This is a genomic window from Spirochaeta dissipatitropha, assembly GCF_054657935.1.
The window spans coordinates 344,670-402,340 of sequence record NZ_BAAHXT010000003.1 but is presented as its reverse complement, the minus strand read 5'-3'; the positions used below and the strand labels follow the sequence as shown (position 1 = coordinate 402,340).

Annotated in this window: 44 protein-coding genes (2 of these 44 cut by a window edge); 27 read left to right on the top strand and 17 right to left on the bottom strand. The window is 49.4% G+C overall.

The features are described from left to right. Window positions 1-1,235, bottom strand: the 5' portion of a protein-coding gene (locus ACYQ2L_RS05360) for an alpha-amylase family glycosyl hydrolase (RefSeq protein ID WP_460052098.1). 958 nt of this gene lie to the left of the window's left edge; 1,235 of the gene's 2,193 nt are visible here — the first part of the coding sequence; it begins with the start codon at window positions 1,233-1,235; its stop codon lies beyond the left edge, outside the window. A 311-nt stretch (window positions 1,236-1,546) separates the two neighbouring features. On the opposite strand from ACYQ2L_RS05360, the gene ACYQ2L_RS05355 reads away from it, so the two are divergent. Further along, a complete protein-coding gene (locus tag ACYQ2L_RS05355) occupies window positions 1,547-2,239 on the top strand; it encodes an HAD family hydrolase (protein ID WP_460052094.1) in 693 nt (230 codons plus the stop codon). Here ACYQ2L_RS05355 and ACYQ2L_RS05350 read toward each other — a convergent pair. Further along, window positions 2,178-4,334 carry a YeeE/YedE thiosulfate transporter family protein gene (locus tag ACYQ2L_RS05350; protein WP_460052090.1) on the bottom strand — a complete coding sequence of 719 codons (2,157 nt, stop codon included), beginning with the start codon at window positions 4,332-4,334 and terminating at the stop codon, window positions 2,178-2,180. The genes ACYQ2L_RS05355 and ACYQ2L_RS05350 overlap by 62 nt on opposite strands. A 15-nt stretch (window positions 4,335-4,349) precedes the next feature. Then, entirely contained in the window at window positions 4,350-5,261 is a 912-nt protein-coding gene (locus tag ACYQ2L_RS05345) for a sulfurtransferase (protein WP_460052086.1), read from the bottom strand. 180 nt (window positions 5,262-5,441) lie between these two features. Here ACYQ2L_RS05345 and ACYQ2L_RS05340 point away from each other — a divergent pair, with 180 nt between their 5' ends. From ACYQ2L_RS05340 to ACYQ2L_RS05330, 3 genes are read left to right on the top strand one after another with little or no spacing between them, the layout of a single operon-like run. Beyond that, window positions 5,442-6,314, top strand: coding sequence for an ABC-2 family transporter protein (locus tag ACYQ2L_RS05340; protein ID WP_460052082.1), 873 nt, complete (start codon window positions 5,442-5,444; stop codon window positions 6,312-6,314). Window positions 6,315-6,316: 2 nt separating this feature from the next. Continuing rightward, window positions 6,317-7,147 carry an ABC transporter permease gene (locus ACYQ2L_RS05335; protein WP_460052080.1) on the top strand — a complete coding sequence of 277 codons (831 nt, stop codon included), beginning with the start codon at window positions 6,317-6,319 and terminating at the stop codon, window positions 7,145-7,147. Window positions 7,148-7,172: 25 nt separating this feature from the next. Next, window positions 7,173-8,174 (top strand): ABC transporter ATP-binding protein, encoded by a 1,002-nt coding sequence (locus tag ACYQ2L_RS05330; protein WP_460052077.1) that lies wholly within the window; start codon window positions 7,173-7,175, stop codon window positions 8,172-8,174. Window positions 8,175-8,211: 37 nt separating this feature from the next. On the opposite strand, the gene hisF is transcribed toward ACYQ2L_RS05330, so the two are convergent. Beyond that, window positions 8,212-8,973, bottom strand: a complete 762-nt coding sequence (gene hisF / locus ACYQ2L_RS05325; RefSeq protein ID WP_460052075.1) for an imidazole glycerol phosphate synthase subunit HisF — start codon at window positions 8,971-8,973, stop codon at window positions 8,212-8,214. A 162-nt stretch (window positions 8,974-9,135) separates the two neighbouring features. Between hisF and ACYQ2L_RS05320 the strand changes: the two genes are divergently transcribed. The 4 genes from ACYQ2L_RS05320 (at window position 9,136) to ACYQ2L_RS05305 (ending at window position 16,722) form a co-directional block, all read left to right on the top strand. Continuing rightward, window positions 9,136-14,172 (top strand): fibronectin type III domain-containing protein, encoded by a 5,037-nt coding sequence (locus tag ACYQ2L_RS05320; protein ID WP_460052072.1) that lies wholly within the window; start codon window positions 9,136-9,138, stop codon window positions 14,170-14,172. Window positions 14,173-14,296: 124 nt separating this feature from the next. Further along, complete coding sequence (gene ectA, locus ACYQ2L_RS05315) at window positions 14,297-14,788, top strand: diaminobutyrate acetyltransferase (protein ID WP_460052067.1); 492 nt, start codon at window positions 14,297-14,299, stop codon at window positions 14,786-14,788. Window positions 14,789-14,848: 60 nt separating this feature from the next. Then, entirely contained in the window at window positions 14,849-16,165 is a 1,317-nt protein-coding gene (ectB, locus tag ACYQ2L_RS05310) for a diaminobutyrate--2-oxoglutarate transaminase (protein WP_460052063.1), read from the top strand. 164 nt (window positions 16,166-16,329) lie between these two features. After that, window positions 16,330-16,722 (top strand): ectoine synthase, encoded by a 393-nt coding sequence (locus tag ACYQ2L_RS05305; RefSeq protein WP_460052060.1) that lies wholly within the window; start codon window positions 16,330-16,332, stop codon window positions 16,720-16,722. 93 nt (window positions 16,723-16,815) lie between these two features. On the opposite strand, the gene ACYQ2L_RS05300 is transcribed toward ACYQ2L_RS05305, so the two are convergent. After that, entirely contained in the window at window positions 16,816-17,397 is a 582-nt protein-coding gene (locus ACYQ2L_RS05300; protein ID WP_460052058.1) for a flavin reductase family protein, read from the bottom strand. A gap of 194 nt (window positions 17,398-17,591) precedes the next feature. Here ACYQ2L_RS05300 and ACYQ2L_RS05295 point away from each other — a divergent pair, with 194 nt between their 5' ends. The 5 genes from ACYQ2L_RS05295 to ACYQ2L_RS05275 are packed head-to-tail and all read left to right on the top strand — an operon-like array spanning window position 17,592 to window position 24,587. Beyond that, window positions 17,592-18,833 carry a TetR/AcrR family transcriptional regulator gene (locus ACYQ2L_RS05295; RefSeq protein ID WP_460052055.1) on the top strand — a complete coding sequence of 414 codons (1,242 nt, stop codon included), beginning with the start codon at window positions 17,592-17,594 and terminating at the stop codon, window positions 18,831-18,833. 8 nt (window positions 18,834-18,841) lie between these two features. Further along, window positions 18,842-20,218 carry a TolC family protein gene (locus tag ACYQ2L_RS05290; protein WP_460052051.1) on the top strand — a complete coding sequence of 459 codons (1,377 nt, stop codon included), beginning with the start codon at window positions 18,842-18,844 and terminating at the stop codon, window positions 20,216-20,218. After that, window positions 20,218-21,120 (top strand): efflux RND transporter periplasmic adaptor subunit, encoded by a 903-nt coding sequence (locus ACYQ2L_RS05285; RefSeq protein ID WP_460052049.1) that lies wholly within the window; start codon window positions 20,218-20,220, stop codon window positions 21,118-21,120. The genes ACYQ2L_RS05290 and ACYQ2L_RS05285 overlap by 1 nt, the downstream gene beginning before the upstream one ends. Window position 21,121: 1 nt before the next feature. Then, window positions 21,122-24,295: an efflux RND transporter permease subunit gene (locus tag ACYQ2L_RS05280; protein WP_460052046.1), complete on the top strand. Its 3,174-nt coding sequence runs from the start codon at window positions 21,122-21,124 to the stop codon at window positions 24,293-24,295. Then, entirely contained in the window at window positions 24,288-24,587 is a 300-nt protein-coding gene (locus ACYQ2L_RS05275; RefSeq protein ID WP_460052042.1) for a PG0541 family transporter-associated protein, read from the top strand. Before ACYQ2L_RS05280 ends, ACYQ2L_RS05275 begins: the two co-directional genes overlap by 8 nt. A gap of 99 nt (window positions 24,588-24,686) precedes the next feature. Here ACYQ2L_RS05275 and ACYQ2L_RS05270 read toward each other — a convergent pair whose 3' ends face one another. The 3 genes from ACYQ2L_RS05270 to ACYQ2L_RS05260 all read right to left on the bottom strand — a co-directional run bounded on the left by ACYQ2L_RS05270 (window position 24,687) and on the right by ACYQ2L_RS05260 (window position 28,045). Then, window positions 24,687-26,132, bottom strand: a complete 1,446-nt coding sequence (locus ACYQ2L_RS05270; RefSeq protein ID WP_460052038.1) for an extracellular solute-binding protein — start codon at window positions 26,130-26,132, stop codon at window positions 24,687-24,689. A gap of 61 nt (window positions 26,133-26,193) precedes the next feature. Further along, entirely contained in the window at window positions 26,194-27,078 is an 885-nt protein-coding gene (locus ACYQ2L_RS05265) for a carbohydrate ABC transporter permease (protein ID WP_460052034.1), read from the bottom strand. A 1-nt stretch (window position 27,079) separates the two neighbouring features. Further along, window positions 27,080-28,045: an ABC transporter permease gene (locus ACYQ2L_RS05260; protein ID WP_460052030.1), complete on the bottom strand. Its 966-nt coding sequence runs from the start codon at window positions 28,043-28,045 to the stop codon at window positions 27,080-27,082. A gap of 275 nt (window positions 28,046-28,320) precedes the next feature. Between ACYQ2L_RS05260 and ACYQ2L_RS05255 the strand changes: the two genes are divergently transcribed. After that, window positions 28,321-29,682: an MATE family efflux transporter gene (locus ACYQ2L_RS05255; protein WP_460052027.1), complete on the top strand. Its 1,362-nt coding sequence runs from the start codon at window positions 28,321-28,323 to the stop codon at window positions 29,680-29,682. A gap of 14 nt (window positions 29,683-29,696) precedes the next feature. Beyond that, window positions 29,697-31,142, top strand: coding sequence for an extracellular solute-binding protein (locus ACYQ2L_RS05250; RefSeq protein WP_460052025.1), 1,446 nt, complete (start codon window positions 29,697-29,699; stop codon window positions 31,140-31,142). Window positions 31,143-31,145: 3 nt separating this feature from the next. Here the strand turns inward: ACYQ2L_RS05250 and ACYQ2L_RS05245 are convergent, their stop codons facing one another. Both ACYQ2L_RS05245 and ACYQ2L_RS05240 read right to left on the bottom strand, forming a co-directional pair. Further along, on the bottom strand, window positions 31,146-33,482 hold the full coding sequence (locus ACYQ2L_RS05245; protein WP_460052022.1) for a helix-turn-helix domain-containing protein: 2,337 nt from the start codon (window positions 33,480-33,482) through the stop codon (window positions 31,146-31,148). Further along, window positions 33,479-36,781, bottom strand: coding sequence for a helix-turn-helix domain-containing protein (locus tag ACYQ2L_RS05240; RefSeq protein ID WP_460052020.1), 3,303 nt, complete (start codon window positions 36,779-36,781; stop codon window positions 33,479-33,481). Before ACYQ2L_RS05240 ends, ACYQ2L_RS05245 begins: the two co-directional genes overlap by 4 nt. A gap of 181 nt (window positions 36,782-36,962) precedes the next feature. Here ACYQ2L_RS05240 and ACYQ2L_RS05235 point away from each other — a divergent pair, with 181 nt between their 5' ends. From ACYQ2L_RS05235 to ACYQ2L_RS05215, 5 genes are all read left to right on the top strand, one after another. Further along, window positions 36,963-39,956: a tagaturonate reductase gene (locus ACYQ2L_RS05235; RefSeq protein ID WP_460052018.1), complete on the top strand. Its 2,994-nt coding sequence runs from the start codon at window positions 36,963-36,965 to the stop codon at window positions 39,954-39,956. Then, complete coding sequence (uxaC, locus tag ACYQ2L_RS05230; RefSeq protein ID WP_460052014.1) at window positions 39,956-41,368, top strand: glucuronate isomerase; 1,413 nt, start codon at window positions 39,956-39,958, stop codon at window positions 41,366-41,368. Before ACYQ2L_RS05235 ends, uxaC begins: the two co-directional genes overlap by 1 nt. A 19-nt stretch (window positions 41,369-41,387) precedes the next feature. After that, complete coding sequence (locus tag ACYQ2L_RS05225; RefSeq protein WP_460052011.1) at window positions 41,388-42,188, top strand: IclR family transcriptional regulator; 801 nt, start codon at window positions 41,388-41,390, stop codon at window positions 42,186-42,188. Window positions 42,189-42,462: 274 nt separating this feature from the next. Beyond that, complete coding sequence (eda, locus tag ACYQ2L_RS05220) at window positions 42,463-43,419, top strand: bifunctional 4-hydroxy-2-oxoglutarate aldolase/2-dehydro-3-deoxy-phosphogluconate aldolase (protein ID WP_460052006.1); 957 nt, start codon at window positions 42,463-42,465, stop codon at window positions 43,417-43,419. Window positions 43,420-43,760: 341 nt separating this feature from the next. Further along, on the top strand, window positions 43,761-44,936 hold the full coding sequence (locus ACYQ2L_RS05215; RefSeq protein ID WP_460052004.1) for a hypothetical protein: 1,176 nt from the start codon (window positions 43,761-43,763) through the stop codon (window positions 44,934-44,936). 148 nt (window positions 44,937-45,084) lie between these two features. Here the strand turns inward: ACYQ2L_RS05215 and ACYQ2L_RS05210 are convergent, their stop codons facing one another. The 3 genes from ACYQ2L_RS05210 to ACYQ2L_RS05200 all read right to left on the bottom strand — a co-directional run bounded on the left by ACYQ2L_RS05210 (window position 45,085) and on the right by ACYQ2L_RS05200 (window position 47,712). Continuing rightward, on the bottom strand, window positions 45,085-45,729 hold the full coding sequence (locus ACYQ2L_RS05210; protein WP_460052002.1) for a ThuA domain-containing protein: 645 nt from the start codon (window positions 45,727-45,729) through the stop codon (window positions 45,085-45,087). After that, complete coding sequence (locus ACYQ2L_RS05205) at window positions 45,723-46,421, bottom strand: SDR family oxidoreductase (protein WP_460051998.1); 699 nt, start codon at window positions 46,419-46,421, stop codon at window positions 45,723-45,725. Before ACYQ2L_RS05205 ends, ACYQ2L_RS05210 begins: the two co-directional genes overlap by 7 nt. Window positions 46,422-46,587: 166 nt before the next feature. Continuing rightward, a complete protein-coding gene (locus ACYQ2L_RS05200) occupies window positions 46,588-47,712 on the bottom strand; it encodes a M15 family metallopeptidase (protein WP_460051995.1) in 1,125 nt (374 codons plus the stop codon). 207 nt (window positions 47,713-47,919) lie between these two features. Here ACYQ2L_RS05200 and nadC point away from each other — a divergent pair, with 207 nt between their 5' ends. From nadC to panD, 7 genes are all read left to right on the top strand, one after another. Further along, a complete protein-coding gene (gene nadC / locus ACYQ2L_RS05195; protein WP_460051991.1) occupies window positions 47,920-48,828 on the top strand; it encodes a carboxylating nicotinate-nucleotide diphosphorylase in 909 nt (302 codons plus the stop codon). Continuing rightward, the gene (nadA, locus tag ACYQ2L_RS05190) at window positions 48,800-49,867 is read left to right on the top strand and encodes a quinolinate synthase NadA (RefSeq protein WP_460051988.1); all 1,068 of its coding nucleotides are present in this window, start codon (window positions 48,800-48,802) and stop codon (window positions 49,865-49,867) included. The genes nadC and nadA overlap by 29 nt, the downstream gene beginning before the upstream one ends. 23 nt (window positions 49,868-49,890) lie before the next feature. Continuing rightward, window positions 49,891-51,495 carry an L-aspartate oxidase gene (nadB, locus tag ACYQ2L_RS05185; protein WP_460051985.1) on the top strand — a complete coding sequence of 535 codons (1,605 nt, stop codon included), beginning with the start codon at window positions 49,891-49,893 and terminating at the stop codon, window positions 51,493-51,495. Window positions 51,496-51,760: 265 nt separating this feature from the next. Next, complete coding sequence (gene panB, locus ACYQ2L_RS05180; RefSeq protein WP_460051982.1) at window positions 51,761-52,591, top strand: 3-methyl-2-oxobutanoate hydroxymethyltransferase; 831 nt, start codon at window positions 51,761-51,763, stop codon at window positions 52,589-52,591. Beyond that, entirely contained in the window at window positions 52,588-53,409 is an 822-nt protein-coding gene (gene panC / locus ACYQ2L_RS05175; RefSeq protein WP_460051979.1) for a pantoate--beta-alanine ligase, read from the top strand. The genes panB and panC overlap by 4 nt, the downstream gene beginning before the upstream one ends. 2 nt (window positions 53,410-53,411) lie before the next feature. Next, window positions 53,412-54,209, top strand: a complete 798-nt coding sequence (locus ACYQ2L_RS05170; protein ID WP_460051976.1) for a type III pantothenate kinase — start codon at window positions 53,412-53,414, stop codon at window positions 54,207-54,209. Continuing rightward, a complete protein-coding gene (gene panD / locus ACYQ2L_RS05165) occupies window positions 54,202-54,552 on the top strand; it encodes an aspartate 1-decarboxylase (protein ID WP_460051973.1) in 351 nt (116 codons plus the stop codon). Before ACYQ2L_RS05170 ends, panD begins: the two co-directional genes overlap by 8 nt. Window positions 54,553-54,611: 59 nt before the next feature. Here panD and ACYQ2L_RS05160 read toward each other — a convergent pair whose 3' ends face one another. The 4 genes in view from ACYQ2L_RS05160 to ACYQ2L_RS05145 are tightly spaced (at most 55 nt apart) and all read right to left on the bottom strand, a layout consistent with a single transcriptional unit that may run on beyond the window. Then, window positions 54,612-55,544, bottom strand: a complete 933-nt coding sequence (locus ACYQ2L_RS05160) for an SPFH domain-containing protein (RefSeq protein WP_460051970.1) — start codon at window positions 55,542-55,544, stop codon at window positions 54,612-54,614. Beyond that, complete coding sequence (locus ACYQ2L_RS05155; RefSeq protein ID WP_460051967.1) at window positions 55,544-56,476, bottom strand: SPFH domain-containing protein; 933 nt, start codon at window positions 56,474-56,476, stop codon at window positions 55,544-55,546. The genes ACYQ2L_RS05160 and ACYQ2L_RS05155 overlap by 1 nt, the downstream gene beginning before the upstream one ends. Window positions 56,477-56,522: 46 nt before the next feature. Then, a complete protein-coding gene (locus ACYQ2L_RS05150) occupies window positions 56,523-56,990 on the bottom strand; it encodes an NfeD family protein (RefSeq protein ID WP_460051964.1) in 468 nt (155 codons plus the stop codon). Between the two features lie 55 nt (window positions 56,991-57,045). Next, on the bottom strand, window positions 57,046-57,671 hold the 3' portion of the coding sequence (locus ACYQ2L_RS05145; protein ID WP_460051962.1) for an adenylyltransferase/cytidyltransferase family protein. 136 nt of this gene lie beyond the right edge of the window; only the last 626 of its 762 coding nucleotides appear in the window; the start codon falls outside the window, past its right edge — the gene reads right to left on this strand; the stop codon is at window positions 57,046-57,048.

Genomic DNA, 57,671 nt, shown 5'->3' with positions numbered 1-57,671 from the left:
TGATTCTTGAATCGTTCTACCTGAGGCTGATTATAATCATTACCATCTCTGCTGGTATCATGATTGTCTACAAACGTTACTGCGCGATCGGCATGCTGCGAGTTTACAATCCCTCCCCAGAAACGCATGTCCTTGTTCCCACTGCTCAATTGTACAAAATCATTTCTTAATGAAAAGTCAAATGCCCGGAGATACGGAGTGTTAACCGAATCGAGGTAGCCACCGACATCACCGACCCATGCTTCTCCTACGAAAAAGATATCCTCATTGGTATTGGCCTGTACGTGGTTAATCCATTCAGCAGTGAACCCACTGTCTACATGAGCGATTGCATCCATCCGGAAGCCGTTGAAGCCTACATCATTAATAATCCACTCACCCCAGGCCTTCATTTCATCGCGTATAACAAAGGTCTCACCATCTGGTCGGTACCAGTAGTCGACGTCGTTGCCCATGAGATAGGCTGTTCCATAGGTTTGCGGCCAGAGTTTGCCATCAAATAAAACCGGGTCAGGGCCTCCGTTCGCGTGTCTGTGTACTCGAATGGTATCTTCACTTTCGCCGTAATAGTCGGTTCCATTAAATGCCTGCCAGTTCCATGAAAAGTCATGAAAGAGTTGCCCCCACCGCTGAGGAGTGTAATGGGCGTCTCTGCCTGCGAAGTCATAGTATGTCGGAGTTATAATCCAGTCGCCTGAATTTCTTTGCACCCATTCATTTGCATCTGCACCCATTCGGTGATTGAATACCACGTCAAAATAGGTCTTTACCCCGAGATCCAGAAATACTGAAAGGGCATCATCAAGGTCTTCACGTGTCCCGTAACGGGTTTCCCGGGCGCCCTTCTGTTCAAATTCACCGAGGTCCCAGAAATCATACACGCTATAACCGACACCACTTGTCGCTTCCATGGCTTTGGCTGCAGGAGGAAGCCAGGCAGCGGTTATGCCTGATGCAGCAAGATCTTCAGCCATCGCTCTCATGCTGCTGTTGTCATCAGCAATATCAGCGAATAATCCCGGGTATGAGTTCCAGTAGAAAAACTGAAACATAGTCTCATTCACCATGTGTTCGGGTATTACCGGCAGGTCCTGAACCAAGGTGCCAGCTGTACGTTCGCTCTGTAATACCGAGTCTGGTGCAGAGCCGTATTGGTCAGGTCTTAGTGGATTTCCACAACCTGAAAGAAGCAGCACAGCAAACAGAAGGGCGATAGCCCCTGTTTTTTTCCTCATCGATGTCTCCTTGAAGTTTTCCTGGTACAAAGATGAAAAGCAGAACATTAAACCGGTTTTGCACCATGTGTAGATATCGTAACACCGGTTTACCTGATCCGCAAGGAAAATATATGTCTCATGAGCTTTGTGCAAAATTGCATTTTGCATTAGCATTCGCAAGATTATAAATACTCAAGTTGTTTACATAAAACAACTTGAGTATTCGCTACTTATGCGAGGAGGAAATTGCACTTAATTTTGCAATTTCCTCTCATTATATAAATTGCAGCTACATTGACCGTTGGCAAATTACCAAGGTATGGTCAGGAATGATCAAAGCAGTAATTTTTGATATGGACGGAGTAATTGTGAACAGTGAGCCCCTGCACATGGTGGTAGTGCTGGAGGTTCTTTCAGGCCTGGGGGCGACCGCTTCCGAAGCTGATATACTTCCGTTCATCGGAGTGGCTAACAGGCAGATGTGGGCAGAGCTGCGCAGGACTTTCGGGATCGCTATGACTGCAGAAGATATAATCAGAACTCAACAACTGAAGACTGTGGAGGCAATCCGTAATACTTCCGATATTTTGAGTCCTGGTCTGGTTGAGTTGCTGGAATATATTCGTCAGCATGCTCTATTAACTGCAATAGCATCTTCCTCGGATCGAGCCGTCATAGATGCTGTAGTTGAAACATACGGTCTGACTGAAGCCTTTCCCCTGAGAGTAAGCGGTGAGGATGTGTCAAACAGCAAGCCGGCACCGGATATATTTCTGCTGGCGGCCCGTAAAATAGGGATTGCTCCGGAGGACTGTCTGGTTATAGAGGATTCCCGGCATGGTGTTCAGGCTGCTCTGGCTGCGGGTATGCAGGTGATCGGTTACCGTAACCCCGGATCCGGTGATCAGGATTTATCAGCTGCTCATACCGTGGTGGATAGTCTGCTGGATGTGCCGGCACTTATATCTCGACCGGAAAAGCTCGGTTCCTCCCCCATTCCTCCCAGGATGCATCGTAGATAACTGTCTGAAACTGAGGGTACATGTGACTGAAAAGCCAGGCTGTGTGACTTGCCCGTAGGCCTGAGTGACAGTAGAAAATAACCTGCTGAATTTCCTGTTTCCGGGCCATGGTGACAATCGGTAGAAATTCCTTATGAAGTTCTGCTATGTCCTTCAGTTCCATGAAACCGTCCCGCAGGGCTCTTTTCCATTCCCAGTGGAGAGCACCGGGAATATGTCCTGCTCTTGATGCGCGTCTTTCTATGCCTGAATATTCACTTATTCTCCGGGTGTCTACAATTACAGATTTTTTCAGATTCATCTGTAGATGATCGCCGGTTATGTTTGCCAGGTTTATTGGCACATTCCCGAATTGCCGGTTAATGTGTTGGTGATGAGGCTGCCATTCACTGCCTGAACCAGCCTCGAGTGGTTTTCCGTATGCTGCCCAGGAATTTATTCCTCCGTTCAGAACCGATATATTTTTCCAGCCTGCCAGATGAAGGCCAATCGCTGCACGGGATGCACGCTGTCCATTGCCCTGGTCGTAAATTACAATCCCGGAGGTATAATTGTCTGGAAGCGATTGGTCATGTGAGGTTGGTGAATCAAGGGCAAACATTCCGGATCTGTTTTTCTGAGGACGGTAGACATACCTGAAGTCAAGCCAGACGGCCCCTGGAATATGACCTTCAGTGAATTCCTCACGGCTGCGGCCGGCATCAATTATTATGTGTATATCTGATGACAGTTGAGCGGGACTTACATATCCGCTGTCCGGCAGGTTGAGGGACGGGTTATATCTGCTGTTTTCGGTATCCGGGAATTGTGTGCCGAAGTCAGTGGGGCTGGAAATAACCGGACCAGATGGAACTGAGCAACCGGCTTCAACGGAGAAAAGACGGAGCAGCTGAAATCCGGCAAGCACTCCTGCAAGCATGGCAGCTCCGAACAACCATCCGGACAGGCTGAATGCCATGGTTCCTGAGAGAAAGGTGCCAATGGAACAGCCAAGACTGATCATTGCACCATAGCCGAGAAGAATGCCTCCGGTAACAGCTCTGAATGCCCCCCATAGATTTGTGCCTTTTATGTTGAGTTTTCCTGCAGCCAGTACGGAGACAAGGCTTCCTGCTGTAAGTGCAGTTATCAGTACTCCGTTCTGGCTCAAAATTTCTGCTGCTTCCTGTGGTATGCAGCCGGCTATCGCATCGAGACCACGGTAAACTGTCTGCTGCAGGAAACCTGCGCTCTGACCGATGTTTCGAGAGTAGCGCGACAGCTCGCTGGTCACCCCCAGGGGGCGTAAGCGGAAATAAGCAGCAACTGCAATGCCACCGATTGCCACAGCGCCGGCATTTACCGGCCATCTTTCCTTGAGAAGTGCATGGAGCCGTTGAGTCAGGCTTTCAGGCTCGGTTTTCAGCCATGTACGCACCGGGTTGCGGTGAAATTTCAACAGGAGTACTGCCAGGACTGCAATTCCGCCAAACTGAAGCAGGGCTGCGCCACTGTATCCGAAATGTTCAGGGAGCCAGATAACAGTTCCCTGCTGTATGGAATTCAGGTACCAGAAGTCCCAACTCAGGTATCCGAGAATGAAACCGGGAATAATACTGACCAAGGTAATCCAGGATGAACTGTTGCCTTCTGCGGATCTGTACATGTGGCTGGAAATACAGGAGCCTGACAATGCCATCCCCAGGCCGAAAAGCAGACCACCTATGACAAGATGTATGCCGATCGGGCCGATAAAAGCGTTGGGCGGAAGCCAACGGGCGCCCGGGTCAGGAATCCATGCTCCAAATACAACAAGGTACCCGGCACTCCCGACAGCTATTGTCAGAAGCAGGCCAAGAACCGGTTTGAAATTCTGCTGGGTCACGGCATCGCGCAGCATGCAGAGAATGCAGAAGCGGGTTCGTTGAAAAACAATACCAAGGCCGATACCCAGGAGAGCTGTTAAAGCAAGATCCTCAAGATGTGGATCTCCTGATCGGGCTAACTGAATAATGGTCCAGCCAGCAAAAAGAGCTGCCGCACAAGCAGCAGCTCCCTGGACAGCGGAATTGTTCCGGCTTGCAAAGCCTGAAAAGACTTTTGTCTGCATTTTCATCCTGTTATCTCCGGTTTATTGTCCACCCCAGACGGTTCCTGCCAGATTGGTAATCGGGACGCCAACACTGTTTCCGTATTCTGTCCATGAGCCGTCATAGTTCTTCACTTCGTAGCCCAGGATTTTTGATAATGCAAACCAGGTGTGGCTGGATCGTTCACCTATGCGGCAATATACAATAATCGGTTTATCGCCATTTACCCCGACTGATGCATAGAGTGCTCTTAATTCTTCGGCGCTTTTGAATGTACCATCAGCAGCAACTGCTTCACTCCAGACCACATTGACCGCTCCGGGAACATGACCGGCTCGAATCGAGAGTTCCTGGACCCCGGCGGGAGCGAAGACTCGGCCTTCATATTCATTCACTGACCTTATGTCTACAAGGTCATGGCTGCTGCGTCCCTCTGCAACATCTACTACATCCGGTAGAAAGGCACGAAGTTCAGTATTTACCTGACGTACTGTATACTGGGTGCGACGGTTCCTTGGTGCGGCTGAAGACAAGGGGCGTCTTTCTGCGGTCCACTTGTTTCTGCCGCCGTCGAGCAGTCTGAAATCCTCATGACCGTAGACATCGAAAATCCATGCTCCCCAGGCTGCAAACCAGTTGTTGGTGTCACCATAGAGGACTACCGTGTCCCCATTGCTGATTCCAGCTTCAGATAGCAATCGCTCGAATTGTTCCTTGCTTACTATGTCCCGCCGAACAGGATCAACAAGATCGCTATGCCAGCGGAAGTTTACTGCTCCCTGTATATGTCCCTGTTCATAGACGCCGGGGTTAACACTCACCTCAACGATCTTCACAGATGGATTTCCGAGATTCTCTGCAAGCCATTCCGTACTCACGAGAAAATCTGATGCAAATGCGCTGGTTCCGATCAGCAGCAGAGCTGCCAGAACGAGTCGTAGTTTCGTTCTCATATCCATACCTCCTATACCCTATTTGGATAGTCAACTTAATGACTTTTCTTATTCCTAATATACCTTATTGTTTTTGTCAAGATTAAAGAGGGAAATTCGGGTGGAATTGTGCTGATAGACCGAGAAAAGTCAGGTAAACCGATTCCACAGCTGATATAAGAGTGATATGCTCTTCTGATCATGAATCCGATTCATACTTATTCCGGCTTTACGCTGAATGCAATCAAGGAAATGTATGCCTACAGGGTGCGCATGCTGATCTGGATTGTCTATGATTTTATTATTCTCTTCGTCCAGTACTACCTCTGGAGGGCTATTTTCGCCAGTTCAGGTGGAAGCCTTCTGGAGATCGGACTTGACCAGTATCTGGCATACGTGGGCTTTGGTCTGATTTTCTCGCGCCTGATTATGGCGGATGTGGACGGCTTTGTTGCTCAGGAAATCAAGAGCGGCAATATTGCAATGCATCTCATTAAGCCCTACAGCTTCTTCGGCATGGTAAGTGCTGGAAGGATCGGAATGACCCTGGGCGGCTTTATTGCTCTGATACCTGTAAGTGTAACAATTCTGTTTCTGATCGAAATTCCTGCACTGACTCTGTTTACGGTGCTGGCAACAATTGTCAGTATGTTCCTGAGCTATATTCTGATTACGGTGTTCTTTTTCCTCCTGGGCCTGCTGGCATTCTGGATGACCAATTACTGGGGGCTGTTCCTTTTCAAGGAAAATATTATCGCTCTTTTTTCCGGACAGATTATTGCCTTGAATTTGCTCTTCCAGATCGGTCGCAGCGGGTTGCCAAATTTTCCGATTCCCATGTTAAGTGGTGAGTTTGTCAGGAATTTCTTTCTGGGGCTGGGCTGGCTCTCATATATGCTGCCCTTCCAGGCTATGTCATATACACCGACCGGTATTTTTACCGGCATGATTGTTGGCAGAGACATGGTGCTGGCACATCTTGCATTGCAGCTGTTCTGGGTCTTTGTGGTTTCCGGTATTACCTGGTTTGCATGGAAAAGAGCCCAGTTGCGTATAACCATTCGGGGAGGCTGAGTATGCGGCGGTTTTTCAGCATTTATGCTACCTTCTTTAAACAGCAGCTCAAGACATTAATGGAATACAAAATGGATTTTACCTCCGGAATGATTGCTCTTGGCTTTCAGCAGGTATCCTCCTTTGTTGTTCTGTTCGCAGTCTTTACCCAGATCGAGGCGATAGGAAGCTACAGCTTCGATGAGATGCTGCTTTTTTTCGGCTGGGCACAGCTGCTGAAGGGGATCGATCATGTGTACAACGATAACATCTGGACGGTTGGCTGGATGCGGATTCGGGACGGGAGTTTCAATCAGTTTCTGACCCGACCGCTCGGAGTAATCAGCCAGATTGTAATGGAGCGGATTCAGTTTGACGGCTTCGGGGAGCTGATTATCGGCGGGATAATATTTGTCTATGCATTTGTCAGACTTGGATTGAGCTTTGCTGCTTTGGACTGGCTGGTGTTTCTGTTCTTCATCGTTTGCGGTCTGACTGTATATTTTGCACTGAAACTGCTGGGGGCATCGGTAGCCTTCTGGACGGTTTCCAGCGGGGAGTTCATGACGGTTACCTATGAGATCGGCTCATTCACCAGATATCCACTGGACATGTACAGAAACAGATTCCTTCGCTTCGTTCTGATTTATGTTCTGCCATTCGCCCTTATAACATGGGTTCCCATGACCTGGTTTATTAGAGAGCCTGATTTTATTGCCGGAATTCTGAATATTCCGTGGGCAAACTCTGCAGCTATTCTATTGATGGCAGGGGGAATGAGTCTTCTCCTTCTCACTGTCAGTCTGACTATCTGGCGCCTTGGTCTGCGCCGCTATAATGCTACCGGAACCTGATCCGGCAGCAGCAAGGAGTAATGCAATGATACGGATCGAGAATCTTTCAAAGGAATTCAAGATTTATGAAAAACAAGAGGGCTTCAGCGGTGCTGTAAAGGGTCTGTTCTCGACTAAATACAGCATAAAGAAGGCAGTAGACGAGGTAAGCTTTTCCATAGATGCCGGAGAAAAAGTAGGCTACATAGGAGTCAATGGAGCAGGGAAATCCACGACCATAAAAATGATGACAGGAATCCTCAAACCGACCGGCGGAACCTGTGAAGTTTTCGGGCTTGATCCATTCAGGAGCCGGCGGAACTATGTAAAGAATATCGGAGTTGTGTTCGGACAGCGCTCACAGCTCTGGTGGGATCTGCCGGTCTCGGAATCCTTCGGCATTCTTCAGCGCATCTACGATATCCCCATGGAACGCTATCGGGAGAATCTGGCTTTCTGCAAGGAGCTGCTTGAACTGGATGAATTCTACCTGACACCGGTGCGCAACCTTTCTCTCGGTCAGAAGATGCGGGCTGATTTTGCCGCCGCCCTGCTGCATGATCCAAAGGTTCTTTTTCTCGATGAGCCTACCATCGGTCTGGATATAGTCGTCAAGGAGCGTATCCGGGGAGCCATATCAGATATTAATGCAGCGAGGAAAACCACGGTCATTCTGACAACTCATGACCTGCAGGATATACAGGAAGTCTGCAAGCGGATCATTGTAATTGATGAGGGTAAGATTCTCTTTGACGGCAGTCTGGATGCATTACAGCAGAATTTCGGCAAATGGCGCAGCGTTCATTTCGAGCTGGACCAGCTGCTTGAAGAACGAATTGACACCTCTGTAGAAGACATATTCAGTGCTGATACACCGGGGCTGGAGGTTCAGGGGGATGAGAGCGGTCTCCTGGTCAAGTTCGAACGCAACAGCCATAAGGTTGCTGACCTTATAAACCGCGTCATGCAGAAACGAAAGGTGCGCGACATTCGAATCAATGAGCCGCAGATGCAGGACATTGTAAAGGCTATCTATACAAAGAGCTGATTCTCAGGCCGGGTATGTCGATGAAGTGTGTATTCAATCAACCGACGCAGTAGCCCTGTTCCTTGAGGTATTCCTTTAATTGCGGGATGCTGATAATGCCGAAATGAAAGACCGATGCGGCCAGAAGGATCCCGGCGCCGGCTTCAGCGGCCTCTGCGAAGTGTTCCATTCTACCAGCGCCTCCGGAAGCCACGACCTGAGCGGAAACTGCTTCGCGGATCTTGCGAATGAGAGGAAGATCATAGCCTTCGCGTACCCCGTCGCTGCTCTTGGATGTCGGGAGGATGACTGTCGCCCCATACCCGTCGACCTGTTTTGCCCATTCCACCGCGTCATGTCCGGTTGCGGTGCGACCTCCGTCTATATATACCTCGTAGCCGGATGGCATAGCCGGGTTTATGGATGCATCTATGGCTACTGTTACCCGGTCACTACCGAGTTCCCGTATCATTTCAGCGATTACCTCGGGTTTTCTGAAGGCGGCGCTGCTGGTAGATACACGGTCTGCTCCAGCCTTGAGTACTTCCTCGGCGCTTCGCACATCTCGAATTCCACCGCCGACGGTGAAGGGTACAGTGACTACCTCAGCGGTCCGCTGCACTACATCCAGCATGGTGTCCCGCCCTTCATGGGTTGCACTTATGTCCAGCAGGGCCAGTTCATCGGCTCCGGCCTGGCAGTACGCCAGGGCTGTTTCAACTGGATCCCCGGCATCACGGATATCTACGAACTGTACACCTTTTACAACCCGCCCGTTCTGCATGTCCAGACAGGGCATTATCCTCAACACTTTTTCCATGAGCAGAAGCATAAACCGAAATCCACTCAAAACAAAGCAAAAAAACAAGATGTGTCAAAAATTAGGTAGGAATACAGCAGCCTCTCCGTCTATTTATTAGCAATTTAATAATATAAACGCTATATTTAAAGGCATACACAATCATATGTGAAGGGGTTGCACATGGGTATGGTAGTTCGCAGGCAGGTAGGGTTGGTAATTGTATCCTTGATTCTGGTGACAGGATGTGGAAATCCGTTTTCTTTGCAGATTGAGGATAAGCTCATTACTGCTGAAGGCACTGAATTGCATGAACAGTCTGCTTCGGGGGAGCTGGCTCGGTTAAAGGTGCATGTTGATGGAGGTCCTCCTGCTGCTTCAGCCCGAACTGTACTTCCCGAGGGATACCTGGCTTCTGATCTATTATACGGAGTCATTCTTATACCGGACGGTGATGGGGATGGAATTTTAGAAACAGATTTTACCTACGATGCTATTGAAGTCCATGATATTCCAATCGGGACATATTTGTTTGGTGTCAGTGCAATTGACGGGCAGGACAGAGAAGTATATCAATCTGTCTTTCAGGAAATTACGCTTAACCCTGGTGCAAATTCAATTGCAGTAGAACTGTTCCCGCTGTCCTCTAATGAGGGTGGGCTTGAGTTTAACCTGAACTGGCCGAATCAGGAGGCTGATGATCTGCAGGTCTACTGGAGCCAGGATATGTTAAATCTGTTTGTGCCAGCGCCAAACGTAATCAGCGACAACACAGATATGGATATTCCGAATGGTACCCTGCAGATTGCTGTGCCGGATGATGCAATTCCCAGCGGCACATATTATCTGACGGTTGAATTGTTGAATAATGGTGTGGTAGTTGGCCGGATTATCGAAGCAGTCCAGATATATGACTACCAGATATCCACCAAGACTATTACCATCGGTTCTGATCAGATTTCCCAGCCGCCTGCTGCCCCAGCTAATGTAAATGTGCTACAGCTTGATGGTTCTTCAATTAATATCAGCTGGGAGAATCAGTCAAATGTAGCTGAAGGTTTCTACATCTACCGCAGCGACAACCCTGCTGAGCCCTATGATCAGGTTGGTTTTAGCGTTGAGATCTATACTGATATAGATTTTACCCCGGGTACCGAGTACACCTACAGTGTTTCTGCATACAACAGCTTCGGCGAATCCGATGAAATTTCTGCCTCACCAATTATTCCGATTGATGACTTTGCTATGCTGTACCCGGCAGGAGAGCCTACGCATCTTGAATTCGATTTCATCTGGGAGGTTCCGGCTGGTGCGACGGGCTTTGAATTCAGGCTTGCTGTGGCAGGAGAAGCACCTTTTATAGATGATGTACTGGACGATCTGTCAGACACTGAATACGATTATTCAGTAACAGCGCTCGAATCGGATACTAGTTTTGACTGGGAGCTGGTGGCATACAATGCGACAAGTGAGCGCAGTATCAGTGGAAGCTTCGATTCACGGGATCTTTTTCTGTATGTTTCGCCGACAGGGAGTGACGATGTGAATTTCGGTACGACTGCCGGTACTCCGTATCTCACGCTCAATGCAGCACTGTCAGCGGCTGTTGATGGAGATACGATTTATGCAGCGGCTGAAGCTGGTGGATCACTATATGAAGAGCTGCTGATCATAGACAGGAATGTAACAATCAGCGGCAGCTGGAATACCGGGTTTGTTTCTCAGGATCTCGGAAACACAGCCACCACAATCCGCAATGGAGCTCCCGGGACAACTATTGTAATTGAGGATGCAGTTGTAACCCTTGAAAACCTGGAAATACAGCAGGCTTCGGCAGCCGGCGACGGCGTGCAGCAGGCTGTACGCGTCGGCTCAGGATCTGAAGTGATGATTGACCAGTCCCGTCTCCTGATCGATTCCAGTGAGGAAGAGGGGACTTCTGTTGTATATGTGAGTGAATTTGCAGCCGGTTTTTCGCTGTATGGTAGTGAAGTAATTCTTGGTGAGAATGAGAATACTATCGGTCTGGTATATGGGATAATCATTGATGGTACATTTGGTGGCCAGGTCACTGTTGGCGGTCCCGAAGCAGGAGAAGAGAATTTATTCAGTATGTCCAGTAATATGGCGGATCCATCGGTTTATATTTATGTCACACCTGGGGAATCAGGAACCGGATCGATAGTTGTAGAAAATAATGATTTTTCCTCGGCTGATATTTCTGCCGCTATGACGCTGGACAGCATACTTTCAGAAGGAAGTCTGGATATATCACTGTTGGGGAATGTAATCAATGGGCACCGAAATGAAGGGTCTTCCACGGTCTATGGTATACGAATCCTTGGTGACGGTGATGTGCTTGTGCAGGGTAATACCATAGAGATGACTGATGGCGGGGTTTCCGACTATACAGCTGTATATATAGCAGGAACGGGTACCGCAGATGTAGATGCCAACCTGATCAGGCTCCTTTCAGGTGCTGATTCTGATACAACCCTTGCTACGGGGGTGTATGTCGGGCGAACTGCCCTGATTACCAACAATATAATTGCACAGGAAGGCGCTGCCACCAATATGGCAGATCTGTATGTCATTCATGCCGGAGCCGAAGCTGAAAATGTCAGAATATATCACAACACGATTGTGAATAGAAATCAGAACATAATCGGCAGTCTGGTGTATTTCGAGACAGCGCAGGGAAGTAGTTTTTCCGGCAATGTAATATACGGTAATGGTGATGGTAATGAGTTTGCAGTACATTATGCCACCGGCAGTGGGGAGCCTGCGAATCATAATAATAATATCTTTTTTAACAGCGACAGTATTCTTTATGGGGGCGGTTTGTTGCAGCTGGAAGTTCTGAATACCGAAACCTGGGCAAATGGAAATATTTCCGTCAACCCGGTTTTTGATCTGACTGCCAGCTTCGGGGATCCGGAATGGTATGCCTCTACAGGCGATACCCCGGATGCACTCAGCACTGGAACAGATCGGATTGCAGCAGTACAGACTGATCTCTTCGGCAACGCCCGATCGGCTATTACCAGTATTGGAGCAGTTGAGTTTGAAGCGAACGGACCGGCAGTGACCAACGTCTATGTAGATGCAGCAAGCGGGAATGATCTGAATCGGGGAAGTCTGAGCTACCCACTCTCGACTGTCACACAGGCTATGTCCCAGATACAGGAGGGAGGGGTAATACGTGTGACTTCGGGGCAGTACGGAGTGGACTCGGTTCAGGTTGCTGAAGGTAGCCCTGATTTCAGTATTTACGGAAGCTACGATAATCCGGATTTTTCTACGAGAACCCTTGGTCCTCCCGGAACGGTATTTACTCATTCAGGTGCCAGCCAATTCAACTGGATAATCAGCGACCCTGATGTAGAGCTAAGCTTTGATGGTATTTTGTTTCAGACTCCTGACAATACTGCCGCCAATAGATCTGCCTTACGGGTTCTGCGCGGAACAGTTAGCCTTTCGAACAGCGAGGTCCGGACAACAGGCGGTACCGGCACCGGCGAGTCTCATGGACTCATAATCCAGGATATATTTACTGTTCCTGGTATTCAGAATGTGTCTGTGAACAATACAAGATTTGTTGCCGACAGTGGTTCGAATACAACCCGGCTGGTTAACTTCACCGGCAGTGGTGCGGTGCTGGACATAAGTAATTCCGAGTTCGTGCTTGATGGTCCGGAAGGAAACAATACTGTGTGGTTCCTGCATATTGGCGGAGCAAGTAATGATGATACTGCAGAGAGGAATCTGTCGGTAAGCGGATCGGTTTTTCATGTAGTGGATGTCGGAAACATTGCGTATCTGCATACGGTCGGTGGGCCAGCGGCCAATACTGCACATGAAAACACCAATTTTATTTTTTCTGATAACGAAATCATACTGAATGCTGCTGATGCAGGTGCCTTGTCATATTTTCGTTCGATCGATCTGGATTTCCCGTTGAAATCAGCACGGATTGAAAATAACCGATTTGACTCGGCCGCAACAAACGGTACAGGGACTATTCGATTGAGCGTTGGTGAGGCTCCGCAAATTTCTGCACCCGAAATAGTCGGGAACAGGATACGTGTTGCAGGTGCAGCGATAGATCCGTGGTGGGGTATTAATGCTGCTGTTCGATTGACAGGAGAAGGTAGTGCAGGTGCAATAGTTGCTAATAATATTATCGAACTCTATGGTAATGCCTCAGAGGGTACAAGTGCTGTTCGGGTAGAAATTCCTGATGTCCAGGTATTGCAAAACACTCTGGTGTTTGCAGATACATACAATGACAGTTCAGGGGCAAGTAATTTGCTTGTACTGTCTTCGGAAGCAGAGGAAAGTGTTGTGGTCAACAATATTATGATTTCCGGAGGTGGGCAATCAACTCTGAATGCCTTGAACTACGGTGCCCCCGAGCCTGTTATAGCTGCTAATGCATTCTGGAATGTAGCTGATGATCTAAATAGTCTGAACGAATCTCCTTATGCCGCAGGCAACATGCAAATTAATCCGATGTTGATAGAGGATCAGATAGAGGATCCTGCCTGGTACGGAATTGATTCACTCAATACGCCTGAAATAATTATTACCGGTGGCGTTCCCGACTTTGTCGCAGTGGTAGATACTGACATAAATGGAAATCCACGCCCGAATCCCAGCGGTGAGGCGTATGTGAGCATTGGCGCGCATCAGTATAATGATGCAGCACTGTCGCTGCTCGGAAGTGATGGACCTGGTGGAGGTTACATTTACTACCTGAATCCGGATTATCGGATCAGTGAGCCCTCAACGGCTGCTGACGGTTGGTTGTATCTTGAAGCTGCCCCGGAGGATGCAGATGAAGGAGCCTGGCTGGTATGGGATATAAATCCTACGCCAACAGCTGTAGGTACTGAAAAAGGAATTGGAGCCGGTCCAGCAAATACTGCTGCAATTGTGAATTCATTGCAGATGGATGGAGAAGCGGCATTTGCAGCAGATTCCTATGCCTCACAGGGATTCAGTGACTGGTTTATGCCATCCTTTGACGAAATGGATGAGATGTATACCGTTCTTGGGGTGCCGGGGCTTGGAATTCTTTCTGAGGAAACATATTGGACTTCTACCGAGGATAATGATTGGGATGCAGACACAGATGCCTTGAATCTTAATCCAGCCGGAAATCTCGGTGCTGCAACAAAGGACATTCAGTACAGGGTCCGTCCAGTACGCCGCTTTTGAGTTACTGGGAACCGGGCCGGGAAGGATATATAATTCCAGGCCTTCTGTAATCTGGGTCCATGATTTCTGACTATCCATGCCCCCCTTGGCGAAGATGATTAGAGTACTATATAATTGAACACGTATGAATTATAGACACCCGACAGCAGAGGATGGCGCAGAAATCTGGCGCATTGTGCGTGATTCCGGCGTTCTCGATCTCAACTCCAGTTACTGCTACCTCATGATGGGGCAGTATTTCTCCGACAGCTGTATTGTGGCTGAAGATGAGTCCAGCGGGAAACTGGCTGGATTTATTATTGGATTTCGCCCGCCAAAGGACCTTTCGGCCCTTTTTGTATGGCAGGTAGCTGTTGATTCTGATTTTCGTGGTCAGGGAATCGCCGGCACTATGATGAAAGAACTACTTCACCTGCAGCCTCCCGGTGAGATCCGCTATATAGAAGCTACTATTTCCCCGTCAAATACTGCCAGCCAGGCACTTTTCCGCTCAGCCGCAAAAAAGCTGAATACTGAAATCAGTTCGGAGAAATTGTTTCCGGCAGAATGGTTTCCCGGAACTGCAGCTGAGCATGAAGCAGAAGACCGATATCGTGTCGGCCCATTTGTGCTATAATATAATACAGAATAAAAATACAGAATAAAAAAGAAAAAAGAAACGAAACAGGAGGACTCAATGAGTACCAAAACAGAGAATACAAATGAGGAATGTCCAAGCTTGAAGCACGATGCTACGGATCTGGGGATTTTTGAAACCCTGGAATCCGAGGTTCGCAGCTATATCCGAAATTTTCCGATACTTTTCACCAAAGCCAAAGAGCATCTTATGTGGGATGCTGATGGCAATGAATATGTCGACTTTTTCTCCGGTGCGGGGGCTTTGAACTACGGACATAATAACCCTGATCTGCAGAAGAAGCTTGTGGAATACATAATGCGTGACGGGATTGCGCACAGTCTGGATATGGCCACCGATGCCAAGAAGGAATTCCTGGAGGGATTTCAGGACATAATTCTAAAGCCGCGTCTTATGGATTACCGCGTTATGTTCCCGGGACCGACCGGCACCAATGCAGTCGAGAGCGCCTTGAAGCTGGCCCGTAAAGTAAAGAACCGCGATTCGGTTATTTCCTTCACGAACGCTTATCATGGAATGACCCTGGGTTCACTGGCGATTACCGGAAATGCCTTCAAGCGTACAGGTGCTGGTTTGCCGCTGACTAATTCCGTGGCGATGCCCTATGCCAATTACATGAGCAATGAAATGGACACCCTGGCCTACATGGAACACTTCCTGAAGGATAACGGCAGTGGTGTTGATCTTCCTGCGGCAATTATTCTTGAGACGGTTCAGGGTGAAGGCGGTATTAATGTGGCCAGTCTGGCCTGGATCCGCGATCTTGAGGATCTCTGCCGCCGCTGGGATATTATGCTGATTGTGGATGATATTCAGGCTGGCTGCGGACGTACTGGTACCTTTTTCAGCTTCGAGGAAGCGGGTATCAGCCCGGATATTATCTGTATTTCAAAGTCAATCAGCGGCTACGGTCTGCCGATGGCGCTTACCCTTATAAAACCTGAGCACGATGCATTCGGTCCGGGAGAGCACAATGGTACCTTCCGTGGAAATAATCTGGCCTTTGTTACGGCTACCGAAACCCTGAATTTCTGGAAGGATGACAGTCTGACCAAGAAGATACGCCGTCAGGAAAAAATAATTGATAAGGCACTCGACGAGATCTGTGAGGATAATCCCAAGCTGAAGGCAGAGCATCGCGGTCGTGGATTCATGCAGGGTCTGGTATGTAATGCCAATGGTACTGCCAAGGATGTCTGCCGGGCAGCATTTGACAGGCGCCTGATCATGGAGACTTCCGGTCCCAACAGTGAAGTCGCCAAGCTTTTTCCTCCGATTACGATCAGCGATGAGGGTCTGAAACGGGGACTGGGTCTGCTGAAAGAGGCTGTTGCCGAGGTGAATGCCAACCTGTAATCTACCGGATGTGACGGCTGTTGCCTGGCTGGGCATAACCCGGCCGGGTCGTGATGAAGCGGCCGCGGATGCGGACGCCGGCGTATGACTCCACGTGGGGAGCGGCGGGGACGCCGCTGCACGAATCAGCGTGGATATTGATGAGAGAGCGAAAGAGGAATTTTATGTTTACGGTAAAACTTGATGATGTGATTGGATCTGAAAACGAGATTGACGGTGGGAACTGGGTGAGCCGGCGGCTCTTGCTGCGCAAGGATGGCTTCGGGTTTTCACTGCATGATACGATTATCCGTGAGGGGACCGAGACCTACATCTGGTACAAGAATCATCTTGAGGCGGTATACTGCATTGAGGGTGAGGGTGAGGTCGAGGATCTGGATAATAATGTGACCTACGAGATCAAGCCGGGTACGGTTTATGCGCTGAGCGGGCACGAGAAACATCTGCTGCGCGCGCTGAAGGGTGATATGCGGATGGTTTGCGTGTTTAATCCGCCGATTACGGGGCGTGAGGTGCATGACGAGAACGGGGTGTACCCGCTGATTGAAGAGGATTGATGTTTTTTTCAGGTGATGTCAGGTGATGAGAGCGGTCCGATTGTGGGCCGCTTTTTTTTTGGTGCTGATGGTCTGCGGGGCAGGAGGTCTGGTTCAGCGTTTGATTTTCTTTATTGTGGCCTTCCCGCTGTCCCAGGCTTTCCCGATGCTTGGCCCGAGGGCGTGATAGGTGTTGCCGAGGCTTGAGAAGCAGAGGGGGGTGAAGCTGTCCATGTCGATGATGTCGCCGGGGCCGGCAATTTCCGGGCTTATGTAGACCTGTCTGATTTCGGCGGCATAGAAAGTGTCGGCAGCGAAGGGAATCATCTGGCCGGTGAACATGCATTCACAGTTGATCGGGAATTCCTCGATCATGGGAGCTTTTTCAAGCTGGCCGTAGAAGCTGGTGAAGAGGCTGGCTTTATTCATATTGCGGCCGCTGACGAGGCCGCAGCAGTCGGTTTCCTCAATGTGTGTGCTGGCGGGGAAGTTGAGGCTGAAGCAGCCATGATCCCGAATGCCTTTGCTGCTGTGGTGGCGGCTGTTGAGACTGATTCCGATTATGGGGGGCTCGACATTGAGTCCGCTGACGAATGCTATGGTGGTGTAGTTTGGTTTTCCATCGACGAGGGTGCCGATTATTACGATTGGTGCTGCGGGAAGTGGGATGAAGGCGCCGGCCTGTATTTTATTCATGCTCGTCTCCGTGTGTGTTCTGATGATGTTGTTCCTCAATCCTCAGGCATTTATTACTGATTGTCAAAGCTTTTTATTCTTGAAGCACTTGCTGATCGGGAATTATTTATGTATTTTGTAAAAATGTTACCAAACATTCGGTAACATTTTCCTGCTTGTTGGTGTTATATAACAAATAATCGGAGTGAAATAGAGTGTCAGATTGTATTCGGCGTAAGCGCGCCGTGAAGATAGAGGGGATTATTTCTGCTGCCCTGAGGGTCTGGAGCAGAAGCAGCTTTACTGAATTGACTATGGATTCAGTGGCTGAGGAATTCGGATGCAGTAAACCTGCCTTGTACCGCTATTTTCCCTCAAAGCAGGTGCTGGTGGAAAAGGCCCAGCAGCGGTCAATATTGCGGGTGATTGAGTTTGCAGAGTCTGCCGCCGCTCAGTTGAGGAGTGGCGGTGCTCCTGATTCGATTGCGCTGCTCTGCGAGACTGCGGATGCGGTTTTCCGTGATTCACCTCAGGAGATTGCCTGCGTTATATTCAGGTCGCCTTTTTTCTCGGCCGGTCAGCTGGCTGATCTGGAGGCTGCCGGCAAGTCAGTGGAATCTGCTTTGGCTGAATCGATAGGCAGGGAGGAGGCTGCGTTCTGTGTGTTCGCTGTACTCCTGTGGTATTCAGCGGGGCAGTTTGTCGGGTGCGGAGCCGAGGTGCAGGCAATGTCCAGGGATTGGGTGTATTCACGCTGCCGATATGGCGTTTTTTCCGATCCCTCAGCGATGGATTTTGATGCTGATCGTATAGAACGCCATTTTCGTCTTGATGTTCAGTCGGCACGGCGTACACCCCACAGGTTTTTTACGGCGATCGAAGAAGTTGTACATGAAGTAGGGTTGGCTAATGCAACGCTGCAGAAGATTGCGGAACGTATTGGTATGAGCGCGAGCAGTCTGTACTTTCATTTCTCGGGACGCAGTGAAATGCTTCAGCAGACGATAGAACAGGAGCGTGGTTTTTTTATTGCTGTGTATCAGGAGCTGGCCGGGGACTACAGAACTTCGCTGCTTGGGCATTTGTATGGCTTTGTTCTGGCCCTCGATGATTATTACCGAATAAATCCTGAGCTTCTGACCGTCGGTACCTGGCTCAGGAATTACACAGTTCCGGGACAAGGACCTGAGTTAACGGGAAGAATAGTGGATTCATTTCCATGGCTCTCAGGTTCGGCCGAAATCGGCTTGCTGGCTGATGGTTTGAAGCTTGAGTATGTTCTGATGTTTCTGAACATGTACAGCCTGAATGGCAGTCAGATGGAGAACAGCAGGGATGAATCTATCCGCAGGAAAAAGCTGCTGTTGCCGCTGCTTGGTACTGACTGGTTCAGCGTATCAGGCAGGGCTCAGAAAGAAAGAATAGATAACATAGAAACAACAGGGAACAGAAAATGAGAGTAACAATGAACTTACATGAATTGTCAGCAGGGAAAAAAATAGTTTTATCCGGATTAGTGTGGCTGCTGTTTGCACTGCTGCCGTCTGGTTTTGCAGGAGCAGAGGAGCTCTTTCTTGACCGGGATGAAGCCATGGAGATTGCTCTGGCGAACAATCTCGGGATCCGGAGTCAGGAACTGGATACCGGTATAGCTGAAAGAAACTACGCGCATAGATTTAATGTGCTTATTCCATCGATATCTGCCCAGGGGACGCTTGCACGGCCGAACAAGGCGCCGGAGCTTCCGGCCCTGGCGCCGCCGGGGACCGACGATCCACCGCGCTGGAATCTGAGTTCGAATCTGAGTGCTCAACTCACTCTGGCGCCGCAGATGTATTTTGGAATACGGGCTGTTACCGATTCCTGGCAGAATGCTGTTACGGATCTTGATGAGGTCAGAAGGCGGCTTGAGCTGGATGTGAACAAGGCATTTAACCAGGCGCTTCTGCTCCGGCAGCAGCTTGAACTTACAGAGCGGCGTATTGCAGCGGCTGAAGAGCGTTTGACGGAGATCGAGGGAAATTACCGGGCTGGTCTGGTGGATGAGCTGACACTCAGGCGTACCCAGGTGGCGATTGAAAACCAGCGACCGGGGCTGCTGCGTCAGCGACAGGCAATGGATACGGCTGCCAGAAATCTGGCTTTTACACTCGGGATGAATGACGGCAGGCTGGTATATCCGCTTGGCGAGATCAACTCGGTGGTAATTCAGGCCGATGAGCGCCTGGCGGAACTGATTGACCGAAGTGCGGATCTGCAAGGGCTGCGGCAGGCGGCTGCGGGTCTGCAGACCCAGATGGATCTTACGAGGTCGCAGATGCTGCCTACACTTACCCTGGCTTTTTCACTTAGCCCTGCGCTCAGCGGGGATCCTTTTTCCGGGGATGTCCTGGAGGGCGATAACTGGAATGACCGGGGGAGTTTTTCACTGACGCTGCGTCAGCCCATTGATCCGATTCTTCCGGGGTCCAGTACCAGGAGGGATCTTGCGAACCAGCGGGATCAACTGAGCAGGCTGGATATACAGAAACAGCAGGTGCGCAATGCTGTCCGGCTGCAGCTGCAGCAGTTGATTGCAGGCACACAGGCCAGCCGGGATACTATTGCGAGTCTGCAGAGTAATATTGATCTTGCGGAACGGGCTTTTGTGCTGGCTGAAGAGGCTTTTGCTGCCGGATTGCGGGACTACAGTGTGGTCCGGGATGCTGAGATAGACGTGGCCGATGCCCGTCTGCAGCTGCTGCAGGAAGAACATCGCTATGCAGATCTGCTGCTTGATCTGGAATTTCTACTTAATACTGAACTGGAACAATTGATCGACATGTTCAAGGAGAATGAATAATGAAAAAACTGCTTTATACTGCTGTTGCTGTGCTGCTGATGGCTGCTTCATGTGGCCTGGGAAATAGTGAGGACGCTGCTGTTGAAGGGGACGGGCAAGAGGAAGAGCTTGTCAGGATTGCGGTCAGGGTGCAGGAACTGCAGCCGACCATTTTGCAGAATTATATACTGGTAAACGGCGAGATTCGCCCGGAAAGCAGTGTGGATGCCTTTGCAGATACTGCCGGGACGCTTATCCGCCTGGATATCCGCCGCGGTGACCGTGTGCAGCAGGGAGATGTTATAGGTGAGGTTGATCCGTCTCGTCCGGGGCAAAGGTTTGCTCCCAGCCCGATACGGGCACCGATTTCGGGGACGGTAGTGGCGGTCAATCCGCGGATCGGTTCACAGATTGCTCCGCAGACCCCGGTGGCGAGCATTGCCACCACAGAGCGTCTGGAAATTGTGAGTTCGGTTCCCGAGCGCAGAATCAGTCAGCTGAGGACAGGGACACGGGCCAGTGTCCGATTCGACGGGATTCCGGATGTCAGCTTTCCGGCCAGGATTACGCAGCTGAGTCCGGTTGTTGACCCCATGACCCGTAGTCTGGAAACGATTCTCCGCTTTGATCGTCATGACAACAGAATCAGGCCAGGTATGTTTGCCCAGGTACGGATAATCACCGAAGAGCGTGAAAATGCGCTGGTGGTTCCGCAGAATGCAGTTCTGAGGCGTGATAATACGGTTTTTGTCTTCGTCCTGGATGAGGATGATATCGCCCGCAGACGGCCGGTAGAAATCGGTATCGAGATAGATGGAATGGCGGAGCTTCGTTCAGGTGCAGCCGCTGGAGACAGGGTTGTAGTGCGCGGCCAGAATATTGTCGATGACGGCAGTGCAGTCAGAATTGTAGAAGGACAGTAGGATGCTGGTAAAAACGATAGTAAACCGGCCGACAACCTTTTTTGTCATTTTTGCCTTGCTGATCGGCTTCGGGCTGTATACGGCCACGGATCTTTCGGTTGACCTTCTGCCGGAGATCAATCCTGCGGTGCTGGTAGTGAATACTTCCTATCCCGGTGCAGGCCCGGAGGAAGTGGAGCGGGCGGTGACCAGGCCGATGGAATCGATCCTGAGCAATGTTTCGAACATTCAGCAGATCAGCTCGACTACCAGGCAGGGTAACAGTCAGGTTGTCATGGAGTTCACCTGGGGGACGAATATGGACGAGGCGACCAACGAGGTTCGCGACCGTCTGGAGATGGTTCGCGGTGTGTTGCCGGATGATGCCTCGACTCCCTCGATTTTCAAGTTTGATCCGAGCATGATTCCCCTCATGGAGCTCAGGCTCAGTGGTAACCGTAGTCCCGAGGACCTACGTGAGATTGCGCTCAGCAGCGTCCAGCCGCGGATCGAGCAGGTTCCGGGCATTGCGCAGGCAAGTGTCCAGGGCGGCCGTGACCGGGTGATCCGGGTGGATATCAGCAGGAGTCAGCTGGATGCCTACGGTCTGAGCTTCAGCCAGATTGCCAATACACTTCGCAGTCAGAACCTGGCCTTGAGTGCCGGACAGCTGGCAGAGGGAGATATCAATTATACGATCAGGACTGCGGGAGAATTCCAGAGTATTCAGGAAATCGAGCAGGCGGTGATCGGTCAGCGGGGCGGTGCAAGTATCCGGCTTGGAGATGTGGGCCGGGTCTATGAGGGCTACCAGAGGCAGGCCGGCAGGGTGTATATAAACGGTGAGCCTGGTATTACACTCAGCATCCAGAAACAGAGTGATGCGAATTCTGTGCAGGCTGCTGACAATCTGCTGGACCGTCTGGATTTCATAAACCGTCAGCTTCCGCCCGGGGTGCAGCTTGAGGTAATTCAGGATACCACTCAGCTTATACGAGACTCGCTTTCAACGGTGTCGAATCAGGCGATCATGGGTGCGGTTCTGGCAGTAATTATTCTCTTTATTTTTCTGCGCAGTATCAAATCTACATTGATTGTGGCGATCTCGATACCGGCTTCGATCATTATCACTATAACGGTTATGTATTTTACCGGACTGACCCTGAATCTCATGACTCTTGCCGGTCTCGCGCTTGGTGTCGGGCTGCTTGTGGATAACTCGATTGTTATTCTCGAAAATATCTTCCGCTATCGAGAAAAAGGTACCAAGCTGAAACCATCTGCTATTCTCGGCACCCAGGAGATGATTAATGCGATTATCGCAGCAACACTCACCACGATTTCGGTTTTCCTGCCGCTGGCCCTGTTCCGGGATCAGCTTGATATTGCCGGAGAGTTGTTTGCCGGTCTGGCATTTACGGTTGTAATATCTCTGGCTTCTTCACTGGCGGTTGCCCTTTTTCTGGTGCCGGTTCTTTCCAGCCGTTATCTGCCCTTGATATCCCGGGCTCAGAAACCGCTGAAGGGGCCTTTCCGCGTTATTGACAGTGCAATGGAGAGGATGTTCACCGGGCTGGACAATGCCTATAAATCAGCCTTGCGTTTTGTACTTCGCTTCAAGATTATTGTTTCTCTACTGATAATCGGGGTCTTTGCTGCCAGTCTGAGCCTGATTCCTTCAATCGGCTTTGAGCTTTTTCCTGATCAGCCGCAGGACAGTGTCCGGATTAATGTCAGGCTTCCGGTAGGTACACGCCAGGAGCTTACAGAGGAAATAATCTTCGATCTCAACGATATTATTATGCAGGAGATCCAGGCCTACGAGGCTATTATCATGAACATTGGCAGCGGCAATTCCGGGAACATTACTATTACCCTGCCGGAATTTTCGCAGCGTATCGAGACAGATGAGGATGTCCGGACAAAAATGCGGCCGTATTTCAGTCTTTTCCCCGGAGCTGAGTTGAGTTTCGGAGGTGGTGGAATGGGCGGCGGCGGTGGCCTGGGGGGCGGCAGCCCTATCGACATCCGTGTGCGGACTGATGATACTGCGCGTGCTACAGAGGTTGCCAATCAGATTGTGGCAATTTTGCAGGATCAGGTTCCTGAGGTTGTTGACCCGGAAGCAAACATCAGCACTGGTCTGCCGCAGGTGGACATAAAAATTGACCGCGAGCGGGCCTATGCACTGGGTTTGAGCATTTCGGCTATTGCCCAGGAGGTGCGCGCGAACCTGGACGGGATCACTGCTTCGCGCTTCCGTCAGGACGGGAACGAGTATGATATTCTGTTGATTCTGGATGAGGTTGATCGTACCCAGATTCCTGATCTCGACCGGATATTCATTCAGGGCGCTGCAGGACAGCGGATTCCATTATCCAGTGTTGCTGATTATGAACGGACAACCGGCCCGGTCAGTATTAACCGTGCCAACCAGGCGCGTGAGCTTCGAGTCCAGGCAGGCCTGGCACCCGGGGAGAGTGTGAACGATGTAGAGCCGCGGATACGGGCTCTTATTAACGAGCAGATTCTTCTGGACGATGGACTGATTATTGATTTCCAGGGTGAGTATACGGAACTGCTGAGGTACGGAAGGACATTTCTGCTGATTATAATCGTTTCCATACTGCTGGTCTTCGGTGTTATGGCAGCGCAGTTTGAATCCTTTGCGGATCCTTTCATTATATTCTTCACCATACCGCTGACTCTGATCGGGGTAATCAGCATACATTACGGGATGGGGGTTAATCTGAGCCTGTTCTCGGCAGTAGGTGTTGTTATGCTGATCGGGATTGTTGTTAACAATGGAATCGTTCTGGTTGACTACACGAACCTCCTCAGGCGACGCGGAATGAGTATTACCGATGCATGTGTGGAAGCCGGGGGAAATCGTCTGCGGCCGATTCTCATGACGAACCTGACAACCATTCTGGGTCTGGTTCCGGTTTCCTTCATGCAGGGAGAGGGTTCCGAGCTGATTCAGCCCATAGGTATTACAGTGGTCGGTGGTTTGAGTGCCAGTGCAGTGCTGACACTGTTTTTTGTACCTATTGTATATGCTGCGTTCAACAAGGTCAGTGCGCGGGCAGAGGTTCGGCGTGCGGCACGGCTTGAGCGACGGTTTGAACAGCATATCGAGATCAATGAACCAGAAGAGCAGGCTGGAGAACAAGCGGGAGAGTCATTGGATGAATAAATACAGAGTAGAAATCATTGCCAATCAGGCAGTTCAGGAAGATCTTTTTGAGCGCTTCCATGCCAACGATACCGGTCACAGGTACAGCATTATTTCCCCGGCATTCGGAAAGGGAAGCAGTGGGGAGCGTATGGGTGACCATATCTGGCCCGAGGAGAACTGCATTATCCTCATGTATTGTGATGAGGATGAGTATAAAAAGATCCGACGCTCTGTTCTGGAAGTAAAACAACTCTTCACTAATGAGGGAATAAAGATGTTTGCTGCCAGGCAGGATTTTGAAGAAATCTGATTCTTCCGGAGCGTGGAATTAAAAAAGGAGGCCCCGAAAACTTCGGGACCTCCAACAATCTAAAGGAGCAAACAACTATACTTCTCCTGTCAGGCTGAATTATGAATTCAGCTCGGCAAGAATAGTGCTGATATTAAGGCGTTCAGCCTGTCGCTGATACGCGGCGATACCTGCGTCAATGCTTACATTACCGGAAACAATCTGTGCGAATGCTTCACGCTTTGCATCACGAAGTTCACCAATGTTCTGCAGACCTACACGACCGAAGGTAAGAATGTTAAGCGGAACTGAATCTGCGGCATGGATTGCCAGAGATGCAGCATCGCGTGGATTCTGTGCTACCTTAACCGGGAACTGATCGATGTTCAGTGCCAGTGGTGGGTCGATGAATGATTTCTGCATATCGCGGTCCGGGTTGGAAGGCTGCGGCAGCATCTTGATTTCATAATCAGATCCGGCTGGAGCTTTTTCCCAGTGGATTCCCTCAACACCGTATGTCCAGAGAATCTGGCCTTCGCCCTGATCCCACATGGTTCCGATTACGTTGTCGAATACGAGCTGTGGATTCGGAGTGGTGCGGCTGATTGACAGCACCTGTCCGATTCGGTCGATGTAGTGAGCTTCTGCAATTGCAGGAATTGCAATCAGGTCAGCATTTGGATCAATGTTTTCAGCGCCTGCATGCAGACGGCTTCCCCAGGTACCTACCCAGTGCTCGAGAACGCCTGCCTGACCTTCCATGATTTTGGTACGTGCACGGCCGGTGTTGTCTGTGAAGAATTCCTGGTCGAGGACGCCTTCGTTGTACAGAGCGATCCAGCGTTCGAGAGCAGCACGCATTTCAGGACGGGTAAAACCGTCATACCATACGCCGTCGATGTTTACGAAGTCGAGGTATGCATCCTGCATAATGAAACGGTTGTAGTAGTCAAACTCCCAGCCGGACTGGTAAGGCATTGCCAGACCAACGGTGTCGTTTGAGCCGCTTCGGTTTGGGTCGTCAAATGTAAATGCACGCAGTACATCAACAAACTCATTGTAGGTTGTAGGTACATCAAGTCCTACATTGTCCAGCCAGTCCTTGCGAATGTAGGTTACGCATCCACCCCCGCGCCAGGTTGGAATACCATACACCTTGCCGTCACTCAGGCGGTAGCCTTCGTACATAGCAGGATTGATTTTTGCAGTGTGCGGGTTGCCGGCAATCAGGTCATCCAGAGGAAGAAGAAGATTTTCAGCTGCAAAAGCAGGATAATCAGCGGTCTGAAGTTCCATTACGTCTGGAATGTCACCAGCCATAACTGCAGTGGAAAGTACCTGTGAGTACTGACCATGCGGAGGCATGATAACTTCGAGCTGAACTCCGGTGAGTTCCTGGTGTTTCTGCAAAACGGCATCCCGTCCGTCCTCGGAAATCAGTACACGATTCAGGTAAGCAGTGATTTTCTGCGGCCTGGCGCTATCCTGCTGTCCCCCGGCAAAAGCCATGGCTGGTGCGAGCAGCATTCCTAACAGTAAGGTTCCCCCAACAATTCTACGTAACATACGCAGTACCTCCTAAGGTATTTTTTATTCCATTCCCCCATACGGGGGATATGATCCTATATCAGCCCTTCACGGCTCCCAGATTGATGCCCTTCACAAAGTGCTTTTGCACAAAGGGGTACACAATAAGAACCGGAATGATCGAAATAACAACAATTGAATTCTTCAGCGTCTGCGATGCAACCGCGAAGCCGTCGTAACCCTGGGTTTCAGATTCAATGAGAATACTTCTCATAAAGACCTGAAAGTTATGCAGGTGTGTGGTGCGCTGTATGTACAGCACGTACTCGAACCACTGGTTCCAGAAGAAGACCATGTAGAAGAGTCCTATAGCAGCCAGCCCCGGCTTGGAGAGCGGCAGAATGATCTGCAGGAAGATTCTCAGCGGTGAACAACCGTCAATGGTGGCTGCTTCGGTGATGCTCGTTGGAATCGACTTGAAGAAGTTCATGAGCAGGAACAGATAGTAGGCATCCATGGCTTTGACCAGGATTACCGGTATCTGCGTGTTCATAATTCCAAGGTTCCGGACAACAATAAACAATGGAACCATACCAGGTTGGAAAACCATGGTAACCAGTGCCATGCCCAGGAAAAATTTCTTGCCCGGAAGCTTCGGCTGTGCCAGAGCATAGGCATAGAGAGATGAAACGAACATCGCGGTCATCAGACCGGCAACCGTCATGTACAGGCTGACAATGAATGGAGTCGTAATTGTCGGCCGGGTTACCACATGCCGGTATCCGTCGAGTGTAAGTCGCCGTGGGAACAGACTGAAAACCGTTTCAGATGCCATTCCGTCGAAGGAGTCAGCGATAACCTTCAGAATCGGAATCATAACTATGGATACCAGGACCAGCATAAAAAGGGTGTTAATTATGGTGAAGGTATCGGGCGTTTTAAAGCCGCGGCGCGGCTTGGCCAGTGTTTTTGCATGTGCTGCCATATTAATGTATCTCCCTCATTCGTCTGGTTAATCGGTTGGCAGAAACAACCAGGACGAAGGCAATTACTGATCTGAACAGACCAACCGCGGTTGCATAGGCAAAGCGATGCTGCTGAATTCCGATTCGGTATACGTAGGTCTGCAACACATCAGCGACCTCGTAGACCATCGGGTTGTACATAACCATGACAGACTCGAAAAGATTGAAAATCTTGGCCAGGTTCATGATCAATACAATGGACATAACCGGGAACAGGTGCGGGATGGTAATGTGCCGCATCTGCTGCAGACGATTCGCACCATCCATTTTGGCTGACTCGTAGAGCTGTGGATCGATACCTGCCAGAGCCGCCAGGAAAATAACCGTTCCCCATCCAACTTCACGCCATGCCAGTGCAGACAGATAAATCGGTCTCCACCACTGTTGAGATGCCATGAAGTAGATCGGATCACCTCCGAAATGCTGGACTACTGCATTTACTATACCGCCACGTGACAGCATAAGAATGAAAAGTGATGCAACAACGACCCAGGACAGAAAGTGCGGCAGATATATAATTGTCTGCACGAACTTCTTGAACAGCGGGTTCAGGATCTCGTTGAGGAGCAGCGAAACACTAATCGTCAGTGTCATCTGAACGACAATATTTACCGAGCTTAGTATCAGAGTGTTCCGGAACGCCCGCGGAAAACCAATTCCGGAGAAGGCGACGCGGAAATGCTCAAGACCGACGAACTCACCTATTCCGCCAAGGCCATACTGGTAAAATGCCATTCGAAGCTCATACATTGGAACGAAATGAAATGTGATCAGCTGCAGCGCACCAGGTAATAGAAAGAGGTAGAACAGCTTGTGGTTCATTATCTCTCTTTTCAGACTATTCCATCGGCTTGCTTTCTGATCCAATCCACCTTCTAATTGGACTTGTCCGGGTGCAGCCCCGGCTAATTCGATGTTTCCGGCCATGCGGAGTACACCTCCCTTCTATTCAGTTTATGAATTGATTATCCAGCCGGATTCTGAAATCCGTAAAGGAACAATATTTTGACAAACACCCGATCTTTTCGAAAATCGGGGTCTATTTTTCACTATGACGCTCATTTTTTTCGATTTTTTCAGACGATTTTTATTCTAAAATATTGCGTGTTCGGAAAAGTGCAATTTTGGCGCGGAATAATTCTTTTATGGGATACTGTAATGGCTGTACGATGCTATGTCGGAACAAGGACAGAACTATCAGAATGCAAACAGCTTCAAATAAAGAAACGATCCCTCATAGCGGAATACGGCTGGCATCTATCCGCTTTTCCTTACCTATTATGGCGGAATTCCTTCTGATGTCTTTGATTGCTATGGTGAACTTGTCTCTGGTCGGTCACCTCGGTCCGGGAGCACTCAGTGCGGTGGGATTATCGAGTCAGCCGGTTGCGATCAGCCTGGCCTTGTTTCAGAGTATAAGTATTGGTGTCAGTGCTCTGGTGGCAAGATCAGTCGGTGCCAGGAATTTTGTTGAAGCACAGATGGCGGTGTATCAGTCACTGTATATTGCCGTGGCCTCCGGTGCTGTTATCGGTATTGTATCATTTATCTTTGCCGAACAGATCGTAATTGGTATGGGTGCGCAGAGTGACACCCTTGAATCTGCTGTCATATATATGAGATTTATGGCAGCCGGGATGATCTTCCAGGCAATACCAACAGCAGTCACCTCCATTCTCAGAGGCGCAGGTGATGCTACTTCACCTATGTGGTACAATATTATTACCAACATCGTGAATGCTTTGTTCGGTTTCCTGCTGATTCATGGTTTGCTGTTTATTCCGGCTATGGGAATTACCGGGGCCGGTCTTGCTACCACCCTTGCGAAGATTGTGAATACCTTTCTTGCCATGTATGCCCTGTACCGCAGCCCTCTGCCGATCCGATTGAAACTGGCCAGGCTGCCGCGCCCGGATTTCTCTATTATGAAAAGGATTATGGCAGTCGGCAGTTCAGCTGCTGCCGAGAGTATGGCAATGAGGGCCGGGTTTGTGTTTTATTCCCGGATAATCGCAGATCTTGGAACCCTGCAGTTTGCGGCACATCAGATTATTCTCAGTGCAACCCAATTCGGATCCAACGCAATGAAGGGGCTTTCGGCAGCATCCTCAAGTTTTACAGGCCGCTCGCTGGGAGAGGAAAATCCTTCACTAGCCAGGAAGTATAATCGCAGCCTCATGGAAATAGGACTGCTAATCAGTATCTGTTCAGGGATTCTGTTCTTTGGCTGGGGAGAACTTGTTGCCCGGATATTCACGGATGACCGTGAGGTTATCAGACTCACCGGGAGTGTTTTGAAGATTGCGGCAGTTATTACCATACCACAAAGTTTTCTCTCAATTCTCTCCGGTGCACTTCGCGGGGCCGGGGATACCAGGTGGACAATGTACAGTGCTTTTGCTGGAATGATTGTTGCCCGTGTGGGTTTATCGTATATACTGGTAATTCGGATGAATCTTGGATTGGAAGGCGCGTGGATTGCTGCCCTGGCGGATCAGGGTATACGAGCGGTATTTGTTACTGCCAGGTATCTGAGAGGCAAGTGGATTTACCTGAAGGTTTAAAAGGTGGGGTCAATATGAAGTATTCTGCAGTCATTCTGATTGGTATTCTAATGTCGTGTACGGCAGCTGAAACTGAGGAGGCCATGACGACAGATCCTGCTGCCGGTCAAAAAGTCCAGATTACAGCGATGTTAAACAATATTCTCCAGAACTGGGAAGGTCAGGATATTTTTATTGAGGAATTCCAGAGGCGCACTGGTGTTTCACTCAGGATAATTCAACCCCCTCATCAGAGTTACTCGGATCGTATGTTCATACAGCTGCTCTCAGGAAATGTGCCGGATATAATTGAAATTCTGCCCGAGCATCTTCCGCAACTTGTTGATTCTGAAATGCTGCTTCCTCTGGATAATCTGCTTGCACAAGCCGAGTTTACTCAGAGCATCCTACCGGAATATCTCGAAGCAGTGCGGCATCCGGATGGCCGGATCTACGGTATTCCGGCACGTGATGGGGGCGGCTGTGTCACCTACATCCGCAAGGACTGGCTGGATAACCTCGGCCTTTCGGTTCCACAGACAATGGAAGAACTGGAGCAGGTAATGTATGCCTTTACCTACAACGATCCTAACCAGACCGGGGCTGATGATACCTTTGCATACACCGATGTAATGGCGGCTTCCCAGGATTGGTATAATCGTCTGATTATGGGGCGAGGGCATGTGCAGATCTACTACGATTATGAGAGGGATTTGTGGGTTGACGGTTTTACGAGCCCGGAAACGAGGCAGGGACTGGAGCGACTCAGGGAATGGTATCAGAAAGGCTATATAGATCCGGATATCGCAACCAATACAACCTTCACTGCCCGGACCAAGTTTATAAACGGTCAGGTCGGTATTTTTACATACTGGGCAAATCACTGGGCTCGTAATCTTCAGAACCGAACAAGTGCTGCAGTAGATGATAATGTCGAGGTTCTGCCGATATCTGCAGTCGATGGCACCTTTTATATCAAGCGCATTCCGCCGGTTCTCTCAATTACCAGCGCCTCTGAACGGCCCGAAATCGTATTCCGCCATTTTATAGACAGGCAGTTTGATCAGGGAGAGATGCAGCGATTGTTTACCTACGGGGTTGAAGGCTATCACTGGGTTGAGCAGGACGGTGTGATTCATTTCCAGAGCAATCCGCAGGATCCATATGAGGCTGATTTTACACGCGCCTATGTTCCGCCAGGTTCCTCAATAAACAGCTGGGAGGGATCGAGTTCTCCTGATAGTCTGGTAGAGCTTGCCATAAGCACGATCAATGAAAATGCATATTATGAGAAACAGCCCTGGGGTGGGGAGTTTTTTAAACAGTACTTTCTTGAGATTGAGCAGCAGCTGAAGCCTCAGGTTATCTCGCAATATCTTTCCGGCGATATGAGTCTTGATGAAGCCATGATTTTTTACACCCAGGAAGTGCGGAAATTCTATCTTGATGAGATTCTCATGGAGCTGAACTCAGTGGAGTAAGGATCAGAGAATTGTACGCATTGCCAGTTCCCGCCGGTAATCACTCGGACTGAGTCCCTTTACCTTCTTGAAGACTCTTCGGAAAGTCTTGTCACTGTTGTATCCGACTTCTTCGGCTATCTCCATAATACCCGACTCTGTGTGCTTGAGCAGGTCGACTGCTTTTTCTATTCTTACCTTTTCCACAAAGGTGGAAAAATTCTCACCTAGTTGTTCCTTGAAGAAGAAGGAAAGGTAGGACTCGGTAATCGAGAATTTTGATGCCACGACATATAGTCCCAGATCATGTGCTGCAAAATTTGCACGTATATAGCGCACGATCTCACTGATGAGTTTCTGATTATGACTGCGCTTTGCGCTGTTCATGTGACTGGCAATAATGTAGAATTTTTCGACCAGCAGTTGAACTGAATCCCGGGAATTAATGTCTTCCGGTTCTCTGAGCTCGTCCACACTCAGGCCTTCAGGTAAATCAGTTTTAATTGTAGCTATGAGTTTCTGCAGGGTGCCGAAGAGTTCGTGGTAGAGATATTTTATCTGCACGGCAGATACCTTTCTCTGTCTGAAATTCTCGGAAATAAAGTTGTCAAAAACTGCTTCCAGTGCTTCGACATCTCCAGCACGGGCTGCATTACTGATTTTTATTTCCAGTTCAATCGGGAAGTAGTAGGATTGCTCATTTCTAAGGTCTTCCGAATATGCAACGATAGGTGTTTCAGGAGTTTGACCGCTGGCGGATAGTGCAAGGCGGGCTTCTTCATAAGAATCAGAAATGCTGAGAATGTCCGTCCTGGGAGTACCGATTCCGATTTCCAGTCTGCCGTGGTATACATCCTCGAATTTCTGCATCACGATCTGTAATTGTGTGAACAGTCGTGCCGCGAAGTCGCAGCTACCGCTGTATCTGCTCATGGCAATAAGAGACAAGGATTCTTCGTTGGAATCATATACCAGTACCCGGTCGCCAACTTCTCTTTGCAGAAGATCCTTGAGTACAACCTTTGACTGATTCATCTGGTTGATCATCTCAACGGTTTCAAGGGTTGCGAAGCCGCTCATGTTCAGAATCACGGCTGCAAAGCAGTTGGCATGGAGTTCTATCTCGAGATATGACAGAAAGGACTGCATTTCATTGTTGTTTCGAAAACTCCCCTGAAGCAGCCTGCTCACCAGGAGGTTTTCGTGAAATGCCTCCTGGCGATGCAGTTGATCCTGCAGGTGCCGGCTTTCACTTATCAGGTTTCGTACACCGCTGTTGAGGGCATGGATAGATGATCCCTCACTTATATCCAGACCGCTTACGTCTCTCAGGGATTCAATCAGGTTCTGTAGCGGCTGAGCTCTTTTATATGAAATAAGTGATGCTACCAGCATCGTGAATAGTATTGACAGGCTGAGTGTCATGAAGGTGATCTGCTGCAGGCGCATAACCGGGGCCAGAATAGGCTCAACCGGCAGGACGGCTACATATGTCCAGCCGCTTTCCGAGCGGGTATAGGCGACGAACATATCCTCGCCATCGACAGTAGTTCTGATCAAACCATCGCTGGCAGCGGATTCAATCTCCACAGGTTTGATACTGGAAGAAGGTTTATTGGAAATGCCTGTAATGATTTCATCGGACTCGTCGGAGATATATGCCCACCCGCCTTCAGGAAGAACGATGTTTCGAAGCAGTGAGTTGAATTCTTCTTCACCTATGAAAAAGATTAGCGCACCGTTAATCAAGCTCATTGGCATGCTGGTTCCGACCGGCATACTCTGGATATAGGGAATCATGCTCTGATTGGTGAAGTCCTCGATGGTAACCCTGCGTGAAGGCAGAAATTTCCGGCGGAAATACGAGGAAAAAATCTGATTATGCCAGTCTTCGAGGCTGGTACCCTCGATCTGCAGATAGGTTCTGCGATCTGTAAAGTCGTCATGGCGGTACATGGCATACGGCGTGAGAATAATTTCAGGATGTTTCAGGTAGATGTAGAAGGTACTCCGGAGGTTGCTGCTGTACAGGGTGTAGGTGTGGAGGTAGGAAATTATTTCTCTGACCAGTGAGAGGTTAATGGTACCGGTAGAGCGATATTCAGTGCTGAGGCGGCCGATCCTGGGGTGCCCTGCCATCTGGAAAACGCGCCATTCCAGGTCGTCAATTGATTGTTCTACTACGCTTCTGGTTTGTCTGAGTAATGCAAGCTGAGATTCTTCAACTGTATCCTGGACTTCGCCAAGCAGTTCATTGCTGATAAAAACAGCCAGAAGAAGCGGAATTGAAAGCAGCACTACATATGTAAAGAGAAAGCGCGCAAAAAATGATCGGAAGGGTTTCAAAACTGATAATCTCATATCTTCTTCAAACTCCGGTATTTCGATGGTGTGTTCCCGGTAACCTTCCGGAACACCCGGCAGAAGTAGGCTTGGTCAGAAAAACCGACTAACTGGGCAATTTCCTGAATCGATTGTGTGCTGTGCCTCAACAGCTCACAGCTCCTGGCTATTCTCAGCCGGGAGAGGTATTCCCAGGGAGAAATGCCCATATCCTTGTGGAAGATTCTTGTCAGATAGTCCTCACTTACATGTACAGAAGAAGCCAGTTTCCAGCGGGATACATTTTCCTGAAAATGTCTGTCAAAGTATAGCACAGCCTTCTTGACCAGGGAGCTTGTCTGTGGAGATATTTTTTTTCGACCCTGACGGAAGGATTCAATTCGTTCAGAGAGTTCATCATTCCGAAATACTCCCCGGTGTAGAAGCATTAGCTGAAAGAAATCAAGATCCCTGGCTGCCGGGTCGATATGCTGGAATTCCGAATCTACCAGCAGAATAGGAATCTGAGTCCATCTGGTATTGTCCCGGATTGCGGTTACTATACTCATATCACGATTTTCGACCACGAACAGGGATGGAATCTGGTCTGAATCAACAAGCGCAAGATCTTCCGGCCGAACGAGGCGGAGCAGGTCAGCCGATTCTACGAGATCATCGAGGTGATTATAGGAAGCCTCCCGGTCCGGAAACCACACCACCGGACCAGGGACTGATTCTGCTGCATAGTGGAACAGAAGGTTGCCGGTCTGCATCTGCTCCTGTTGGTCAGGAACCGCTGCAGGGTCTGTGAACAGCAAAAGTGGTATGTGGTGAGCGGCTGGAATTCTCCTGAGACGCTGAATTGTTTTCCATTCAGATGGTGAAAGCAGGTCTATATCACAGAGCAGTCCGCCTGATTGAGCGAGACCTGCCAGAGCGGTTTCTCCTTCCTCTCTTGTAACTGGAATATCTGTGTCTCTGAAGTCGCCATCGCTCAACTGCGTGAGGCTTGCCCAGTCACGTATAGATACCCGGGACCCGCTGATGCTGGAGTATGGCAAAACAAGTTCGTAGTGATGTTCTTCAGGTTCAAGGTTCATTTTCAGTTCGCCGCTATGAAGAATCATGATCTTTCTGTAGAGTCCCCAGATTGGATCGTTATCTATGTGATCAAAGTCGGGGAAATGCAAGCAGCGTATGCTGAAAAGAAGATGCACTCCCTGTCTGGAGTATTTCCCGAGAGTGCGTATATTGCAGCTTGATGAATCCTGTGGGTACATCTGAATTATTCCGCTTACGATCTGATTGAGCCGGGCACGATCCACGTCGATCAAGGGCAATCGTTGGGGGCTCAAGGAGGTTTCCGTCCATCCGCTATTGTGGAGAACCGAGTCAATAAAGGCGGCGGGATGTACAGCGCTGAAATCAAGATGCAGGGTATCGGACTGGCTGTGGGCAAGATCCTGCATGTCGTTGAGCAGTGCTATAATGCGGTCGAATTCCGCACTGACAGGGCTATTGTTTTCATTGTAGCTCTTCCATTGGGAGATTCCGGATCTGATTCTTTGGAGGGGTTCCATGAGGCCGGAGCTGGCGTTCTGTAGAAATCGGGTTTTAACCTCTTCTGCCTTCCGCGCTGCCTCCATCGCTATCCTGACAGTGCTGAGTGCCTGCAGATTTCTCAGTGCACCTGTCAGTCCCAGTCTGATCTGCTCATATACTCTTCCATCCCGAATTCCAAGGGCAACAACTGCATGGCCGTATTGCCTGGATTCATCGCATAAGGGGAGTATGAAGTAGCTTCTTCCTAATGGGAAATTCTGAAGAAGCTCCTCAGAAAGCAGTGACTCGGCAGGAATTACATATACTGGATCCAGGCGGTTATCAGAATCGTGTATGAGACCTTTTTCGTCATATCCTGAAGCTACCCGCCAGTGTTTATCTTCATATAAAACCGTGTAGATGCGATCTACACCAAGTCCGGGAAGTACCGAGAAAAGAATTCTGCTCAGATCAGTAAAGTCGGAGGCTGTGAGCAGGCGGTGATCAAGCAGCTGGAGCTGTTCAGTGATCATATTCTCCTGCCAGGCTGCTGATTTTGCAGCCTTTTCTGCCGCATCTGTTATAAAAATCTGGGCTCTTTCAAACACCGGAACAAGCCAACGTGACAGATCAACGGGTAGAATTCTCCGACAAGAGCAGTGGACGGCGGCTATCGCTTCCTGCCATTCCTGGGCTTCAATATGTTCTTTCATGGAGAGATTGAGAATTTGATCAAAGCGCTGAAGGAAAGTGGATCCGGAATCAATGCGGTCTACCAGGGACATGAGGGCAGACAGGATCTGATCAACCCACTTCTGTCTGCTGAAATCCCCGATTTGGAGGGTTCTCTGGATTTCTTTCAGCATCTCCTGCTCCAGCTCTGTTCTGGACCAGTCAAGTCCGGGGTCGGGTCCATGCTGGGGGTGCAGAATATCATCGTAGGAGTGCGCAAAGCAGCCGCAGGACCGTCGTATTATAAGTTGTGTGGAGAAACTTGTGTCTTCTCCGTCTTTTTTCCCCAGAAGTTGTACAGCTTCCTTGCTGACTTCCCGGAAGGGCATGCGTACGGTGGTTACTGCTGGTGTCAGCAGTTCACTTTCCGGACTGTCATTGAATCCGGCTGCTCTGTAGTCATCCGGGCACTTCCAACCCATCTCGGCCAGCTCGAGAACTGCATTGTATACGAGAAGGTCACTGGTTCCGATGAGTACGTCAAAATCTCGATGTGGAATCATGCCATTCTTTTCAGTGATTTCCCGGACAGCTTCAGCACCCATATTCCATTCGACTGGTGAGCTTACAAGACGCTCATCCCAGCCGAGATCCTGCTCAAGAACATAATCGCGAAATGCATGAAAGCGGTCTTCAGAGGACCGGTGCTTTGATGGCCCTCTCAGAAAAGCGATTCTCTGAGCGCCATGGAAGCGGACCATGTGATCAAGGAGGCGCTTCATCCCTGAATACACATCGATACTTACTGACGGGGCATTCGGCATCGGCATCTCGATACTTACCAGGGGCTTGTCAGTGAACTGTCCCAGATAGGCCTGCACCCCTTCCCGGCTGACGGTCCCGCTGAGCGCACTTGCCCACGCCACATTGCCGTCGATTGCATCACTGGCAGCGAGAGACAGGATGTGATTCATGTGCATTTCGACAGGATCGGGGTGTTGAAGTCGGCCGCCGACAAAAATAAAGAGACGCTGGTCTTCTTTTTCGATGTGCTCTGACATGGATTGCCAGAGAATCGGCCCGGATCCACTGTGAATATTTGCTGTGAGAAATCCGATATTCATGGTTTTTATTGTACTTCAGAATATGGTACTTGAGTAGTAATTTTTATCTATCCCGACCTTGATAAACAGAAATGATTAGATGTCTGTAAATCTGACAACGTTATTGTACAAATAATTGCCGGTCTGGTTCATAGACGCAGGCCAAAAGCAGTTTTAGTATAGAGTAAACCGGAGGTCCTGAATGAAAAAAATTACAGATATTGTTTCAGATAAACAGCAGCGCCCGGAAAGAATACTTCAGTTCGGTGAAGGTAATTTCCTGAGAGGATTCGTTGACTGGATGGTCGATATTTTAAATGAAAAAGAACTGTTCAACGGCAGTATTGTGCTGGTTCAACCGATTGCACAAGGCCTCGGGCAGATGATTAATGAACGTAAGGGTTTGTATACCACATATCTGCGTGGATTGCAGAACGGCGAAGCCAGAGAAGAATCACGTTTGATAAGCTCTATCAGCCGCTGCATCAATCCTTACAGTGAGTATGAAGAATATATGGAAGCCGGCTGTGCAGAGGATATCCGTTATATAGTAAGCAACACAACCGAGGCCGGTATAGCCTATGATCCTGAAGACAAGCCTGGAGACGGTCCGCAGAAATCATTTCCCGGAAAATTGACGGCACTGCTGTACAAGAGATATCAGAAATTCCAGGGAGCTCATGATAAAGGTGTAGCAATTATTCCCTGTGAGCTTATTGATCGTAACGGAGATAAATTACGCGAGATCGTTCTGCGTTATGCAGATGAATGGCAGCTGGAGCGGGAATTCAAGGTCTGGCTGAATGAATCGTGCGAGTTTCTTGTAACACTGGTAGACCGTATTGTGACCGGTTATCCAAGGGACGAGGACACGCAGATATGGGAAAAGCTCGGGTATGAGGATAATCTCCTGGTAAGCGGTGAACTGTTCCATCTCTGGGCAATTGAAGGAAGCAGCAAATGGAGTCAGGAGCTCAGATTTACGGATGCCGGACTGAATGTAATATGGACTGATAATCTCGAGCAGTACCGTACGCGTAAGGTGCGCATTCTTAACGGTGCGCATACCATGATTGCACTTTCCGGACATCTTTATGGTGCCGATACCGTTCGCGATGTTGTCAGTGATCCAGTCCTGAATCAGTTTCTGCATACAAGTATCTTCAGTGAGATTATTCCCACCATGGATTCGGATCCTGAAGGTCTGCATTCTTTTGCCGATAGTGTCCTCGAGCGATTTGCCAACCCCTATATTGTGCATCCCCTGCTCAGTATCAGTCTGAATTCGGTATCAAAATTCAGGGCCAGGGTACTTCCTTCAATGATTGATTCCATACGCCGTCGCAGAACCTTGCCAAAAAGTATGGTGCTGGCTCTGGCTGGTCTCATAGCATTCTACAGGGTTGAAGAGCTTGGAGCAGATGGGGCTTTCGGAATCAGAGCCGGCAGTAAATACAAAATAAATGATAACCAGGATATCCTTGAGAGCTTTCATGCATGGTTCTCGGATTGGACGCAGGACGCTGACAGCAGCCGACAATTATGCGAAAAGGTTCTTGGGGCAGAAAATCTATGGGGTCAGTCCCTGAATGAGATTGCCGGTTTGACTGAACAGGTTTCGGCTTATCTGCATAGAATTCTGTCGACTGACATGAAAACCGTCATGCAGGACTTTGTTCAGAATGGTGAGGCCGTTCGAGTAAAAAAAATAGATCCGCGTGATAATGTCGGAATAGCAATAGACTCGATATTTTCCGGAACAACTGTACAGCTTGACGGGCAGAAGGTCGACATTGTCCAGGATATACCCAGGGGCCATAAATTTGCTCTGCAGCCGATTAAGGTCGGGGAGTCAATTATTAAATACGGGTATCCCATGGGAAAGGCAACCAACCTGATCAGCATTGGTACGCATGTTCATACCCACAACGTGAAGACCCGGCTTGAGGGGACACTTGAGTACAGCTATAACCCGCTGCCAGATTCAAGTGCTGCTCGAACCGATGCAGGTGATAAAGCCGCTACAGCCACATTCATGGGTTTCCGCAGGCCTGGGGGAAAGGTTGGTATCCGTAACGAAATCTGGATTATTCCAACTGTAGGTTGTGTAAACCGGCCGGCAGAGGTAATGGCAAAACGGGTTGAGAAACTGCTGGCGAAGCGCAGCAACACAAGTATTGATGGAATTTATACCTTCGCCCATCCCTATGGATGTTCGCAGCTCGGTGATGATCAGGTCATGACCCAGAAAATTCTGGCAGACCTTGTGCATCATCCGAATGCGGCCGGAGTGCTTGTGCTTGGCCTTGGCTGTGAGAACAACTACATCCGCAAGTTCAAGGAAGTAATAGGTGAGTATGATGATCAGAGGGTGAAGTTCCTGGCTGCCCAGGATACCCCGGATGAGCTTGAAAGCGGTACCAGTCTTCTTACTGAACTCCTTGATTATGCTGACAGTTTCAGGCGTGAAGCGATACCCGCCAGTGAACTTGTGGTTGGCTTGAAGTGCGGTGGTTCGGATGGATATTCCGGACTCAGTGCGAATCCGCTGCTCGGTCAGTTTTCCGATCGTTTGATAACAGTTGGAGGAACTACTATACTTACTGAAGTACCGGAGATGTTCGGTGCCGAAACCATTCTTATGGACAGGGCCAGGGATGAAGGAACCTTTAACGATGTTGTCGGGCTGATCAATGGATTCAAGGAATACTATCTGCGTTATAATCAGGTTGTGTATGAGAATCCAAGTCCCGGAAACAAGGATGGCGGTATTACCACCCTGGAAGAAAAAAGTCTGGGCTGTGTACAGAAAGGTGGCAGAAGTCCGGTTACCGGTGTCATGAAATACGGTGACCGTATTCAGAATCCGGGTCTGAATCTGCTTGAAGGACCGGGTAATGATATTGTCAGTGTGACTGCCATGGCGGCTGCCGGGGCTCATATGGTGCTCTTTACCACCGGTCGGGGAACACCCTTAGGTGGTCCGGTTCCAACAGTTAAGGTGTCCAGCAATTCAGAGTTGGCATTCAGAAAGAAATCCTGGATTGATTTTGATGCTGGTCCTCTGCTCGAAGGCCAGGATCTGGTGCCTGATTTTTTTGACTATGTCCTTTCGGTTGCATCAGGAGAGGAAACAAATAACGAACTGAATGAGTATCGTGAGATCGCAATCTTTAAAGATGGGGTGACATTGTAATGGATCTGAAAAAAGCATACGGCAACTTCATGAACAAGGATTTCCTGCTGCGGACAGAGACAGCCCGAAGGCTTTATCATGAAGAAGCCGCAGGCCAGCCGATTTTTGATTATCACTGCCATCTGAATCCGATGGAAATTGCGCAGAACAAGCAGTATGAAACAATTACCGAGATATGGCTTGGGGGTGATCACTACAAATGGCGGGCCATGCGGTCGAATGGAATAGATGAGAGCCGGATTACCGGCTCTGCAGATCCATACGATAAATTCATGGCCTGGGCTGAGACCATGCCGAAGCTCCTTGGTAATCCCTTGTATCACTGGACACATCTTGAGCTGCAGCGCTATTTCGATATCCACGTACCCCTGAATGTTGAAAGTGCGCCCGAGATTTGGACCGAATGCAATGGTATGCTGCAGAGTGGTAAAATGAGGGTCCAGGACCTTATAGGTTCCAGTAATGTACACACCATTGGAACGACCGATGATCCTTCTGATGATCTGGCCTGGCATCAGCAGATACGCGAAAGCGGATTCAGCACAAACGTGATTCCATCATACAGACCGGATCCTTACATCAATATTGATTCGGAAGGATTTCCGGCAGCACTGGCTCGTCTGTCCGATTCTTCCGGTGTGAAGATTGAAAGATTTGAAGATGTAATTACAGCCTTACGAATGCGGGTACAGTTTTTCGCAGAGCTGGGCTGCCGGGCTTCCGACCATGCACTGGAATATGTTCCCTGCAAAGAGGTTCCTCAAGCTGAGCTGTCTGCGATATTCAACAAGAGGATGGAAGGCGGAATGCTCAGTTCTCTGGAGGCTGATGCCTATAAAACTGCAGTACTTGCTGAACTTGCCGGGGAGTACAGGAAACAGGGCTGGGCGATGCAGCTGCACATAGCTGCCAGAAGAAATAACAACAGCAGATTCATGCGCTCCCACGGTCCGGATACCGGGTTTGATTCAGTTCATGATTATTCCCTGGCGGCCGGCCTTGCTGGATTCCTTGATCTGCTTGATTCCGATGGCCGTCTCCCGAAAACCATTCTGTATAGTCTTAACCCTGGTGACTATTACACAATAGGTACACTCATGGGCTGTTTTCAGGGTGATGGTATACCCGGGAAAATCCAGTTTGGTTCTGCCTGGTGGTTTAATGATCATCGTGACGGCATGGAAGATCAGATGAAAATCCTTGGAAATCTTGGCTTGCTGCCGCGTTTTATCGGTATGCTGACCGACAGCAGAAGCTTTTTGTCCTATACTCGTCACGAGTATTTCCGGAGGATCCTCTGTAATCTACTGGGAACCTGGGCCGAGGAAGGCGAGATTCCAAATGACAGGAAATTGCTGAGTGATACTGTAAATGGAATATGTTTTCAAAATGCACTTGCTTTTTTTTCCTGAACATCGCTAAATATGGTCTATGGCCATAAAAACGCAGAAAAACAGTTCAGAAGGATACGGCACCCCGGGCTCACCGATAAGCGCGGTGGTGCGTGTATTCTCGATTATCGAGATTCTTTCAACCAGAAACCGTTATAACCTTGAACATCTCTCTCAAAAGACTGGTCTTGCCAAGCCCACTGTCTACCGATTCCTGAATACTTTGAGAGATCTTGGTTATGTCAGGCGTGATGAGAATGATCAGTATTATATTACTATGAAGCTGTTCAGTGTTGGTTCACGGGCGCTGGATCATCTTGATTTACCGGTAATTGCGCATCCGATTGCCGAGCGTCTGTCTGAACAGCTCCACGAAACGGTACATATGGGTATCAGGGATGAGCATGAGGCTACCTATATTCTCAAGATTGAATCCAAATATACACTCAGAATGTATTCACGCGTTGGAAGGAGAATACCTTTGTACTGCACTGCCATCGGGAAGGCACTGCTCTCTGATGCCGAACAGGATCAGATAAAAGAATATCTTGATACAACCGAGTTGATTCCCTTTACTCCTCATACGATTACAAAGCCCGAGAGCTTCATGACGGAATTAAAGGCTATAAAGGATAGTGGTCTTTCACACGACCGTGAGGAACATGAAGAGGGGATTCGTTGTATTGCCAGTCCGATCAGGGATTATACCGGCAATGCGGTTGCGGCAATAAGCGTGTCCTGGCCCAAATTCAGGTTTGACGCAGAGAAGGAAGCCGAGTATTCACGACTTATTCATGAAGCTGCCAATGAAATTTCCGCTATTCTTGGGGGTCATTCTTGAGTGATAAGAAAAAGGTACCTTGAACCTCGATTAAATTATTTCTCTGTCATGATTTACAGAAAGACTTATCTCTGTTGTAAATTATGGTTGTAAATTCAGCCTTAATATGTGACAGAGAAATAATATGCCAGTAATTGATGGTACCTTTTTCTTATCACTCAGAGTAATATATCTTTGAGAGTCGTTCATATTTTGAAATAATGTTCCAAAATATGTTGCAATCTCCTTGTGTTCTGATATAATAGAAAAAATCAGATTGTAAGGAGTCTATTACATGTCCAGCACATTACTGAACGATGTCTATAAAATCGGTCTTGTACCGGTTGTGAAAATTGACGATGCAAATTCCGCTCCGGGACTTGCGAAAGCACTGCAGGCTGGCGGTATTCCTATAGCCGAAATCACTTTTCGTACTGAAGCAGCTGCTGACAGCATAAAAAAAATTCGTGATGCTGTACCGGATGTTTTAACCGGAGCGGGTACGGTTATTAATCTTGAGCTTGCAAAAAAAGCAGTCGCAGCTGGTGCTCAGTTTATTATCAGCCCTGGTTTCAATCCTGCTGTTGTTGACTTTTGTCTGGAGCAGGGTATACCAGTAATGCCGGGAGTCAACAATCCAAGTGTGATAGAAGCGGCGCTAGAGCGTGGAATCGACACCCTGAAATTCTTTCCTGCTGAGGCTTCAGGCGGCTCGAAAATGCTGAAAGCTCTTTCCGGACCCTTCCCTCAGGTCACTTTTGTGCCCACAGGCGGGATCAGTGCTGGTAATCTGCATGAATATATTTCTATGAAAAATGTTCTGGCAGTCGGTGGAAGCTGGATGGTACCTGAAGAGGCTATCAAGACAGGTAAATGGGATCTTATTACCCAACTTTGTCAGAAAGCAGTTCAGACTATGCACGGGTTCTCCTTTGCTCATGTCGGAATTAACAGCCAGGATGATAACGAAGCCGCTGCAAGCGCAGATTTTTTCTCACTGCTGGGACTGGAAATTCGAAATGGAGCCTCCTCCATATTTGCTTCTGATGCTATTGAGATTATGAAATCTCCTTACCTCGGGACTCATGGACATATAGCTATACGGACGTGGAATATTGACAGGGCTACAGCCTTTCTCGAAAAGTACGGATTCAAAGCTGTTGAAGAAACAGCAAAATATAAAGACGGCAATATGATAGCAATCTATCTTGAGCCGGGACTCGGTGGTTTTGCACTGCATTTGCTGCAGTGAATTAAGGAAATGTAAAAAGCTCAAGTGTTACTCCTATTGCGCCTTATCGGTGCCGCCCCAGCTGTTTGCACGGCAGTTGGGGCGTTTTTTTGCTAGTGGTCAGATAATGACACCATGAAACTCAACAATTCCTTCTCTTTTTATACTCTGAAGAGCTTTTTGCAAATTTACATTTTGCATGAGCATTCGCAAGATTATAACTTCTCAAGTTGTTTATATAAAACAACTTGAGAAGTCGCTACTGATGCGAGGAGGAAATTGCACGTAATTTTGCAATTTCCTCTGAATTAAAAACCTTGTTGTATTTACAGGTAGGCACTTATGCAATAAAGGAGTTTCTTATGCATACCCCACCTTTTTGTCCAAATGAAAATTGTACACATCATAACCATCACAAGCGTAGCCGTTATGAAAAGAGTCGTGTTGGAAAATGGTTCTGGCTCAAAGGTAAGCGCAGTTCTGCCTGTGCTGGAGATTTTCAGAGGTTTCAATGCAAGCATTGCGGCAGGTTTTTTACTGAGCGGACTTTTTCTATTGATTATCGGGTTCACAGAATTGTGTCTTACAGTGATTTATTAAAGGATGTGCGTAGTCGTTGCAGTCTGGCTGCTACCCAGCGAAATCGAGGGATTTCCCCATCAATTCGTAGAAACCGTATTAGCCGACTTGCTCGTAACTGTATTGCCTTGCATGCAGAGCTCAAACCGTATCTAAGGAAGCCTGAGGATCTCATTGCTGATGGTTTTGTTTCCTTTGAGGTTAGTCAGTACTATCCAAGTAATTTGCATGTGGTGATAGGTAAAGAAAGTGAATATTTATATGCTATGGATCATGTTACGATTCGAAGAACCGGTAAAATGTCAGAAAGACAAAAGAAGCAACAGGCGAGGCTCGAAGCGGTTTTTAGACCTGAACCTCGAGGTATTGTAAATTCTTTTAGTCGGGTGATGGGTACCATGAGTGACTGTATAGAGCAATGGAAACTTCCTGAGATGCCAACACTGAATATGCCTGGCGCGGTAACTTTCATCACCGATAACAAGCTGGAATATCCTATCGCAATTGGAATTTGTGAACGCCTTCATACTCAAATTGCAAGCTCTAAGGTGAATTGGAAAACCATTAGTTCTGATCATCACAGGGGACCTGGTGGGCCGATGTTTGCCATGGACAATTTTGATAGGGAATTGAGAAAAGATATTGCAGCTTATGTGCGAGAGACGGTGACTTTCCGTAGAAATGTGGTGAATGCCATGGAATCTGCACAGGTGTATCGCATGTATCATAATTTCATGAAGCCATATAGAAGTCGGGGAAAGAGCAAAGAGAGACGCTGGCAGCGAGTTGGTTTACCTGAAAAAATAGTGAGGAGCCGATTGAAAAAAATGTTTACTCAGAGGGCTTTTCTGAGTCATTTGACAGCTGTGCCGGAAGAAGATGAGCGGATCTGGAAGCGACAATTATACACACCGGGACAATTGAGCCAGAAATTGCCTCCAAAATATATACTGAACTGATGAAACATCGAATTATGTGTAGGCATTCGCGAAGTTAATAGATCTCAAGTTGTTAATATAAAACAACTTGAGATTTTGATTTTACAGAGGATGAGTTGATAACCATCTGCTGTTGTTTCTGCCTAACTTAAGTTTATGGTGTCTTTTTTTAATTACTCAGAGACCATAATCCCATATTCATCATTATTTCCCTGACTACAGGTTCCTGCAGCTGTTCACGTCCATGGCCGAATGCAGAATAGCAGACCTTTCCCATTCCATACTGTTTTACCCAGCCGAGAGGGCAATTGAATTCGCCGTACCTGGATTGAAACAAGGTGGTGAATGTTCCATAGGTTTCAAACAGATATAACTCATCAATGAGGCTGAAGCTGTCTATACCAGAGCAAACAGGATGATCCGGGCGGAGTATTTCAACCTCAATCGTGTCCCTCATGGGGGGGTGAGCAAGGAATCGTGCTCCGAGCATTCTCTGGTAGGCGGATGATTCCGAGAAGGCAGTTGCTGCGCAGTGGAAGCCGAAAAAACTTTTTGGCTCTCCGGTGACCTGGGGGTTTATACCCGAGATGGCGGTTAAAAGGCCGGATTCCTGTTCAGGCTTAAGCTGTCGTTCGGATACACAGCAGATTATCAGCTTGAAGTCGCGTATATTATCGGCTCTGAAGGCATCAAGGTCCTCAGTGTAGTGGACGTTTCCTGGTATATCTTTCAGTATTTCCTTAAGCTCGATCTGGTATTCATCGAACTGATGCCAGGGTGCATCCGATCCACCAATACAGAGTATATTTACCATGGCATTGGGTTCCCGTTCCAGTCGATATACATTGCTTCATCGTCTGTTTGTTCTTTCATGATCTGCGCATGTACGCTGGCTGCTGATTCCCCGGGAGACAGGTCTGCTTGCTGTCCGCCCATATCTGTTCGTACCCAGCCAGGGTGAATCAGCTGAACACGGATACCGTCTTTCTTCACCCTGTTCTGAAGGATGCGCATAGCCATGTTCAGGGCGGCTTTGGACATGCAGTAGGAGTATTCCTTTTCCCGCCAGCAGTTTCCGATACTGCCTGCTTCTGAAGAAATATTTACGATTGATTTGAACGCTCCGTTCTGCAGCAAGGAAAGAAAATGCTTCACTACAGAAAGGGGTGCAATCGAGTTTATTGCAAAACTTGTCTGGTATCTGGAGAAATCAAGGTCCTGGATATCCGGTTGATCCTGTTCAAGATGGACGGCTGCATTGTTGATAATAATATCCAGTGAGTCGATAGTCGATTCAATTGATTTTCGGGTTGCTGCGACTTCAGTTTCCTGAGAGACATCACAGATATGGAACTGCAGACTCTTATCTGAAGTGCTGTCCAGCAGCTGCTGCATTCCGGGACTGACTGAACGGGAAAGCGCAATGACTCTGTGTCCATCAGTGAGAAAGAGTTTGCAGAGCTCGAATCCGAGACCACGTGCGGCGCCGGTTATTAATATATTCATATGTATCACCTCTGCCTTACAGTATACAGCTCCCGGGGAGCGGCGCAACCGTGTGCGCCGCGGGGGGCATGTCTCTGAAAAGGATTCCGCTGGCTATAACCTGATGCCCCCCGATTGTGGCTTCAGCATGGACCGAGCATGGGACCGAGCATGAGCGTTCGAGGGATCATTGGTAACGGTGGAGCTGGATGACGGGTTCCTGGCGGCGGAAGTTGTTGAGGATGAGGATTTCGGGGCGGTATTCAAAGTGTATGGTGTCGAAGAGAAGCCATTTTCCGCCCCAGATGAATCCATGCTGTTCAAAGATTTCGATTATGCTTTCTGGCGGCATGTAGCGTTGGCTGTGATCCATATCGTACCAGCGGGAATTCCACTGACTTGCCCAGAGCCAATAGGGAGAGAGACCATGGTAATTTGAGGGGACTATGTCGACGGCGGTGCCGTAGGAATGAAAGCTGAGTGATGCGGTATCGGCTACCCGTCGGTAGCTGTAGCCTTCAACGCCGGCTATGCTCCGGATGTAAGCGGCTATTTGAGGATCCTGGAGGGCGAGGGTGTTGATTTCGTGTTCTATGGAGGCGAGGATGGAGAGCAGGTCGCGATGGACCATTGTTTGCTTGCCGAGGAAATAGATGGTTTTCACCTGTTCATAGGAGCTTCGCTGGTCGTAGCTCTGCCAGATGGCGTTGTAGAGGCCGGGGTGGCGCCGGGGTGGATTTTCGCTGCGTCGGGTGAGCAGCTGCTGGAGTCGTTCGCGGTGTTCTCCTTCCGGTGGGGTGAACTCGGGCAGTGTTCGCGGATATGAGTAAAAGGGGATGGGGTCGTACTGCTCCCATTGGCTTCGCATGTTCCGGGGAAGGAATCTTCCGTTGGCGTAGTACAGCCATTCATCGCCTATGAGGATCCGCCATTCGCCGTCGTGGATTTCATATCGATGCACACGGTGGGGATATGCCTGCTGTAGTGCCTGGAGTATCCCTTGAGGTGTGAGGCTGTCTGTTATGTGTTGTTCTTCTTCGGGGAAGGTGCCGTGGGTTCCATCGGCTTCCTGGGCTTGGTCTGGACTGCCGGGTACTGTCGGGATGGCTGATTCTGTTTCTGCCGGGTGGAGGGATTCGGCCGGGGAAGGCTGTTCCTCAGTCGAAGGCGCTGGTTCTGCCTGCGGCTGGGACACAAGCGGTAAGAGGGTCAGGCATGTCATATAAAGGACAAGAGAGATTAATCTCGGTGCAGTTCTGATTGCTATGTATAATTGCCGGTTGTGGTTTCCGGAGGATTTGTGCGCATTCATATATCCTGTAAATGTATGTGATGCCGGATGACTGTGCAAGTGGGGTTTTCCTGCAGAATTGTTGTATGTATATGGAGCTTTCGGTAAATTCCTGTGTGAAGAACGCAATTTTGAAAAAGCTGACTGTATTTCGGGATCCATGGGTATAAACCGTCTGGTAAATTTCGCTATACTTCGGGCCTGAATATTCTGATATTTGAGGAAGCTATGAGTACTTCGGGTAGACCGTTCTATTTGGACAGAGAAAACAAGCTGATCGAGGCCGGGATTGATCTTGCCCTTCTGGAGGATTTCCAAGATGTTGGCGATATCACCTCCGCTGCTGTGGTGTCAGAGTCGATGCGGCAGGAACATATCTGCCGGGTAAAAGAGGATGGTGTCATCGCTGGACTTGAGATAGCAGCCAGGGTATTCCAGAAGGTTGATCCTGATCTGGTTTTCACCTGCCTGGTTGAGGATGGAACTGAGGTTAGCGCGGGCACCGATGTTGCGTATATCCGGGGTTCATCAAGGTCTGTTCTGGCAGCGGAGCGTACGGCTCTGAATTTTCTGCAGAGAATGAGTGGTATAGCGACCTTGACCAGGGAATTTGTCAGAAAGCTTTCGGGTACCAGGGCGGTTCTGCTTGATACACGCAAGACCGGGCCATGTCTCAGGGTTTTTGACAAGATGGCGGTGCGGCTTGGCGGGGGATATAATCATCGCTTCGGTTTATATGATATGATCATGATCAAGGATAATCATATCGCTGCCGCCGGTGGCATACGTCAGGCGGTCGAGCGGGCTCAGAGGGCCCGGCCGCGGGGGGTTGAGATCGAGGTTGAGGTTGCGAATATGTACCAGCTCAAGGAAGCCCTGGATGCCGGTGTAGACCGCATCCTGCTGGATAATATGTCGCTGGTGGAGCTTCGGGAGGCGGTTGCTGCTACCAGAAAACGCACTCCGCTGGAAGCTTCCGGGAATGTGAATCTGAATACAATAAGTGAGATTGCTCGAACAGGTGTTGATTTTATTTCGGTGGGTTGTTTGACTCATTCAGTCAAAGCCCTTGATATTCATCTGGAGACCTTATCTGAGGGAGTTATATATGGGAAACAGACAGGCAGCAGCAGCTGATATTACCGATGTCGATGTAATGTACCGGCATCTTTCTGAAGTACTTCGGAACACAGCACCGGATTTTGAGGTCCGTTTGAAGGCCGAGACTGCGGTGCAGATAAATAAACTGAAGCGGGAACGCAATGCGGTTGTTCTGGGTCATAACTATATGGAAGCGGCATTGTTTCATTCCATTCCGGATTTTACTGGAGATTCTCTTGAGCTGAGCCGTCGTGCTGCAGAAACTGACAAGGATATGATTGTATTCTGCGGTGTGAAATTCATGGCGGAGACTGCGAAGATTCTCAGTCCTGAAAAGACTGTGCTTGTGCCGTCTTCCAAAGCAGGCTGCTCGCTTGCCGAGAGTATTACTGCAGAGGATGTCAGGAAACTGAAAGAGAAATTTCCGGGTGTTCCTGTGGTTACCTACATCAATACCTATGCCGATGTAAAAGCAGAATGTGATATCTGCTGTACCTCAGGAAATGCTAAAGCAGTCGTGGAATCATTGGGAACAGATACGGTGATCTTTCTGCCGGATGAGTATCTTGCAGGTAATGTTGCCAGGGAGACCGGCAAGCATATCGTGTTTCCCAGCATCGAGCCGGTCATGAACAGACAGCCGGGTCTGGACTATCAGATGATAGGCTGGAACGGCCGCTGTGAGGTTCATGAGAAGTTTACGGTTCAGGATATTACCAATATACGCCGTGACTTTCCGGGAACCCTGATTCTGGCGCATCCGGAATGCAGCCCGGCGGTTACGGCTGCTTCCGACTTCTCCGGCAGTACTACTGCAATGATCCGCTATGTCAGAGAACATGATGCTCCGAGATATCTGCTGCTGACCGAGTGTGCCATGGGGGACAATGTTGCGGCAGATAATCCCGAGCGCGAGATGCTGCGTTTGTGCAGTGTTCGCTGTCCGCATATGAACGAGATTACCCTGGAGGATACACTCAAGGCCCTGCAGGAGACACAGTTTGAAGTTGATGTTCCAGAGGATATTCGTTTACGGGCCTTTGCTGCGGTAGATAGAATGCTTAGAATAGGCTGATCTGGACTTCCGGGGGATTGATTGTGGATAAGCTGTTAACAACTGATGTGCTGGTGATCGGTAGCGGTATAGCCGGGGGCTGCGCTGCTCTTGAACTTGCAGATTCCGGGGTGGATGTTCTGATGATTACCCGCAATGAAGATCCCCTTGAATCAAATACCTATTATGCCCAGGGCGGGATTATGTGGCCGGGGGCCGGTGGTACTGCTGCGGATGGATCGCCGGATACCCGGCAGCTTGCCGAAGAAGATGTAATTGCGGCCGGACATGGTCACAGCCTTCCGGATGCAGTGCATATTATGAGTTCGGTCGGCCAGGTGGAGGTTCCGCGGGTGCTTGTGGAACGCCTCGGCATTCAGTTCGATGCTGATGCGGAGGGCAACCTTCTGCTGGCACGTGAAGCAGCTCATTCAGCTCCGAGAATTCTGCATGCCGCTGATTCAACCGGAGCGCTTATTCAGCGGGCATTGATCAAGGCGCTGGAGGCTCATCCGAATGTGCGTCTCATGTGGTCAATTACTGCGGTTGATTTACTGACACCGGCTCATCATTCGTCAAACAGTCTTGCGGTTTATGACAGGATAAATTGCGTCGGGGCTTATCTATTTGATTCCAGGAAACAGCAGGTTCTGCGTTGTTATGCCCAGAAAACCATTCTGGCAACCGGAGGGCTTGGGCGCCTGTATCTGAGGACTACCAATCCGTCAGGAGCGCGCGGAGATGGAATTGCTATGGCCTACCGCGCAGGGGCCAGGGTGATCAACAGTGAGTTTGTCCAGTTTCATCCGACTACCTTTCATCATCAGCATGCGCCAAATTTTCTTATTTCCGAGGCGGTCCGCGGGGCTGGTGCCCGGCTGGTAGACAGCCATGGGCGTTCATTTATGCAGAAATTCGACCCTGAATGGGGTGATCTTGCTCCGCGTGATGTTGTTTCGCGGGGAATACATCAACAGATGCTGGCTACGGGTACTGAACATGTCTTTCTGGATGCTGCCAGCACCATTCCTACCGAGGATATCCGCAGGGGATTTCCTTCTATCTATGAATCCTGTCTGGAATATGGCGTTGATATGACCAGGGATCCGATTCCGGTTGTTCCTGCTGCACATTATTCCTGCGGTGGTGTGTGGGTGGACAGCTGGGGAAGGACAACCATAGAAAATCTGTATGCCGTTGGCGAGGTTGCTTGTTCCGGTGTGCATGGTGCCAATCGCCTGGCAAGCAGTTCCCTGCTGGAAGGGCTGGTCTGGGGGCTTCGCTCGGCCCGCGATATTACGGCTGCAGGACTGAAAACCGGGATCAAGCGCTATGGTGTGGAAGAGAATGAAATTCCGCCATGGCATAACTCAGGCACCGATGCTCCAGACCCTGCTCTGATTCAGCAGGATATGAGTGCAATCCGTCACATTATGTGGAACTATGTCGGACTGGTCAGGACCGCGCGCCGTCTTGAGAGGGCTTACAGCGAATTAAGGCATCTGGAAATGGAGATAGAGCGCTTCTATCGTTCGGCAACCCTGACGGACGATTTGATCGGATTGAGAAATGCCGTGCGCAGTGCCATAATTGTGACTACGGCGGCCTGGGAAAACAAGCGTAGTGTGGGTTGTCATTATCGGGAGTAGCCCTGTATGGATCCGCTTGAAAGAGGTATTCTGATTGTAGGCCGGTAGTGAAATTTCTGCTCTATACCTCGTAAGGGGGTGGAAGCGGGAATTTATGCAACTTGTGGATAAGTTGTGAATAAACTGCTGGCGGAATGTGAAAAACATGTCTCCAGGAAGGACCTGACTCAAGAGGGATATTGCTCCCGGGCGGGTACCGCGAGGTATATGTAAAGCAGATTATGTGAAGCATATGCCGGCTCCTTTCTGGAAGAAAGGAGACATTATGACAAAAATAGCTGATTTTCCGGCGGCCAAGTCGCAAGGCCGGAAACTAAGTATGCTGACCTGCTACGATGCCTGCTTTGCAGCACTTCTGCAGGATAGCGGAATCGATTCTGTGCTGGTAGGCGACAGTGCCGCAATGGTGGTTCACGGTCGGGACAGCACACTCCATGCTGATATAGATATGATTGCAGCTCATGTTCGTGCGGTACGCGCCGGCGGTCCCGGGCTCAGCATTGTGGCCGATATGCCATTCCTGAGTACCAGACGTGGATGTTCTGCTGCTGTAGAAGCGGCAGGTGCCCTTATGCAGGCTGGAGCGGATGCAGTCAAGATCGAAGGACTGCGTGGACACGAAGAAATTATTCCATTCTTGATCGACAGTGGTATCCCTGTCATGGGCCATCTCGGTCTGACTCCTCAATCGGTGCACGTTTTCGGCGGTTACCGGGTTCAGGGTCGTGAGCAGCAGGCTGCCGACAGAATCGCACAGGATGCGGCGAAGCTTGAAGAGCTTGGTTGTTTCAGTATTGTGCTCGAATGTGTTCCAAGCCATCTGTCCAGTGCGATCGCTGATGATCTTACCATACCGATTATCGGTATCGGGGCCGGTGAGAAGGTCGATGGCCAGATTCTGGTTCTCCAGGACCTACTTGGTCTGGGCAGCGGCCGGGTTCCCCGCTTTGTCCGTGAGTATCTTGACGGGAGAACCCTGGTGCGGACAGCTATAGACTCCTATATTTCCGACATCAAGGACGGAAGCTTCCCGGATAAAAACGAGCAGTATCTGTTTCCATCTGAAAGTCCTGCAGCAAAGCGGGGTGGAAATTGAGCCTGCCAATTCAGATCCGGAATCCGCAGGAGTGGGCGGCATATTGCCGGAAGCATAAATCAGAGGGTCGTTCAATTGGCTTTGTTCCCACCATGGGGGCTCTTCATGCAGGGCATATGTCTTTGGTCCGGCGCAGTCTGCAGGAAAATAATGTCAGCTGTATGAGCATTTTTGTAAATCCCGCACAGTTCAACCAGGCAGAGGATCTCGAATCATATCCGAGGACCCTGGAAAGCGATCTGGGGCTTGCCGGAGACCTTGGTGTTGATGCGGTATTCCTGCCGGATGCCGATGCTATGTATCCTGATAACTATAACTACAGTCTTGAAGAGAAAAACATCAGCCGCATTATGGAAGGAGAGTACCGTCCGGGGCACTTCAATGGTGTGTTGACGGTAGTAATGAAGCTGCTGCTGCTTACTGGAGCCGATCGGGCATATTTCGGGGAAAAGGACTACCAGCAGTATGTGTTGATCAGGGAAATGGCTGAGGCTTTTTTTCTGAAAAGCTGCATCGGAACTGAAATACTTGTCTGTCCTGTTGTGCGTGAACCCGATGGATTGGCAATGAGTTCACGGAACACCCGACTATCGCTTGAAGGTCGGGCCATGGCTGGTCGCTTTGCCGGGATTTTCAGGACTGCGGCAACTGCAGAGGATGCAGAAAGCAGACTGGAAGAAATCGGTATAGATGTTGAATACATCCGGGACAGCAGCGAGCTGTCAGCGGGAGAGAACAGACGCTTCGGTGCCGTGTCCATAGATGGGGTCCGCCTTATCGATACAATGGCGCTGCCTGAACCAGGGGAGACGGAATAGAAATGTATACATTATGTCTTGATGTTGGAAATACCCAGGTCTACGCCGGGCTGTTTCGTGAGGACGGATCGATTGTTCTGCGCTTCCGTCAGTACTCCGGGAAAGGAATCAGTGCGGATGAATACGGGGTGTTTCTGAAATCCGCCTTGCGGGAAAACGGATTTGATCCGGCTGAGGTAAACAGGATTGCCCTGTGCTCGGTGGTTCCGGACCGGATTTACTCCATCCGTAGGGCATGCGGGAAATATTTCGATATTGATCCCCTGATTCTGCAGGCCGGGGTAAAGACGGGTTTGCAGATATGCTACCGTAACCCCCTCGAGGTCGGGGCCGACAGGATTGCCAATGCTGTCGCTGCATCGGTGCGTTATCCCGGGAGGGATTGTATTATCGTCGATCTGGGGACAGCTACTACCCTGGAAGTGGTGACCGCTGACAGGCGGTATCTCGGTGGTGCTATTGCACCCGGGCTGCGGCTTGGAATGGAAGTGCTGGAAACGAACACTGCTAAACTTCCAGCTGTTGAGATTCTATCGGCGCGCACTGCCTGCGGACGCTCCACGGTTGAGAGCATTCAGGCGGGACTGTACTTCGGTCATCTCGGTATGATGAAGGAACTGATCAGCCGGATTGAAGATGAGGTTTTCAGGGAGTCGGCGGAGGATGCAGCCGGTAAAAAAGCGCTTGTAATTGGAACCGGCGGATTTGCACATTTATTTGCAGATGCCGCTGTATTCGATGTTATCGAACCGGACTTTGTACTGGAAGGCCTTTTCGAAACCTTGAGGAGGAATGAATAGAATGACTGTAACAATGTTGAGAACAAAACTTCACCGGGCGGCGGTGACAGAGGCCGATCTGAACTATGAGGGCTCGATTTCGATTGCGCCGGAGTTGATTGAGGCTTCCGGTCTGCTGCTGCATGAGCGTGTAGAAATATATAATGTAAATAATGGTCAGCGCTTTGCGACCTATGTAATCCCGGGAAAGACTGGACAGATATGTCTCAATGGGGCTGCTGCCCGGCTGGCTCACCCGGGCGACCGGGTGATAATTGCAGCCTACTGCCAGATGGATATGGACGCTGCGGCTGCATTCAAGCCGAAAGTGGTTCTGCTCGACGAGCAGAACCGTATTCAGTAGTTTTTTTCAGTCGTGCTGGCGGCAGGCTTGTTCTGCCTGCCGGGTAGCATATCCGGTCATTATTTGCTCAGATGATCCGCCCTCTGGGTCAGCATGTTGTTAACTGATTCCATGACGGAACCCATGTCTGTTAAATCCATCGGGAGTACGAGATTTGTGCCCTTGCGTGCCAGTGCCTGCAGCTGCTTGATGTAGGCTTCAGAGATCTGAAGGGTTACAGCCTCTTCGCCTCCCTCATGCTCTAGTGCCCTGGCGATTTTTTCCAGACTGGCAGCGGTTGCATTGGCCAGCGTGCGGATCTCGGCCGCTCGGCCTTCCGCCTCGTTGACCAGGCGCTGCATTTCACCTTCTGATTTGTTAACCGATTCTTCCATCATACCGGTGGAGTAGTTGATCCGGCTTTCCATTTCTCCGACGCTGCGGGCTACGACGGCCCGTTTTTCGCGTTCTGCCTGCAGCTGGGCCTCCATAGCTGTGAGAATGTTGTCCGGAACCCGTATATTCTGAATTTCGTACCTGGTAATTGTAACTCCCCATGGGTCGGTGGCCTGATCAATGTCCCGCAGAATCGAGGCGTTGATGTTCTCTCGTTCCTCGAAGGTCTTGTCCAGTTCGAGTTTTCCGATAATGGAGCGCATAGTGGTCTGGGCAAGCTGTATGGTAGCGTATCGATAATTCGTTATACCGTAGGAAGCCTTTTTCGGGTCAGTTACCTTGAAGTAGAGTACTCCATCTACATCGATTTTTACGTTATCCAGGGTAAAGCAGGGTTGGCTTGGTACATCGACGGCCTGTTCTTTCAGACTGTGTGTGTATTTGACCCGGTCTACAAAGGGAATCAATACATGAAATCCTGCCTGCAGGGTGTGGGTGTACTTCCCGAGGCGCTCGACTACCATTGCGCTTTTAGCTGGAATTATGCGAATGCTTCTGAACAGGCTGTAGGTGGTAAAGACAGCCAGGACTATAAGTACTAGTTGGAATGGATGCATTATTTCTTGTCTCCTTCCGGGAATCCCTGGGGCAGAATGCTCTGGAAAACACTGCGCACCCGGGCAAGGTCGTGCGGCAGTACGGTTGTGTCGGCATTCTGAAGAATCTGTCCGAGCTGCTGTACAAACTGATCGGCAATCTGCATTGCCAGGGCCTGCTTGCCTTTCGGCAATTTGATTGCATTTCCGACCTTGATGATACCCTCGGCGGTAGCTTCGGCAACTATTTCTATGGCCTTTCCCTGACCCTGCGATATGTTGATACGCTTCTGACGCTCTCCCATGGAAAGATTTATGGCCTCGGAGCGTTCACCTTTCGACATATTGATTCTGCTGTCACGCTCACCTTCACTGGTCAGAATCTCGGCCCGCTTTTCTCGTTCTGCCCGGACCTGCTGTTCCATTGCTTTCAGAATGGTCTCTGTCGGGGTAATGTCCCGTATTTCATAACGTGTAACCTTTATGCCCCATGGATCGCTGGCTTCATCTACAGCCTTGACGACGGAACTGTTGATCATATCCCGTTCTGAAAAGGTGTTGTCGAGCTGGATTTTTCCGATTTCCGAGCGCATGGTTGTCTGGGCCAGCTGAGCGGCTGCGAAGCGGTAGTTATCAATACCGTAGGCGGCTTTCTCGGGGTCAACAACTCTCAGGTACAGGAGACCGTCGACCTGAACCTGGACGTTATCATTGGTAATGCAGACCTGCGGGGGTACATCTATTACCTCTTCCTTGATTATCTGCTTGTAGGCGATTTTCTGTACAATCGGAACAACCAGGTGAAATCCTGGCCCGAGTGTATTCCTGTACTTACCGAACTGTTCGAGTATCCAGGCTTCCTGTTCCGGTACTATCCGCAGCAGGCGGAAGAATACAAGAAAAAAAGTTGCCAGAATCGCTGCGGTTAATGCATATGTGGCCAATGGTTCCATAAACGCTCCTTGCAATGAAATTGAATATGTCCGGATCTACCGGGGGTTACTGTTCGCTTTCTGAATCTTCGAGCAGTGATGCAGTCACAATGTAGCCAATACCGTCCTTGGAGATAATACTGACAGTCATTCCTGCACTGAAGGATTCAGTAAAACTGATCGCCTTCCATGTTGTTCCTTCATAGGAAATTCTTCCAGGGCTGTCCGGGCTTATATCTTCAACGACCCTGGCGGATGCTCCGATCATGTCGTTTTCCTTATCGGGGCTGAAGAATTTCCCGCGGAAGACCCTGCCGAAATATTTCCGCAGACCAAGCAGTGAGAGGGTGGATAAACCTGCCCACAGGAGAAACTGCAGCACAAGACTGGATTCTACAGCAGGTATGAAATATGCAGACAATCCGGTCAGGATTGCGCCAAGACCGAAAAAGAACATAACAAAATCGGTAACGAAGAATTCCGAGACAATCATGAGAATTCCGGCGATCCACCAGATAACGGGTAAGAGGCTCATAGACTATAGAGTAGACCCGCGTCAGTGTAATGTCAAATCAGTATTGCTGTCAGTATTACTGTACGAAAGAAACGATCTCCGGGACGGTAAAAGGCACAGATTCCGCAATCCTGCAGTTTTCGGGAAAGGGAGCGGCTTTGAAGGCATCATCAAGGATGCCGGGTTCTCCGCAGACAAGCAGGCGCTGGTTGCATTGGCGAAGGGCAGCGGCAATAAGTGCCCGGTTTTTTCGCTGGTCGGAGTCAAGCAGCAGGGCTATCGTCTCAAGCTCACGGGCAGCGGAGAAAATCTCGCTGACCTGATGCGCATCCCGGGCCGGAAACCCGAATATCCTGGCGAAATAGGGGCGAACAGGAACCGGAAGGTGTTTCCAGTTCAGAAATGGGTCTTGCCGAACTGCTCGCCCGCTGACTGGTATATTACTGCGGGAAATATCAACCGAAATAAACTCGGCTCCGAGGGATTGCGCAAGCAGTTCTCCGTAATCCTCGGAGGCAAAGACATAGTCTGCTTTATGCTTCAGTCTGGGCTGAATATAGGCTGCCCAGAGACTGGGTGCATTCGGATTGTTCCTCCCCGCCTCGGGAATAGCCTCCGTGCAGTGGACAATCCGGCACTCCGGGTAGAGTTCGCGCATCCAGTCATAGCGCAGCGTTCCCGGAATCTCTTCATCGGGCAGGG

Coding starts and splice junctions, on each gene's coding strand:
- ACYQ2L_RS05355 (WP_460052094.1), top strand. CDS start 1,547: ATGATCAAAGCAGTAATTTTTGATATGGACGGAGTAATTGTGAACAGT.
- ACYQ2L_RS05350 (WP_460052090.1), bottom strand. CDS start 4,334: ATGAAAATGCAGACAAAAGTCTTTTCAGGCTTTGCAAGCCGGAACAAT.
- ACYQ2L_RS05345 (WP_460052086.1), bottom strand. CDS start 5,261: ATGAGAACGAAACTACGACTCGTTCTGGCAGCTCTGCTGCTGATCGGA.
- ACYQ2L_RS05340 (WP_460052082.1), top strand. CDS start 5,442: ATGAATCCGATTCATACTTATTCCGGCTTTACGCTGAATGCAATCAAG.
- ACYQ2L_RS05335 (WP_460052080.1), top strand. CDS start 6,317: ATGCGGCGGTTTTTCAGCATTTATGCTACCTTCTTTAAACAGCAGCTC.
- ACYQ2L_RS05330 (WP_460052077.1), top strand. CDS start 7,173: ATGATACGGATCGAGAATCTTTCAAAGGAATTCAAGATTTATGAAAAA.
- hisF (WP_460052075.1), bottom strand. CDS start 8,973: ATGGAAAAAGTGTTGAGGATAATGCCCTGTCTGGACATGCAGAACGGG.
- ACYQ2L_RS05320 (WP_460052072.1), top strand. CDS start 9,136: ATGGGTATGGTAGTTCGCAGGCAGGTAGGGTTGGTAATTGTATCCTTG.
- ectA (WP_460052067.1), top strand. CDS start 14,297: ATGAATTATAGACACCCGACAGCAGAGGATGGCGCAGAAATCTGGCGC.
- ectB (WP_460052063.1), top strand. CDS start 14,849: ATGAGTACCAAAACAGAGAATACAAATGAGGAATGTCCAAGCTTGAAG.
- ACYQ2L_RS05305 (WP_460052060.1), top strand. CDS start 16,330: ATGTTTACGGTAAAACTTGATGATGTGATTGGATCTGAAAACGAGATT.
- ACYQ2L_RS05300 (WP_460052058.1), bottom strand. CDS start 17,397: ATGAATAAAATACAGGCCGGCGCCTTCATCCCACTTCCCGCAGCACCA.
- ACYQ2L_RS05290 (WP_460052051.1), top strand. CDS start 18,842: ATGAACTTACATGAATTGTCAGCAGGGAAAAAAATAGTTTTATCCGGA.
- ACYQ2L_RS05285 (WP_460052049.1), top strand. CDS start 20,218: ATGAAAAAACTGCTTTATACTGCTGTTGCTGTGCTGCTGATGGCTGCT.
- ACYQ2L_RS05280 (WP_460052046.1), top strand. CDS start 21,122: ATGCTGGTAAAAACGATAGTAAACCGGCCGACAACCTTTTTTGTCATT.
- ACYQ2L_RS05275 (WP_460052042.1), top strand. CDS start 24,288: ATGAATAAATACAGAGTAGAAATCATTGCCAATCAGGCAGTTCAGGAA.
- ACYQ2L_RS05270 (WP_460052038.1), bottom strand. CDS start 26,132: ATGTTACGTAGAATTGTTGGGGGAACCTTACTGTTAGGAATGCTGCTC.
- ACYQ2L_RS05265 (WP_460052034.1), bottom strand. CDS start 27,078: ATGGCAGCACATGCAAAAACACTGGCCAAGCCGCGCCGCGGCTTTAAA.
- ACYQ2L_RS05260 (WP_460052030.1), bottom strand. CDS start 28,045: ATGGCCGGAAACATCGAATTAGCCGGGGCTGCACCCGGACAAGTCCAA.
- ACYQ2L_RS05255 (WP_460052027.1), top strand. CDS start 28,321: ATGCAAACAGCTTCAAATAAAGAAACGATCCCTCATAGCGGAATACGG.
- ACYQ2L_RS05250 (WP_460052025.1), top strand. CDS start 29,697: ATGAAGTATTCTGCAGTCATTCTGATTGGTATTCTAATGTCGTGTACG.
- ACYQ2L_RS05245 (WP_460052022.1), bottom strand. CDS start 33,482: ATGAGATTATCAGTTTTGAAACCCTTCCGATCATTTTTTGCGCGCTTT.
- ACYQ2L_RS05240 (WP_460052020.1), bottom strand. CDS start 36,781: ATGAATATCGGATTTCTCACAGCAAATATTCACAGTGGATCCGGGCCG.
- ACYQ2L_RS05235 (WP_460052018.1), top strand. CDS start 36,963: ATGAAAAAAATTACAGATATTGTTTCAGATAAACAGCAGCGCCCGGAA.
- uxaC (WP_460052014.1), top strand. CDS start 39,956: ATGGATCTGAAAAAAGCATACGGCAACTTCATGAACAAGGATTTCCTG.
- ACYQ2L_RS05225 (WP_460052011.1), top strand. CDS start 41,388: ATGGCCATAAAAACGCAGAAAAACAGTTCAGAAGGATACGGCACCCCG.
- eda (WP_460052006.1), top strand. CDS start 42,463: ATGTCCAGCACATTACTGAACGATGTCTATAAAATCGGTCTTGTACCG.
- ACYQ2L_RS05215 (WP_460052004.1), top strand. CDS start 43,761: ATGCATACCCCACCTTTTTGTCCAAATGAAAATTGTACACATCATAAC.
- ACYQ2L_RS05210 (WP_460052002.1), bottom strand. CDS start 45,729: ATGGTAAATATACTCTGTATTGGTGGATCGGATGCACCCTGGCATCAG.
- ACYQ2L_RS05205 (WP_460051998.1), bottom strand. CDS start 46,421: ATGAATATATTAATAACCGGCGCCGCACGTGGTCTCGGATTCGAGCTC.
- ACYQ2L_RS05200 (WP_460051995.1), bottom strand. CDS start 47,712: ATGAATGCGCACAAATCCTCCGGAAACCACAACCGGCAATTATACATA.
- nadC (WP_460051991.1), top strand. CDS start 47,920: ATGAGTACTTCGGGTAGACCGTTCTATTTGGACAGAGAAAACAAGCTG.
- nadA (WP_460051988.1), top strand. CDS start 48,800: ATGGGAAACAGACAGGCAGCAGCAGCTGATATTACCGATGTCGATGTA.
- panB (WP_460051982.1), top strand. CDS start 51,761: ATGACAAAAATAGCTGATTTTCCGGCGGCCAAGTCGCAAGGCCGGAAA.
- ACYQ2L_RS05170 (WP_460051976.1), top strand. CDS start 53,412: ATGTATACATTATGTCTTGATGTTGGAAATACCCAGGTCTACGCCGGG.
- panD (WP_460051973.1), top strand. CDS start 54,202: ATGAATAGAATGACTGTAACAATGTTGAGAACAAAACTTCACCGGGCG.
- ACYQ2L_RS05160 (WP_460051970.1), bottom strand. CDS start 55,544: ATGCATCCATTCCAACTAGTACTTATAGTCCTGGCTGTCTTTACCACC.
- ACYQ2L_RS05155 (WP_460051967.1), bottom strand. CDS start 56,476: ATGGAACCATTGGCCACATATGCATTAACCGCAGCGATTCTGGCAACT.
- ACYQ2L_RS05150 (WP_460051964.1), bottom strand. CDS start 56,990: ATGAGCCTCTTACCCGTTATCTGGTGGATCGCCGGAATTCTCATGATT.